Annotated in this window: 43 protein-coding genes and 1 pseudogene; 24 read left to right on the top strand and 20 right to left on the bottom strand. The window is 71.8% G+C overall.

Annotated features, from left to right (window positions below):
- Positions 1-51: 51 nt before the first annotated feature.
- A complete protein-coding gene (locus FL583_RS37625) occupies positions 52-1,608 on the bottom strand; it encodes an ATP-dependent DNA ligase (protein WP_142709690.1) in 1,557 nt (518 codons plus the stop codon).
- Between the two features lie 129 nt (positions 1,609-1,737).
- Between FL583_RS37625 and FL583_RS37620 the strand changes: the two genes are divergently transcribed.
- From FL583_RS37620 to FL583_RS37610, 3 genes are all read left to right on the top strand, one after another.
- Positions 1,738-3,237 carry an MFS transporter gene (locus FL583_RS37620; protein WP_142709689.1) on the top strand — a complete coding sequence of 500 codons (1,500 nt, stop codon included), beginning with the start codon at positions 1,738-1,740 and terminating at the stop codon, positions 3,235-3,237.
- A gap of 88 nt (positions 3,238-3,325) precedes the next feature.
- Entirely contained in the window at positions 3,326-4,114 is a 789-nt protein-coding gene (locus tag FL583_RS37615; protein WP_142709688.1) for a site-2 protease family protein, read from the top strand.
- A 142-nt stretch (positions 4,115-4,256) separates the two neighbouring features.
- Positions 4,257-4,676, top strand: a complete 420-nt coding sequence (locus FL583_RS37610) for an STAS domain-containing protein (protein ID WP_142709687.1) — start codon at positions 4,257-4,259, stop codon at positions 4,674-4,676.
- Positions 4,677-5,755: 1,079 nt separating this feature from the next.
- Here the strand turns inward: FL583_RS37610 and FL583_RS37605 are convergent.
- Positions 5,756-6,931 carry a SpoIIE family protein phosphatase gene (locus FL583_RS37605; protein WP_142709686.1) on the bottom strand — a complete coding sequence of 392 codons (1,176 nt, stop codon included), beginning with the start codon at positions 6,929-6,931 and terminating at the stop codon, positions 5,756-5,758.
- Between the two features lie 237 nt (positions 6,932-7,168).
- Entirely contained in the window at positions 7,169-8,113 is a 945-nt protein-coding gene (ligD, locus tag FL583_RS37600) for a non-homologous end-joining DNA ligase (protein WP_205752805.1), read from the bottom strand.
- Between the two features lie 81 nt (positions 8,114-8,194).
- Between ligD and ku the strand changes: the two genes are divergently transcribed.
- The 3 genes from ku (at position 8,195) to FL583_RS37585 (ending at position 10,140) form a co-directional block, all read left to right on the top strand.
- Positions 8,195-9,151, top strand: coding sequence for a non-homologous end joining protein Ku (ku, locus tag FL583_RS37595; RefSeq protein WP_142709685.1), 957 nt, complete (start codon positions 8,195-8,197; stop codon positions 9,149-9,151).
- 94 nt (positions 9,152-9,245) lie between these two features.
- Positions 9,246-9,668, top strand: coding sequence for an STAS domain-containing protein (locus FL583_RS37590; protein WP_142709684.1), 423 nt, complete (start codon positions 9,246-9,248; stop codon positions 9,666-9,668).
- Between the two features lie 67 nt (positions 9,669-9,735).
- A complete protein-coding gene (locus FL583_RS37585) occupies positions 9,736-10,140 on the top strand; it encodes a ChaB family protein (protein ID WP_142709683.1) in 405 nt (134 codons plus the stop codon).
- 38 nt (positions 10,141-10,178) lie between these two features.
- Here the strand turns inward: FL583_RS37585 and FL583_RS37580 are convergent, their stop codons facing one another.
- Positions 10,179-10,460 carry a DUF3618 domain-containing protein gene (locus FL583_RS37580; protein ID WP_142709682.1) on the bottom strand — a complete coding sequence of 94 codons (282 nt, stop codon included), beginning with the start codon at positions 10,458-10,460 and terminating at the stop codon, positions 10,179-10,181.
- A complete protein-coding gene (locus FL583_RS37575) occupies positions 10,436-10,858 on the bottom strand; it encodes a phage holin family protein (RefSeq protein WP_170324078.1) in 423 nt (140 codons plus the stop codon). The genes FL583_RS37580 and FL583_RS37575 overlap by 25 nt, the downstream gene beginning before the upstream one ends.
- Before the next feature lie 294 nt (positions 10,859-11,152).
- Between FL583_RS37575 and FL583_RS37570 the strand changes: the two genes are divergently transcribed.
- The 3 genes from FL583_RS37570 (at position 11,153) to FL583_RS37560 (ending at position 14,500) form a co-directional block, all read left to right on the top strand.
- On the top strand, positions 11,153-11,581 hold the full coding sequence (locus FL583_RS37570; protein ID WP_142709680.1) for an ATP-binding protein: 429 nt from the start codon (positions 11,153-11,155) through the stop codon (positions 11,579-11,581).
- Between the two features lie 43 nt (positions 11,582-11,624).
- Positions 11,625-12,461 (top strand): RNA polymerase sigma factor SigF, encoded by an 837-nt coding sequence (locus FL583_RS37565; RefSeq protein ID WP_142709679.1) that lies wholly within the window; start codon positions 11,625-11,627, stop codon positions 12,459-12,461.
- 110 nt (positions 12,462-12,571) lie between these two features.
- Positions 12,572-14,500: an acyl-CoA dehydrogenase family protein gene (locus FL583_RS37560; protein WP_142709678.1), complete on the top strand. Its 1,929-nt coding sequence runs from the start codon at positions 12,572-12,574 to the stop codon at positions 14,498-14,500.
- On the opposite strand, the gene FL583_RS37555 is transcribed toward FL583_RS37560, so the two are convergent.
- Both FL583_RS37555 and FL583_RS37550 read right to left on the bottom strand, forming a co-directional pair.
- Complete coding sequence (locus FL583_RS37555) at positions 14,482-15,267, bottom strand: TrmH family RNA methyltransferase (protein ID WP_142709677.1); 786 nt, start codon at positions 15,265-15,267, stop codon at positions 14,482-14,484. The genes FL583_RS37560 and FL583_RS37555 overlap by 19 nt on opposite strands.
- Before the next feature lie 2 nt (positions 15,268-15,269).
- Entirely contained in the window at positions 15,270-15,902 is a 633-nt protein-coding gene (locus FL583_RS37550) for a TetR/AcrR family transcriptional regulator (protein ID WP_205752804.1), read from the bottom strand.
- 51 nt (positions 15,903-15,953) lie between these two features.
- Between FL583_RS37550 and FL583_RS37545 the strand changes: the two genes are divergently transcribed.
- From FL583_RS37545 to FL583_RS37520, 6 genes are all read left to right on the top strand, one after another.
- Positions 15,954-16,874 carry an oxidoreductase gene (locus FL583_RS37545; RefSeq protein ID WP_142709676.1) on the top strand — a complete coding sequence of 307 codons (921 nt, stop codon included), beginning with the start codon at positions 15,954-15,956 and terminating at the stop codon, positions 16,872-16,874.
- Positions 16,871-17,521, top strand: coding sequence for a maleylpyruvate isomerase N-terminal domain-containing protein (locus FL583_RS37540; RefSeq protein ID WP_142709675.1), 651 nt, complete (start codon positions 16,871-16,873; stop codon positions 17,519-17,521). The genes FL583_RS37545 and FL583_RS37540 overlap by 4 nt, the downstream gene beginning before the upstream one ends.
- A gap of 14 nt (positions 17,522-17,535) precedes the next feature.
- Complete coding sequence (locus FL583_RS37535) at positions 17,536-18,717, top strand: sensor histidine kinase (protein WP_205752803.1); 1,182 nt, start codon at positions 17,536-17,538, stop codon at positions 18,715-18,717.
- Positions 18,714-19,370 (top strand): response regulator, encoded by a 657-nt coding sequence (locus FL583_RS37530; protein ID WP_170324077.1) that lies wholly within the window; start codon positions 18,714-18,716, stop codon positions 19,368-19,370. The genes FL583_RS37535 and FL583_RS37530 overlap by 4 nt, the downstream gene beginning before the upstream one ends.
- A 103-nt stretch (positions 19,371-19,473) precedes the next feature.
- Positions 19,474-20,022 carry an ArsR/SmtB family transcription factor gene (locus tag FL583_RS37525; RefSeq protein WP_142709673.1) on the top strand — a complete coding sequence of 183 codons (549 nt, stop codon included), beginning with the start codon at positions 19,474-19,476 and terminating at the stop codon, positions 20,020-20,022.
- Positions 20,019-21,230, top strand: a complete 1,212-nt coding sequence (locus FL583_RS37520) for an MFS transporter (RefSeq protein WP_142709672.1) — start codon at positions 20,019-20,021, stop codon at positions 21,228-21,230. The genes FL583_RS37525 and FL583_RS37520 overlap by 4 nt, the downstream gene beginning before the upstream one ends.
- A 55-nt stretch (positions 21,231-21,285) precedes the next feature.
- Here FL583_RS37520 and FL583_RS37515 read toward each other — a convergent pair whose 3' ends face one another.
- The 4 genes from FL583_RS37515 to FL583_RS40630 form a co-directional block, all read right to left on the bottom strand.
- Positions 21,286-22,356 (bottom strand): SPFH domain-containing protein, encoded by a 1,071-nt coding sequence (locus FL583_RS37515; RefSeq protein ID WP_142709671.1) that lies wholly within the window; start codon positions 22,354-22,356, stop codon positions 21,286-21,288.
- Positions 22,356-22,736, bottom strand: a complete 381-nt coding sequence (locus FL583_RS37510) for an NfeD family protein (protein WP_170324079.1) — start codon at positions 22,734-22,736, stop codon at positions 22,356-22,358. The genes FL583_RS37515 and FL583_RS37510 overlap by 1 nt, the downstream gene beginning before the upstream one ends.
- 111 nt (positions 22,737-22,847) lie before the next feature.
- Positions 22,848-23,669 carry a DUF3097 domain-containing protein gene (locus FL583_RS37505; RefSeq protein WP_205752801.1) on the bottom strand — a complete coding sequence of 274 codons (822 nt, stop codon included), beginning with the start codon at positions 23,667-23,669 and terminating at the stop codon, positions 22,848-22,850.
- A 126-nt stretch (positions 23,670-23,795) separates the two neighbouring features.
- Positions 23,796-23,942, bottom strand: coding sequence for a GPGG-motif small membrane protein (locus FL583_RS40630; RefSeq protein ID WP_170324076.1), 147 nt, complete (start codon positions 23,940-23,942; stop codon positions 23,796-23,798).
- 106 nt (positions 23,943-24,048) lie between these two features.
- Between FL583_RS40630 and FL583_RS37500 the strand changes: the two genes are divergently transcribed.
- Complete coding sequence (locus tag FL583_RS37500; protein ID WP_205752800.1) at positions 24,049-24,855, top strand: hypothetical protein; 807 nt, start codon at positions 24,049-24,051, stop codon at positions 24,853-24,855.
- Positions 24,856-24,929: 74 nt separating this feature from the next.
- Here the strand turns inward: FL583_RS37500 and FL583_RS37495 are convergent, their stop codons facing one another.
- Genes FL583_RS37495 through FL583_RS37470 form a run of 6 tightly spaced genes read right to left on the bottom strand, consistent with a single transcriptional unit; the run spans position 24,930 to position 30,618 of the window.
- Positions 24,930-25,958 (bottom strand): ferrochelatase, encoded by a 1,029-nt coding sequence (locus tag FL583_RS37495; RefSeq protein ID WP_142709669.1) that lies wholly within the window; start codon positions 25,956-25,958, stop codon positions 24,930-24,932.
- Complete coding sequence (gene fabI, locus FL583_RS37490) at positions 25,958-26,728, bottom strand: enoyl-ACP reductase FabI (protein ID WP_142709668.1); 771 nt, start codon at positions 26,726-26,728, stop codon at positions 25,958-25,960. Before fabI ends, FL583_RS37495 begins: the two co-directional genes overlap by 1 nt.
- Positions 26,729-26,747: 19 nt before the next feature.
- Entirely contained in the window at positions 26,748-27,452 is a 705-nt protein-coding gene (gene fabG / locus FL583_RS37485) for a 3-oxoacyl-[acyl-carrier-protein] reductase (protein WP_142709667.1), read from the bottom strand.
- A 51-nt stretch (positions 27,453-27,503) separates the two neighbouring features.
- The gene (locus FL583_RS37480; RefSeq protein ID WP_142709666.1) at positions 27,504-28,454 is read right to left on the bottom strand and encodes a VWA domain-containing protein; all 951 of its coding nucleotides are present in this window, start codon (positions 28,452-28,454) and stop codon (positions 27,504-27,506) included.
- Entirely contained in the window at positions 28,451-29,455 is a 1,005-nt protein-coding gene (locus FL583_RS37475) for a DUF58 domain-containing protein (RefSeq protein WP_240746950.1), read from the bottom strand. Before FL583_RS37475 ends, FL583_RS37480 begins: the two co-directional genes overlap by 4 nt.
- On the bottom strand, positions 29,452-30,618 hold the full coding sequence (locus FL583_RS37470) for an AAA family ATPase (RefSeq protein WP_240746949.1): 1,167 nt from the start codon (positions 30,616-30,618) through the stop codon (positions 29,452-29,454). The genes FL583_RS37475 and FL583_RS37470 overlap by 4 nt, the downstream gene beginning before the upstream one ends.
- Positions 30,619-30,839: 221 nt before the next feature.
- Here FL583_RS37470 and FL583_RS37465 point away from each other — a divergent pair, with 221 nt between their 5' ends.
- The 3 genes and pseudogenes from FL583_RS37465 to FL583_RS37455 form a co-directional block, all read left to right on the top strand.
- Entirely contained in the window at positions 30,840-31,031 is a 192-nt protein-coding gene (locus tag FL583_RS37465; RefSeq protein WP_142709664.1) for a hypothetical protein, read from the top strand.
- A 23-nt stretch (positions 31,032-31,054) separates the two neighbouring features.
- Complete coding sequence (locus FL583_RS37460) at positions 31,055-31,549, top strand: PH domain-containing protein (protein WP_142709663.1); 495 nt, start codon at positions 31,055-31,057, stop codon at positions 31,547-31,549.
- A 269-nt stretch (positions 31,550-31,818) separates the two neighbouring features.
- Positions 31,819-32,913: pseudogene (locus tag FL583_RS37455) on the top strand (PH domain-containing protein); the annotation flags it as partial.
- Positions 32,914-32,984: 71 nt separating this feature from the next.
- Here FL583_RS37455 and FL583_RS43290 read toward each other — a convergent pair.
- Together FL583_RS43290 and FL583_RS37445 are read right to left on the bottom strand one after the other, a co-directional pair.
- Entirely contained in the window at positions 32,985-34,097 is a 1,113-nt protein-coding gene (locus tag FL583_RS43290; RefSeq protein WP_420843237.1) for a phosphatase PAP2 family protein, read from the bottom strand.
- 24 nt (positions 34,098-34,121) lie between these two features.
- Positions 34,122-34,892, bottom strand: coding sequence for an SIR2 family NAD-dependent protein deacylase (locus tag FL583_RS37445; protein WP_142709661.1), 771 nt, complete (start codon positions 34,890-34,892; stop codon positions 34,122-34,124).
- A 186-nt stretch (positions 34,893-35,078) separates the two neighbouring features.
- Between FL583_RS37445 and FL583_RS37440 the strand changes: the two genes are divergently transcribed.
- Both FL583_RS37440 and FL583_RS37435 read left to right on the top strand, forming a co-directional pair.
- Positions 35,079-35,465: a thioesterase family protein gene (locus tag FL583_RS37440; protein WP_142709660.1), complete on the top strand. Its 387-nt coding sequence runs from the start codon at positions 35,079-35,081 to the stop codon at positions 35,463-35,465.
- Positions 35,462-36,235 carry an MBL fold metallo-hydrolase gene (locus tag FL583_RS37435; RefSeq protein WP_142709659.1) on the top strand — a complete coding sequence of 258 codons (774 nt, stop codon included), beginning with the start codon at positions 35,462-35,464 and terminating at the stop codon, positions 36,233-36,235. The genes FL583_RS37440 and FL583_RS37435 overlap by 4 nt, the downstream gene beginning before the upstream one ends.
- Here the strand turns inward: FL583_RS37435 and asnB are convergent.
- Positions 36,232-38,163, bottom strand: coding sequence for an asparagine synthase (glutamine-hydrolyzing) (gene asnB / locus FL583_RS37430; protein WP_142709658.1), 1,932 nt, complete (start codon positions 38,161-38,163; stop codon positions 36,232-36,234). The genes FL583_RS37435 and asnB overlap by 4 nt on opposite strands.
- Positions 38,164-38,305: 142 nt before the next feature.
- Here asnB and FL583_RS37425 point away from each other — a divergent pair, with 142 nt between their 5' ends.
- From FL583_RS37425 to FL583_RS37415, 3 genes are all read left to right on the top strand, one after another.
- Positions 38,306-39,763: an aminopeptidase P family protein gene (locus tag FL583_RS37425; RefSeq protein ID WP_142709691.1), complete on the top strand. Its 1,458-nt coding sequence runs from the start codon at positions 38,306-38,308 to the stop codon at positions 39,761-39,763.
- Between the two features lie 63 nt (positions 39,764-39,826).
- Positions 39,827-40,243: a hypothetical protein gene (locus tag FL583_RS37420; RefSeq protein WP_142709657.1), complete on the top strand. Its 417-nt coding sequence runs from the start codon at positions 39,827-39,829 to the stop codon at positions 40,241-40,243.
- Between the two features lie 125 nt (positions 40,244-40,368).
- Complete coding sequence (locus FL583_RS37415; protein WP_142709656.1) at positions 40,369-40,770, top strand: hypothetical protein; 402 nt, start codon at positions 40,369-40,371, stop codon at positions 40,768-40,770.
- Positions 40,771-40,899: the final 129 nt, after the last annotated feature.

Genomic DNA, 40,899 nt, shown 5'->3' with positions numbered 1-40,899 from the left:
GCGCTCGGGCCCGCCCGGGCCCGGGCCGGCGCCCCGGCCGCCCGGCCCCACCTACACCCCCACCTCATACAGCGCCTGGACCGCCTCCAACGTATCCGCCTCCTCCGCCCGCTTGTCCTCCCGATACCCCTTCACCCGAGCGAACCGCAACGTCACCCCACCCGGATACCGCGTACTCCTCTGCACCCCGTCAAAAGCAATCTCCACCACCAACTCCGGCCGCACGTACACCGTGTACGAGTCCTTACTCACGGCCAGCCCCAGCAAATGCTCCGTCTGCCACGTCAACATCGCGTCGGTCATGCCCTTGAACGTCTTGCCGAGCATCACGAACCCGCCGGCCTCCCCCACCACGCCCGACGCATCCCGCGCGCCCAGGTGCAGATTGGAGAGCCAACCGCGCCGGCGCCCGTGGCCCCACTCGGCCGCCAGCACGACGAGATCGAGCGTGTGCCGCGGCTTCACCTTCCACCAGCCGCCGCCTCGGCGCCCGGCCGCATACGGGCTGGCCAGCGACTTCACCACTACGCCCTCGTGCCCGCGGCGCAACGTCCGGGCCAGGAATTCGCCCGCGGGTGACGCGTCCGCCTGGGAAGAGACCTCGACGCGACGGACGACGCTCTCGGCGGGCGCCACCGCGGACAGCGCGGCGAAGCGCTCGGACGCGGGACGGTCGAGCAGGTCGGCACCGTCGAGGTGCAACGCGTCGAACAGCACCGCGGACAGCGGGATCTCGCCCCGGGCCTTCGGCACGTCGGTGCGGCTGCCGACCCGGGACGCGGTGACCTGGAACGGCTGCGGCCGCCCGTCCGGGCGCAACGCGATCGCCTCGCCGTCGAGCACCGCGGAGCGCACCGGCAGGGCCAGCGCCGCCTCCACCACCTCGGGTACCCGGGCCGTGATGTCGTCCAGGCTGCGCGTAACGACCAGCACGTCCGACCCGCTGCGGTGGACCTGCACCCGAGCACCGTCGAGCTTCTCCTCCACCGCGGCCGGGCCGGACCGGCCCAGCGCATCGGCCAGATCCTCGGCCGGCTGGGCCAGCATCGGCGCCAGCGGACGCCCGACCTCCAGCCGGAACTCGGCCAGCCCGGCCGCCCCGTCGCGCAGCGCGGTCTCGGCCACCACCCGCAGATCGCCCCGGAGCAACAGCGCGCGGCGCAGGTCGGCCAGTGGCAGGCCGGTCGCCGACGCCACCGCGTCGATCATCACGCCGGCCAGCGCCCCCTGACGCAGCTCCCCGACCAGCAGCGCGCGCAGGAACGGCTGCTCCTCCGACGTGGCCCGGGCGAACAGCGCGGCCAGCGCGTTACGCCGGGCCGCCACCGAGCCCGGCCCGGCCAGCGCCCCGATCGACGCGAAGGCCGCGTCGACCTCCAGCACCGTCAGCGTCGGTGCGGACGCCGCCTCGGACGGCAGATCGCGCAACGACGCCCAGCCAACGCCGATCTGGCGTTGCCGCAGCTCACCGCAGAGCCAGGCGACGGCGGGCACCACCTCGTCGAGCGACAGCTGCCGCAGGCAGGTGGCCAGCCGCTCGACCTTGGCCTTGCGGCCGCTGACGGCAGCCACGTCACGCCCGGTCGCGGCGATGTCGGCGAGAAGCATGGCCCCATCCTGCGCCCACCCACCGACAATTCGAGCCTGCCAACGAACCGCACGACGAATGAGTTCCGCCAGGGTTCACTCCAATTCTCGTTGGGTAGGGCAACCCCCAGCTACCTGGGGAGGTGGACAATGGCGTCAACTGAAGCGGAGCCCGCGCAGAGGTCCTTCAGAAGCCTCGTGCCGGCCCGGATGGACCGCCTGCCGTGGTCCCGGTTCCACTGGCTCGTCGTCATCGCGCTCGGCGTCACCTGGATCCTCGACGGGCTCGAGATCCAGATCGCGTCCACGGTGGCCGATCGGCTCACCGAAGACGGAACGCTCGGGCTCTCGGCCCAGCAGGTGACGCTGTCGGCGTCGATCTACCTGCTCGGCGAGGTCGTCGGAGCGCTCTGGTTCGGCCGGCTGGCCGACCGCCTGGGCCGGCGGAAGCTGTTCCTGATCACGCTGACGCTCTACCTGGTCGCCAGCGGCCTCACCGGGTTCTCGTTCACGTTCTACGAGTTCCTGCTGCTGCGCTTCCTGGCCGGTATGGGCATCGGTGGCGAGTACGCGGCGATCCACTCGGCGATCGACGAGCTGATCCCGGCGCACTACCGCGGCCGCGTCGACCTGGCGATCAGCGGCACCTACTGGGGCGGCGCAGCCCTCGCGAGCGCGGCCCAGATCGTGTTCCTGAACCCCGACATCTTCTCCGAGAACATCGGCTGGCGGCTCGGCTTCTTCCTCGGCCCGCTGATCGGTCTGGCGATCTGGCCGCTCCGGCGGCACATCCCCGAGAGCCCGCGCTGGCAGATGACCCACGGTCAGGCCGAAGAGGCCGAACGCACGGTCGACGAGATCGAGGAACGCGTCCGGGCCAGCGGCAAGACCATCGAACCCGTTCCGGACGACGAGGCCAGCGAGGTCAAACCGCATCCGCCGGTCACCTACCGGCAGATCGCCCAGGTGATGATCAAGCAGTACCCGAGCCGCACGATCCTCGGGTTCACGCTGATGACCACGCAGTCGTTCCTCTACAACGCGATCTTCTTCACGTACGCGCTGGTGCTGGGCACGTTCTACGACGTCGACAGCGGCACGATCCCGTACTTCTTCTTCCCGTTCGCGATCGGCAACCTGATCGGTCCGCTGGTGCTGGGCCATCTGTTCGACACGGTCGGGCGGCGGAAGATGATCGGCGGCACGTACGTCTCGTCCGGCATCCTGCTCGCGATCAGCGGTTACCTGTTCTACACGGGCGCACTGAACGCGGTCACCCAGACGATCTTCTGGTGCGTGATCTTCTTCATCGCGTCGGCGGCGGCCTCGTCCGGCTACCTGACCGTCAGCGAGATCTTCCCGCTCGAGCTCCGGAGCCAGGCGATCGCGTTCTTCTTCGCGATCTCCCAGTTCTTCGGTGGCGTCATCGCTCCGTGGCTGTTCGGTCAGCTGATCGGCGACGGCGAGAGCCGGGGCCCGCTGTTCGGCGGGTACCTGCTCGGGGCGGGGTTGATGATCGCCGGTGGTCTGGTGGCGTACTTCCTCGGGGTGGACGCCGAGCGGAAGTCGCTCGAGTCGATCGCGAAGCCGCTGGGCATCGTGAAGACCCGGGTGGCCGACGCCGGTCCGCGCCCAGCCCAAGGCACCTGATATCACCCACTCACCGGGGCGGCTGCGGGCACTCCGCGGCCGCCCCCGTCCGTTGCAAGGCAGTATGGAGGCCGGAGAGAGGAGACTCGTGACAGGTACGACCGGGGAACCGGTACGCCAGCGCCGGGCCAGTCGCGCCCCGAGCCCGCTCTTCATCGGCCTGGTCGCCGGTGCGGCGGTCTCCGGCTGGGGGCTCTGGACCCACCACGGCAACACGGGCCTGCTCGCGTTCGTGTTCGTCGCGTGCGCCTGGGTGGTCTCGCTGTGCCTGCACGAGTTCGCGCACGCGCTGGTGGCGTTCCAGGGCGGTGACCGCTCGGTCGTCGAAAAGGGCTACCTCACGCTCGACCCGCTGAAGTACACCCACTTCGTCTACAGCATCGTGCTGCCGCTGCTCTTCGTGCTGCTCGGTGGCATCGGCCTGCCCGGCGGAGCGGTGTTCATCGACCGGCGGTACCTGCGCAGCCGACTCTCGAACAGCCTGGTCTCGCTGGCCGGCCCGCTCACCAACGTGATCTTCGCGGCCGCGCTGGCCGTCGCGCTGGCCACGTTCGGCGTGAACGACGCCGAGCACGTCGAGTTCTGGGCCGCGCTCGCGTTCCTGACGTTCCTCCAGGTCACCGCGGCCGTGCTGAACTCGATGCCGGTACCGGGGCTCGATGGATTCGGCGTGATCCAGCCGTACCTGTCGAACAAGATCCTGCGTCAGGTGGCCCCGATCGCGCCGTACGCGGTGCTGCTGCTGTTCGTCCTGCTGTGGATCCCGCCGGTGAACCAGGCGTTCTTCTCGATCGTGCTGTGGTTCCTCGACCTGCTGGGCGTTCCCGAGGGCCTCACCGGGTATGGCCAGCAGTTGTTCCGGTTCTGGCTGGGGTGACCTCCACCCTGGGATCGAGATTTGCGTGTCGTGAGAGTTAGATAAGGGAGGCGTTATGACCGTCCGTTACGCGACTAGACTGCCCGCGTGACCGTTCGGGTTCGACAGGTCCCCAGGAACCGTACGAGGAAGGTCGGGTTCCATGCGTGAGCGTCAGGGTCGGGCCGTCGGAGCGCGGAGCGCTGCGCGGTCCAAGCCGGAGAGTTTCGGCCGGCTGCGGGTCACCGTCGACGACCGCGAGGGCTATGCGCTGGTCACGGTGGCCGGTGAGGTGGATGTCACCACCGGTTCGCAGTTGCGCGAACCGCTCCACGAGCTGGTCGAGCAGCGCAAGCATCGGCACGTCGTCGATCTGCGCGAGGTGACCTTTCTCGACTCCACCGGGCTGGGCATCCTGGTCAGCGACCACAAACGACTACGCGACCGCGACGGTTCGCTGCACGTCGTCGTGACGACCCCCGGCATCGTGGCCCGCGTGTTCCGCCTCACCGGCGTCGACCGCGTCGTGCCTCTGGTGAACACTGTCGAAGAGGCCGAGACCGCGCTGACCGCGGCGCCGTAGGGCTTCCGTTCTTTTTCTTACGCCTGCCGGGCGCGCGCCGGTCCCTTCCGCGACCGACGCGCCTCCGGTACCGCCCGGGTCGCCCCGCTCGCCCGTGCGTGGTTGCTCTCCCCGCCTCCGCCTGGCGGGGGTATGCATGGCTGGCCGTTTCCTCCCGGGCGCGCCGGCCCGCCTCCGCCCGCGCATGCAACGGAGCGCCGTTGGTCTGCGCCCGCCTCGCCGCTCTCCTGACCGTTTGCCCCGCTACGACAGACGCTTGCGCGCCGCCGGCGTCACCGTCCACGGCGAACGCGACATCCTCGGCCTCTGTCCGCGACCGGGACGCCATCGGCAAGCACGGCGGTCCGTCTACGCCGTCCCAGCCGAACAGGCCGCCGCGGCGCAATTGCCGCATCACCGCCGACAGCACGAACCAGCCGATCTACCCCGAAAAACGGACACTCCCCCGGGATCCGCTGAACCGTGCTTCGCAGTCCCGCTGCTCGGGGGTGTCCCTCTGGGATCGTCGGGTGACCGGGGCGAGACCGGCCGAGGTGGCCGGAGGCGGGGAAGGCGCTGGCGTTGCCGACCTGGACCGACCGTTCGGCGCGTTGGGTCAGGACGGTGCGCAACGAGTCGGCCATTTCGGGCAGCACCATCTCGGCCGCGGCGGCGCCTGGGAGTAGCAGATCGCGCCCATTCGAGGCCCGTGTTCGACCGCGGTCGGGGTCAGGCGCCGGCGTCCGGCTTAGCGCAGGCTGTTCGGGCCGCCGAATCGGCACCCGCGGATGCGGTTGCTGATGCGAGTGGCCTCGCCAGGTCGTCGTCGACCCGGCCAGGCAAGGTGGTGAGGGCGCGAACGGCGCTCGGCTCGCCCGCGTGACCGTCCCGGTCGTGGTCGTCGGGCTCGGCGGTGCATCCTCCCGGCGGCGATCTCTGGCCGACGCCGGACGCGCCCGCGGCGATTTCTGGTCGACGCCAGACGCGCCCGCGGCGCGCTCAGGTCTCGTCGCGCTACCAGTCCCGGCACAGCGGAGGCGGTCTCCGGCCGCGCGGCTCCGTGCGCAGCGGCAACACGTCGACCGCGACGGGCGACGGACTCAGGCGGTCGCCTCGGCGGGCTCGTCGGCGTCGGCGTTGCGGGGGGCGGTGAGGTCGAACTCGCACCAGACGGCCTTGCCGCCCGGCACCGCGCGGGCACCCCAGCGCCGAGCCACCCGCCGCACCAGGAACAGCCCCCGGCCGCTCTCGGCGTCGGCGTCGGCGATGCGGGGCCGAGGCATCGCGGGCTCCCGATCGAACACCTCGACCACGATCCGGCTGGCCGACCGCCGCAGCCGCAGCTGCTCGGCCGCACCCCCGTAGAGCAGCGCGTTCGCGACCAGCTCGGACACCGCAAGCACGATGTCGTCCCGGACTAGGGCCGGGAGCTGCCAGGTGCTCAGCACGCCGTAGCAGAACGCCCGGGCCCGGCGCGTCGGGTCTTCGCCCTCGCCGAGCTCCAGCTCGATCACCCGGACCGGCCCGACCGACAGGCCGGTCGGCCACGCCGCCGCGAGCACGGTGGAGCCCGCGCCCGCGCCGGTCACCGCGTCCGCCACCGCGACCGGGTCGGTGAGCCCGTCGGCGAGCCCGGCCGCGACCGCGGCCGCCACCGCCTCGACCGGAGGCGCGGCCGAGACCGCACCGACCGGCGTGTCCACCGAGAACGGCGCGGTCAGGAACCGGGCGTCGTCGGCCAGCTCGCCCGGCATCGACACGACGACCGTGCCGCCGGGCGGGATCGCCACGGTCTGCTCGCCGTACGAGACGCTGACGCTGACGAAGCCGCCGAGCGGGCCGCCGTCGGGGGCCGGAGGCGCCACCGCGGCGTTCTTCACCGAGCAGATCACCGGCCCCGGGTGCCCGGCCTGCGCGAAGCAGAACGTGCCGTCGACCGGATCGAAGACGCCGTAGAGCAGTCGGGCCCGGAACGGCTCCTCCCACTCGGCCACCAGCGCGTCGAGCTGCCCGAGCGCTTCGGCCGGAGCCAATTCGACCCGGGCCGTGGCCCGCACCGCCATCCGGAGGCTCTGGGCCAGCCGGGACGCGACCGCGGGGTCGTCGGCCAGCACGCGGCCGGACACCAGGATCGTGCGGCCCGCGGCGGCCGGCAGCGCCTCGCACCAGGCCTGGGGGTCGGAGGCCCGCCGCTCGACGACGAGATCGCCGTCACCGGGAGCGTCGGACGGCTCGGCGGCGAAACCCACCGGCGCAGTGCCGGCCGGCGTCACCACGCGGCTCCACGTGGACGCAGACGCAGTTCGCCAACGGCCATGGTCAGGGTCTCCTCCTGTACCGAGCGTGTTCTCACGCCGACCTCCGGTTCCCACCAAGCCTAATCGTCCCGCGCAGGCGTGCCGCCGGAACTCCCCGTAAGGAGGGTGGGAGCCTCGTGTGCCTGCCGTGACCGCTTCGTGACGGGGTGGCAACGGCTCGGATTATCCTCGCCAGGGCGCCGGGTGCAAGGGCCTCTACCCCCGAGGCAGCACCGGACGCTTCTCGACGAGCAAATCGGCGAACAGGTCACCATCCTCAGCCGCACGCGCCAGCACGTCGTCGAACCTGAACACGAGATCTTCCGGACGGCGGCACGCGGCCACTTCGTCCCAGTGCAGCGGAGTCGAGACCGTCGGGGCCGGCCGGGCCCGGAGCGAATACGGGGCCACGGTGGTCTTCGCGGTGTTGTTCTGGCTCCAGTCGATGAAGATCCTGCCCGGGCGGACCGCCCTGGCCATGACCGAGGTCACTTTCTCCGGGTCGTCCTTCTCCAGCTTCTGGGCGACCGATTTCGCGTAATCCGACGTGCGGCCCGGGTCCACCGGCTTGATCGCCGCGTAGACCTGCATGCCCTTCGACCCCGACGTCTTGGCGACGGCGGTCAGCCCGTCGGCGTCCAGGACCTTACGGAGCCGCAGGGCGACGGCGGCACACTCGACGACGGTGGCCGGGGCACCCGGATCGAGGTCGAACACCAACAGGTCGGTACCGCGGACGCCGCCCCGCGGGCCGACGGTCCACTGCGGGACGTGGAGCTCGAGCGCCGCGAGGTTCGCGAGCCAGACGATCGTGGCCAGCGCGTCGCCGTCGTTCTCCGGCAGCACCAGATAGTCGATTTCGTCCCGGTTCATCGTGCTGCCCGGCGCCGGGAGGCGTTCGGTGCGCACCCACGGAGGCGCGCCGTTCGGGACGTTCTTGGCGAAGAAGCCCTGCCCGTCGACCCCGTTCGGGTACCGCTTCAGCGAGAGCGGACGACCTGCCAGATGAGGTATCAGAACGGGCGCGATTCGCGAGTAATAGTCGATCACCTCGCCTTTCGTCGTACCGGTCTCCGGGTAGAGAATCTTGGAGAGGTTCGACAATGCGAGCTGACGATCGGCCACGGCAACCGTCGTGGTCGTTCCGGACGTCTTCGCCACGCCGACACCTCCACGCTGGACTTCCCCCCGGCGGTAACCGCAGAGTAAACCCCACACCGTTACCCACAGGGGGCACCGCCAATGCGTGCGATCTGGAAGGGCGTCGTGTCGTTCGGGCTCGTCACGATCCCGATCAAGCTGTTTTCCGCGACCGAGCAGCACGACGTTCAGCTCCGGCAGGTCCACGCGGCCGACGGTGGGCGCATCCGGTACCGCCGGGTGTGCGAGGCCGAGGGTGTCGAAGTGCCCTACAGCGAGATCGCCAAGGGCTACGAACTGCCGGACGGCCAGGTCGTCGTGCTCAACGACGAAGACTTCGAGAACCTGCCGATCGCGTCCGGGCGCAACATCGACGTGCAGAAGTTCGTTCCGGCCGAGCAGGTCGACGGGCTCTACCTCTCGAAGGGGTACTTCCTGCAGGCCGACGGCCCCGGCGCGAAGCCCTACGTGCTGCTGCGCGAGGCGCTGCTGAAGGCCGGGACGATCGCGGTGGTCAAGGTCGCGCTGCGCCAGCGCGAGGCGCTCGCGCTGCTCCGCCCGTACGGCGACGTGCTGCTGCTCCAGACGATGCTCTGGCCGGACGAGATCCGCGACCCGGCCGAGCTCGCGCCCGACTCGGACATCGCCGTGCGTCCGCAGGAGATGCAGATGGCCGAGTCGTACATCCAGACGCTCACCGGCGACCTCGACATGGAGGAGTTCACCGACGACTACGCGGTGGCGCTCCGGGAGGTCGTCGACGCGAAGATCCAGGGCCACGAGATCGAGCAGCCCGAGTCGCCGTCGGAGGGCGGTGGCGCGGTGCTCGACCTGATGGCGGCGCTGGAGGCGTCGGTCGCCGAGGCGAAGCGGGCCCGCGGCGAGACCGTCGAAGAGAGCCGGCCGGCCGCGAAGAAGGCCCCGGCCAAGAAGGCCGCACCGCAGAAGGCGTCGCCGCGCAAGGCGCCGGCGAAGAAGGCCGCGGCCAAGAAGACGACGGCGAAGTCGACCGCCAAGAAAACGGCGTCAAAGAGCACAAGCCAGCGCAAGACCGCCTGAGCCTCACCTGTTTACTCCCGAGTGGCTTCCGGGCTCCTCCGCAGCGACGCGGCGACCGGGCTAGGGTTCAGGGGCAGCGATGGAGGGAGTACTAATGGTCGACCCCGCTGGTTCGGCGGCCCCAGAACGGAACGGTGCCGCGACCGGTGCGCTCGGTGATGCGACCGACGCGGTCCTCTCGGTGGAGCAGGTTCCGCCGTCGGACGACGGGCGGCAGGTGGTGAGGGTCGGCGGCGAGATCGACATGCTCACCGCGCCCCGGCTACGCGACGCGCTGACGCCGGTCGTCGCGGTGCCCGGCTCGGACGTCGTGCTCGATCTCGACGCGGTCACGTTCCTGGGCTCCAACGGCCTGGGCGTGCTCGTCGAGCTCTCGCAGCAGGCCGAGGCCGTCGGCACCAAGTTCCGGCTGGTCTGTGCGAACCGCACGGTGAGCAGGCCGCTGACGCTGACCGGCCTCGACCAGGTCCTCGACTTCTACGAGTCGGTCTCCGACCTGCCGCCCGCCGGCCACTGAGGCACGGTTTCGCCGGCGGCCCGGGGGGGAACCCCGGTACCGGCGAAACCGTCCCGAGGAGGTCTCGATGCCCGGTCGTCAGGAGTTGCCGTCCACGCTGAAGCGGTCTTCGAAGAAGGCGCAGGAGACGTGGGTGAAGACCCACGACTCGGCGGTCGAGACGTACGGCGAGGGCGAGCGTGCGCACCGGACCGCGTTCGGCGCGGTGAAGCACTCGTTCGAGAAGGTCGGCGACCACTGGGAGCCGAAGGCGCAGCGCGGCCCGTCCGACGAGCAGTCGGAGAAGACGGGCGCGGCCGCCCGGCGCCCCGGTAAGACCGAGGAGGGCGTCGACGCCAACGCGTCCAAGACGCACCTCCAGGAGGTCGCCCGCCGGTTGGACGTCAAGGGCCGCTCGAAGATGACGAAGAGCGAGCTCGTCGACGCGATCAAGAAGGCGAACCGCAAGAAGACCGCCGAAGCACGCTCGTGAGGAAGGGCCCCGGAATCCCGGGGCCCTTCTCACTGAGCTCAGTGGCGGGAGCGCACTCGCCAGAGCACGGCCAGGGTCAGGACCGTCAGGCCGGCGCCCACCCCGAGCAGGGCCGGGCGGCTGAGCAGCTGGTCGCGACCGTTCCGGAGGAGCGGACCGACCTTGGCCGAGGCCTCGTGCACCCTCTGCGTCGCCTTCTGGGCCGAACGCGCGGCGACCGCGCGAGGCGTGACCCTCGCGACGAGCTCGTCGACGTCCCGCCGCAGTTGCTCCCGGGCGAACGCGATGTTGCGCTCTAATTCCTCAGGTTGCGGGCCCACCGCACATCCTCCTTAACCGCTTCGATCGCTTGTGTCGGAACCGGCTTGACCCGACGCAGTCTCAACGCGCCGAACAGGCCGGCGATCCCCGCGATCAGCGCCCAGACCCCGGCGACGATCAGCGCAGCCCAATAGCCGGCCATGACCTCGGACAGGGCGTACACGGCGGCCAGCGACAACAGCGGGATGATCATCAGCCCGGCGGCGGCCGCGACGGCCAGCCCGGCTGCGCCGGCCGCGGCCTTGCCGACCTCCTGCTTGAGCTCGGCCTTGGCCAGATCGATCTCGGCCTTCACCAGGCTGGACACGCCGGCCGCGACGTCGCTCACCAGCTGGCCGATCGAGGGTTCCCGCGCCCGCTCGACCGCCGGTCGGTCGTTGGTCGTTCCTGCTCCCACGGTTGCCACCGCTTCCTCCCGCCGCCCGGTCCTGCACCCCATGTCAGCGCCCGCGCTCGCGCCGGGGCGCGGACGCTGTACCCGCTGGCCAACCCCGTCAACCTTGACGTACCCACGACTAGGGTGCCAGAGAACAGGGGTCGGCGGCCCGAGCGTCCACGGGTGGGTTCGGCGGGGTAGGTTCGGGCCAGCGCCGGCGGGGTAACCCCGCGTGAGCCGCAGCGGCCCGTCCCCTCGGGCCGCCGCTACCCGGTTCCCCGCCGGGTCGGACGACGGTAACGAGGAGCGAGCTTGATGGCGGTGCCCGAACAGACCAGCTCGGAGCCTACCGAGGCCCCAGACGAGGGCAGTGACATCGAGCTGAGCCTCCCGGCCGACCCGGTGCACGTCCCGGTGGCCCGCGCGCTGGCCGCCGACCTCGCGGTGCGTCTCGACTACGACCTGGACGAGGTCTCCGACCTCCGGATGGCCGTCGACGAGGCGTGCGCGGAGCTGGTGGCGAAGGCGGCCGGCCCGGGCCGGCTGCGGTGCGTGTTCCGCGCCGACGACGACGCGCTGCGGGTCACGGTGTCGGCCACCACGAAGGACGGCACGACGCCGGGCCAGGGCACGTTCGGCTGGCGCGTCCTCACCGCGCTCGTCGACGAGGTGACGACCTGGGCCGACGCCGGCAACGTCGTCCACATCCAGCTGATCAAGCGGCGGCTCGAGGCTCTCGCGTGAACGACCGCGCCCCGGCGCGTCGCCCGGCCGGGAAGGCCGGGCGATGACCGCACCCCACAGTGAGAAGCCGGCCGAAGCGCCGGCCCCCGACATCGACGTCGACGAGGTCGCCGACGCCCGGTCGGAGTCCCGCCGGGAGGCGGCCGCGCTGTTCGAGGAGATGGCCGCGCTGCCGGAGGGCTCCCCCCGGCGGCAGGTCATCCGCGACCAGCTCGTCACGATGCACCTGCCGCTCGTCCGGCACCTGGCCCGCCGGTTCAACAACCGCGGCGAGCCGCTGGAAGACCTCGTGCAGGTGGCGACCGTCGGCCTGATCAACTCGGTCGACCGGTTCGACGCCGAGCGCGGCGCCGACTTCCTCTCCTACGCGGTGCCCACCGTCGTCGGCGAGATCAAGCGGCACTTCCGGGACCACGGCTGGGCGGTACGGGTACCGCGCAGGCTCAAGGAGCTGCACCTTTCGCTCACTGCGGCAACGGCGGAGTTGTCGCAGCGCAACGGTAGGGCTCCGAACGCGTCCGAGCTGGCCGAGCACCTCAAGCTCTCCCGCGAGGAGGTCCTGGAGGGGCTGGAGGCGGCCAACGCCTACCGCAGCTCGTCGCTCGACGACCCGGTGCGTGGTGACGGCGAGATGCCGACGCTGGCCGAGACGCTCGGCGACGAGGACGCGGCGCTGGAGCACGTCGAGTTCCGCGAGTCGCTGCAGCCGCTGCTGGCCCAGGTGCCACCGCGGGAGCGGAAGATCCTGATCCTGCGGTTCTTCGGCAACATGACCCAGTCGCAGATCGCCGACCGGATGGGCATCAGCCAGATGCACGTGTCGCGGCTGCTCAGCCAGACGCTGGCCAAACTGCGCGAGCGCCTGCTGGTCGACGAGTAACCCCGGTGCCCGCCGCGGGGCGGCGGCGGGCATTCCCCGGAAGGTGTGGCGCGCGTCACTCGATCGGAGCAGAGTGGGTTACCGATAGGTAACTCCACCGGTCGAAGGAGATGCCCGTGACGACCGCACCGACCGAACGCGAATCACGACAGGTCGCCGAGGCCGCCCGTCAGACCGAATGGAACAAGCCCAGCTTCGCCAAGGAGCTGTTCCTGGGCCGATTCCCGCTCGACCTGATCCATCCCGAGCCCCAGCCGTCCGACGACGCCCGCAAAGCCGGCGAGGAGTTCCTGGCGAAGCTGCGTCCGTTCCTCGAGGGCATCGACGCGGCCGCGATCGAGCGCGACGCCCGCATCCCCGACCACGTCCTGACCGGGCTGATGGAGCTGGGCGCGTTCGGCATGAAGATCCCGGCCGAGTACGGCGGGCTCGGCCTGACCCAGGTGTACTACAACAAGGCGCTGATGATGGCCGGGTCGGTGAACCCGGCGCTGGGCGCGATGCTCTCGGCCCACCAGTCGATCGGCGTGCCCCAGCCGGTCGCCCAGTTCGGCACCGAGGAGCAGAAGCGCAAGTTCCTCCCCCGCTGCGCGACCACCGACATCAGCGCGTTCCTGCTCACCGAGCCCGACGTCGGCAGCGACCCGGCCCGGCTGGCCTGCTCGGCCGTCCCTGACGCCGACGAGTACGTGCTCGACGGCGTCAAGCTCTGGACGACGAACGGCGTGGTGGCGAACCTGCTCGTCGTCATGGCCCGGGTGCCGAAGCACGAGGGTGGGCGCGGAGGGATCACCGCCTTCGTGGTCGAGGCCGACTCCCCCGGCATCACGGTCGAGAACCGCAACGCGTTCCTCGGGCTGCGCGGCCTAGAGAACGGGGTCACGCGGTTCCACCAGGTGCGGGTGCCGGCCGAGAACCGGATCGGGCGCGAGGGCGAAGGCCTGAAGATCGCGCTGACCACGTTGAACACCGGCCGGCTGTCGCTGCCGGCGATCTGCGCCGGCACCGCGAAGTGGTCGCTCAAGATCGCCCGCGAGTGGAGCAACGCCCGCGAGCAGTGGGGTCGTCCGGTCGGTAAGCACGACGCGGTCGCCGGGAAGATCGCGTTCATCGCCGCGACCGCGTTCGCGCTGGAGGCCGTCCTCGACCTGACCAGCCAGCTCGCCGACGAGAAGCGCAACGACATCCGGATCGAGGCCGCGCTGGCCAAGCTCTACGCGTCCGAAATGGGGTGGCTGGTCGCCGACGAACTGGTGCAGATCCGCGGTGGGCGCGCCTACGAGACGGCCGAGTCGCTCGCCGCGCGCGGCGAACGCGCCGTTCCGGTCGAGCAGGCCCTCCGCGACCAGCGGATCAACCGCATCTTCGAGGGCTCGACCGAGATCATGCACCTGTTGATCGCCCGCGAGGCGGTCGACGCCCACCTGTCGGTGGCCGGCGACATCATCGATCCGGACGTCTCGCTGGGCGACAAGGGCCGCGCCGCCGCTCAGGCCGGCAAGTTCTACGCGGGCTGGCTCCCGACGCTGGCCGTCGGGGCCGGGCAGGTACCGACGTCGTTCTCCGAGTTCGGGCCGCTGGCCCGGCACCTGCGCTACGTCGAGCGGGCCAGCCGGAAGCTGGCCAGGCAGACGTTCTACGGGATGTCGCGCTGGCAAGGGCGGCTCGAGCACCGGCAGCGGTTCCTGGCCCGGATCGTCGACATCGGAGCCGAGCTGTTCGCGATGAGCGCGGCCTGCGTGCGGGCGGCGTCGCTGAAGGCGTCCGGGCCGCCGCAGCGGGGCGCGACCGCGTTCGAGCTCGCGGACGCGTTCTGCCGCCAGGCCACCGTGCGGGCCGACGCGTTGTTCGAGGCGCTCTGGACGAACAGCGACGACACCGACCGGATGCTGGCCGACCGGGTGCTGGACGGGCGGTATGAGTGGCTGGAGGAGGGCGTCCTCGACCCGTCCGACGACGGCCCGTGGATCATGCCGGCCGAGCCGGGCCCGTCGACCAAGGAGAACCAGCGCCGGGTGGTTCAGCCGCCGAGCTCGTAACACGCGATGGCGGCCGCGGTCGCGACGTTGAGGCTGTCGACGCCTCGGTGCATGGGGATGCGCACCCGGGCGTCGGCCGCCGTGAGGGCCTTGCCGGAGAGGCCGGGACCCTCGGCGCCGAGCAGCAGCGCGGGGCGTTCGACCCGGAGGTCGCGGAGGCTGACCGCCTCCGGGTCGGGGGTGAGCGCCAGCAGCTCGAACCCGGCCCGGCGCACGGTGTCGAGCGCGTCCGGCCAGGGCTCCAGCTTGGCGTACGGAACCGCGAACACCTCGCCCATGCTGACCCGGACGCTGCGCCGGTAGAGCGGGTCGGCGCACGACGGGCTGAGCAGGATCGCGTCCATGCCGAGCCCGGCCGCCGACCGGAAGATCGCCCCGATGTTCGTGTGCGTGTTGATGTCCTCGAGGATCAGGATCTTGCCCGCCGTGCGCAGCAGCTCGGCCGCGGTCGTCGGCGCGGGCCGGTGCACCGAGCCGAGCACCCCGCGGTGGACGTGGAATCCGGTGATCGCCTCCAGGACCGTCGGGGTGGCCGCATAGAGCGGGGCGTCCGGGGCGATCGTGTCGACCTGGTCGACCCGCTTGGCGTCGACCAGGATCGAGCGCATCGCGTAACCGGCCCGGACCGCGCGGCGCAGGACGAGCTCGCCCTCGGCGATGAACAGCCCGTGCGGCGGCTCGAACGCGGTCCGCAGCGCGACGTCGGTCAGCGCGCGGTAATCCGCGATGCGGGGGTCGTCGGGGTCGGTGATCTCGATCGGCGGCACGTCTAGCGATTCTCCGCGCCGGTGGTCGTCGTCGCCGAACCGCCCTCGCCAGGACCGCCGGGCGGGTGCAGGCCGGCGCGGACGACGGCGACCAGTCGCTCGCGGGCGGCGGGGTCGGCGGCGTCCCGTTCCCGGGCCAGACAGCCGGCCAGCAGCGCCTTCACGTCCGCGAAGTCGACGTCGGGCCGGACCGCCCCGGCCTCCTGGGCGGCGCGCAACAGCCGGTCGAAGTGGCCGTTCAGGTCGTAGCCGGTGGCGTCGGCGGCGGCGTCGATGTCGAAGCCGGCGCCGACCAGGGCGTCGGCCAGGCCGCGGTCGAGGGCACCCTCGGCCGCCATGACGGCGAAGAACGCGAAGAACGCGTCGGCCGGTGCGCGGTCCGTTGCCAGCGCCCGGGCCTCGGACACCAGACGCTCGACCCGGGCCGACACGATCGCCTGGAACAGGCTCTCCTTGGTCGGGAAGTGCCGGCTGACCGTGCCGGTGCCGACGCCGGCCCGGCGGGCGATCTCGTGCACGGGTACGGCAAGGCCTTCGGCCGCGAACGCCTCGATCGCCGTCTCGAGCACCTTGGCGCGGTTGCGTTGCGCGTCGGCGCGCACCATGACGTCCCCCTTGACAAACGGGATGGCCATCCCGGATCGTCGTAAGCGGGACGGACATCCCGATTCTAGCCGGAGGACGTCATGCGTTGGACCGCCACCCAGATCCCCGACCTGACCGGCCGCATCGCGGTCGTGACCGGCGCGAACGCCGGCCTGGGCCACGAGACCGCCCGCCTGCTGGCCGACCACGGCGCCGAGGTGGTCCTGGCCTGCCGAGACGAGGCCAAGGCCGAAGCAGCCGCCGCCCGCCTCGCCGCCCATGGGGCGCTGACCTCCACCGTGGCCCTCGATCTCGCGTCGCTCGCCTCGGTGCGGGCCGCGGCCGAGATCCTCCGCGGGCGCTACCCGCGGATCGATCTGCTGATCAACAACGCGGGGGTCGGCATGTCCCCGGCCGGCCCGACCGCGGACGGCTTCGAGATCCACCTCGGCACCAACCATCTCGGCCACTACGCGCTCACCGGCCTGCTTCTCGAGCCCCTGCTCGCCGCCCCGGGCTCCCGGATCGTCACGGTCAGCAGCCTCGGCCACAAACGCGGCCACCTGCACTGGGACGACCTCCAGCTGGAACGGAAGCACTCGCTCCCCGAGGCGTACTTCCAGTCCAAGCTGGCCAACCTGCTCTTCACCTACGAACTGAACCGACGGTTGGCCGGCACCGCCACGATCGCGGTCGCCGCTCACCCCGGCAACGCCCACACCGAGTTCATGCGTCACATGCGCCCGTGGCAGCGGGCCATCGCGTCGCCCCGGCTCCGGGCGCTCAACGGCTGGCTGCTCCAGCCGGCCGAGGTCGGCGCGCTCGCGGCCGTCCGCGCCGGTACCGACCCGGATCTGCGCGGCGGCGAGTACGTCGGCCCTCCGGGCCGGTTGGGCTTCACCGGTCACCCCGAGGTCGTCCGGTCCAGCGACCGGTCGTACGACGAGGACGACCAGCGTCGCCTCTGGACGGTGTCGGAGCGGCTTACCGGCGTGCGGTACCGGGTACCGACGGCGGCATGACCGTCGCACTCCGGGACGCCCAGGACGCCTTCGACGCGGCGGCCGCCCGCTTCGACACGCTGCTGGCCGAGATCACCGACGTCCAGCAGCTCGCGCGCAGCCGGTGCTCCGGCTGGCAGGTGTGCGACGTGATCGCGCACCTGCACCTGGGCCTGGCCGAGATGATCACCGGCTTCGCGTACCCCACCGACGCCCCGGCCGACACCGACTTCGTCTCGTACTGGCGTCACCGCCCGGCGGCCGACCCCGCCCGGGACGTCGCCCAAGCGCGGTTCGTCCGGCTGGTCTCGTCGGCCTACGCGAAGCCGTCCGGGCTGATCGGGCACGTCCGGCCGACCGTCGACGCGGCCCGGCGGTTCGTCGCCCTGGCCGGTGACGGGCGGATCGAGTTCCAGGACCAGATCCTGCCGGTCGGCGACTTCATCGCGACCTGGGTCGTCGAGATCGCGCTGCACCACCTGGACGTCCTCGTCGACCTGCCCGGCCTGCCCCGGCCGCCGGCGAACGCGCTCGCGCTGATCGCGACCACACTGGACGACCTGCGCGGTGACCCCACCCGCCCGCACGACTGGGACGACGAGACGTACGCGCTCGCGGGGTCCGGTCGGATCCCGACCGACCTGCCGGGGTTCCCTTTGCTCGGATGACTATGCTGCCGGGCATGATCGAGCCGGGCCTGCGTCCGCTCCTCGACCGGTGGCGCAGCGTCGACGTCGTGGTCCGTGACGCCGTGCTCGTCGCGGTGCTGCTGGTCATCGCGTTCGCGCCGACCTCGGCCGGCCTGGGCATGGACCTGGCCGAGTTCCCCGACCGCCGGGCGCTCGACGCGTTCGGCGTCGTGCTGATCGTCGCCCAGTGCCTGCCGCTGGTGCTGCGCCGGGTCGCGCCGATTCCGTGCGCGGTGCTGATCGTCGCCGCGATCGCCGTGCACCAGGCGCTGGCCTACCCGCGGTCGTCGGCCAGCCTGGCCGTGATCATCGCGCTGTACAGCCTGGGCGCCTACCAGGTGCGGCACCGGCGGGCGCTGGCGATCGGCGGCGCCGTGGTCTACGCCGGGATCGCGCTGCTGCTGCACGCGGCCGGCTCCCCCGAGAGCCCGTTCGCGTACGTGACGTTCTTCGTCGTGCTGGTCGTGTTCTGGGCCGCCGGCGACTGGATGCGCCGCCAGCGCGACACCGCCGAGGCGCTGCGCCGGGCCAGCGTCGAGTCCGCGCTGGCGACCGAGCGCTCGGTGATCGCGCGTGAGCTGCACGACGTCGTCACCCATCACGTCACCGCGATGGTGGTGCAGGCCGACGCGGCCGGGTTCCTGATCGACGCGGCCCCGGCCAAGGCCAAAGAGGGCCTGAGTACGGTCAGCGGCACCGGACGCGCGGCGCTGACCGAGCTGCGCCACCTGCTCCAGGTGCTCGACCCGGCCGACGGAGCGGAGCGGCAGCCGGCCGTCGGAAAGCTCGAGGACCTGGTCGAACGCACGCGCGCGATGGGGCAACCGGTGGAGTGGGCCGAGCACGGCGTCCCCCGGCCGACCGGCGGAGGCGTCGACCTGGCCGTCTACCGGGTGGTGCAGGAGGCGCTGACGAACGCGGTCAAGTACGCGAACGGACGCCCGACGGCGGTGCGCGTCGACCACGGCGACGACCGCATCGCGGTCGAGGTGGCCACCGAGGGATCCACGACGATGAAGGGCGGAGCCGTGCGCAACGGTCGCGGACTGACCGGGCTGAAGGAGCGGGTGAGCGTGTTCGGCGGCGAGTTCGACGCCGGGCCGACGGCGGACGGCGGGTTCCGGGTTCGAGCCTCGATCCCCACCGGCCCGATTCCGGCTGGGACAGACGCGTGACGCGGGTGCTCGTGGCCGACGACCAGGCGCTGATCCGCACCGGGTACGTGACGATCTTCGACGCGATGCCCGACCTGGAGGTGGTCGGCGAGGCCGGGGACGGTTCCGAGGCGGTGAGGCTCGCCGGTGAGCTGCGGCCGGACGTCGTCGTGATGGACATCCGGATGCCGGTGCTCGACGGGATCGAGGCCACCCGCCGGCTCGCCGGCCCGGACGTCGACGAGCCGACGAAGGTGCTGGTCGTGACCACGTTCAACCTCGACGAGTACGTGTACGAGGCGATCCGGGCCGGTGCCGCGGGCTTCCTGCTCAAGGACGCGCCGCCGGCCGAGCTGGTCGGCGCGGTGCGGACGATCGCGGCCGGTGAGGCGCTGGTCTCCCCCGCGGTCACCCGCCGGTTGATCGGCCACTTCGGCGAACGGCTGCGCCCGGCCGACCAGCCGGCCGCCCGGGTCGAGGCGCTCGCTCCGCGCGAGACCGAGGTGCTGACGCTGATCGCACAGGGCATGTCCAATGCCGAGATCGCGGCCGAGTTGGTGATCAGCCCGGAGACCGTGAAGACGTACGTGTCGCGGATCCTCACCAAGCTCGATCTCCGCGACCGGGTCCAGGCCGTCGTCTACGCCTACCGAACCGGCCTGGTGACCGTGTAGCTCGTCCGAGCGACAGCCCGGTCGTCGCTCGGGCCGCCGGCCGGGATGCGCGCCCGTCGAGAGTTTCCAATAAGTGTTTGACGCGACTGGCAGAGTATCCACCATGTCGTCGGAAACCCCGGATCGGGTTGCTGCGCTCCGCGCGGCAGCTCATCCGTTGCGTCTGCGGATCCTGTCGCTGCTCACCGGCGCTCCGATGACCGCCACCGAGGTCGCGCAGGAGCTCGGCATCACCCACGCCAACGCGAGCTACCACCTCCGCAAGCTGCTGATCCTCCCGGCGGTCGTCGTCGAGCACGAGGGCGGCCCGGGCCGGGGCGGCAGCAAGCGGTACCGCTACGACGCCGAGCGCGAGCCCCGCACCGGCGGCCGCAACCGGCCGGTCGAGGCCTCGCGCGGCGTCTTCCTGGTGTTGGCCGAGGAGCTGAGCCGGCGGGCCGGCCTGCTCGCGCCGGAGGGCCGGGGCGCCCAGACCGACGCTGAACTGTGGGTGACGCCAGAGGACTGGGACGCGGTCGTGGACACGGTCCGAGAGGCTTCGCTGCTCCTGCACCGAGCCGCGAAACCACCGCGCTCTCCCGGCACGGTGCACGTCAATGCCACCATCGCGCTCTTCCCGATGGTCGACCGGCAACCGGCGCAGGACCGGTGACCGCCCCGCTCCGGCACCCGGCCTTCCGGCTGCTCCTCGCCGCCCGCACGATCAACACGCTCGGCAACGCGGTCGCGCCGCTGGCTCTGGCGTTCGCGGTGCTCGACCTCACCGGGTCGGCGTCCGCCCTGGGGCTGATCGTCGGCGCGCGCTCGCTGGCCAACGTCGCGTTCGTGCTGGTCGGGGGCGTCGTGGCCGATCGGCTCCCGCGCCCGCTGGTGCTCGTCGGGTCGAACGTGCTCAGCGCGCTGACCCAGGCGACGGTCGCCGCGCTCGTCCTCACCGGCACCGCGCACGTCCCGGCGCTGATCGCGCTCTCGGTGCTCAACGGCTCGCTGGCCGCGCTCAGCCAGCCGGCGTCGGCCGCCCTCACCCCGCAGACCGTCCCGCCGGACGTCCGGCAGCAGGCCAACGCGCTGCTGCGGCTCGGCGCGAACGGGACGAACGTCGTCGGGGCCGCGGCCGGCGGGGCCGTCGTCGCGGTCATCGGGCCGGGCTGGGGCCTGGCCGTGGACGCGCTGTCGTTCCTGATCGCCGGCGCGGTGTTCGCGGCCCTCACAGTGCAGCCGGTGGCCGCCGCACAAAGCGAAAGCATCCTCGGCGACCTGCGCGAAGGCTGGAGCGAGTTCTGGTCCCGGACCTGGCTGTGGGTCGTCGTCGCCGCGTTCTCGGTCATCAACACCGCGTTCGGCGCGATGCTGGTGCTCGGGCCGGTGGTCGCCGACCACACGATCGGGCGCGGCGGCTGGGGGCTGGTGCTGGCCTCGGAGACCGCCGGGATGGTGCTCGGCAGCGTGCTCGCGATCCGCTCGCGGGCCCGGCGTCCGCTGCTCGTCGGGATGCTGTGCATGGCGCTGTTCGCAGGGCTCCCGGCCGGGCTCGCGCTCGCCCCGCATCTGGGCGTCCTGATCGTGCTCGGGCTGCTCTCGGGCGTCGGCGTCGAGCAGTTCGGGGTGGCCTGGGAGACGACGATGCAGGCCAACGTTCCGGCCGAGAAGCTGGCCCGGGTCTACTCGTACGACATGCTCGGGTCTTTCCTGGCGATTCCGGTCGGCGAAATCGCGGCCGGCCCGATCGCCGAGAGCGCCGGCACCACCCCGACGCTGCTCGGCGCGGCGGTTCTGGCGTTGGCGGCGGCCCTGATCGCCGCGGCCGTGCCGGGCGTCCACAACCTCCGCCGCCGCGAGCCCGAGCCCGCGGCGGCGTGAGGCCCGGTCGGCGGCGAGGCCGCCGACCGGGTGCCCGCCGCCGCGGGCATCCCTCTCAGAGCGGGCGTTCGCCGCCGGGCGTGCTGCTGGCCGCGTCGTTCACGGCCTGCTGGGCCTCACGGGCAGCGGCCTCGGCCGCCGCCTCGGCCGCGGCCGTCTGCTCCGGCGTCGCGACCGCGGGCGGAGCCGGCGGTGCCGGGGGCACGGGGGCCGTCGGCGCCTTGGGCGGCAGTCCGTTCTGCGACGGCGCGCCCGCCGGCGGCACGAACGCACGCCCGAACCCCTCGAGCGCCTTGTTCAGCTCGGCCGGCACGATCCACACCTTGTTCGCGCTGCCCTGCGCGATCTGCGGCAGCATCTGCAGGTACTGGTACGACAGCAGCTTCTCGTCCGGGTTCCCGGCGTGGATCGCCGCGAACACGGTCTCGATCGCCCGCGCCTGGCCCTCGGCCTGCAGGACCCGCGCCTCCCGGTCACCCTGGGCCCGGAGGATCGCCGACTGCTTCTCGCCCTCGGCGGTGAGGATCTGCGACTGCTTGACGCCCTCGGCGTTCAGGATCGCGGCCCGCCGGTCACGCTCGGCGCGCATCTGCTTCTCCATCGAGTCCTGGATCGAGTGCGGCGGGTCGATCGCCTTCAGCTCGACCCGGTTGACCCGGATGCCCCACTTGCCGGTCGCCTCGTCGAGCACCCCGCGCAGCTGACCGTTGATCTGATCGCGGCTGGTCAGCGTCTCCTCGAGGTTCAGGCCACCGATGACGTTCCGGAGCGTGGTGACCGTGAGCTGCTCGATCGCCTGGATGTAGTTCGCGATCTCGTAGGTCGCGGCCCGCGGGTCGGTGACCTGGAAGTAGATCACCGTGTCGATGTTCACGACGAGGTTGTCTTCGGTGATCACCGGCTGGGGCGGGAACGAGACGACCTGCTCGCGCAGGTCGATCAGCGGGCGCACCTTGTCGATGACCGGGACGACGACGGTCAACCCGGGCGAGAGCGTCCGGCTGTAGCGGCCCAGCCGTTCGACGACCGCGGCCCGGGCCTGCGGAATGATTCGGACTGCCCGGCCCAGCACGAACAGGACCAGCAGAATGATGACGGCGACGACTATCAGGACTGCGGCGTCCATCAGGGCACCCTCCAGACGAGCGCGGTTGCGCCCTTGACTTCCACGACCTGGACGGTCTGGCCAGGTTCGATGACTTGGGTGCTGTCGTAGGCGCGGGCGGTCCACTGCTCGCCGCCGATCTTGACCAGGCCGTGGTGCTCGTCGACCTGCTGCAGGACCAGCGCGTCCGAGCCGCGCACCGCGTCGATCCCGTGCTTGACCGGATCTTTGGCGATCTCGAGCCGGCGTTTCGCGATCGGCCGGACCGCCGCCAGCGACCCCACCGAGATCAGCGCGAACACCAGCGCCTGGATCAGCAGGGGCGCCCCGGCGCCCGCGGCGATGGCGCCCGCCAGCGCGCCGCTGGCGAACATGATCAGCACGAGGTCGAGAGAGAACATCTCGGCGACGAGCAGACCGACAGCGACGATCAGCCAGATCACCCACGCACTCACGTATTAAGGATCCCACGCGGGTGCACGTACTGCGCGACAGCGTGTAACGAATTGAATTCAGACCCCGTACACGTCCGCGGTCACGTGGTCGATGAGCCGTTCCACGGCTCCCAGGAGCTCGGGCTCGACGTCCGCGTAGCTGCTCACGCTGCGGATCACCCGCCTCCACATCTCCTGCGGGTCACCGACGCCGAGCGCGTCGCACACGCCCTGCTTCCAGTCCGTGCCCTTGGGGACGGTCGGCCACGCGGCGATCCCCACCGCGGACGGCTTAACCGCCTCCCAGATATCGACGAAGGGGTGGCCGGTGACGAGCACGTGCGGGGAGCTGACCTCGGCGACGATCCGGCTCTCCTTGCTACCGGGCACCAGGTGGTCGACGAGCACGCCGAGTTTCCGGCCCGGGCCGGGGCCGAAGTCGCGGATCAGCGCGGGCAGGTCGTCGACGCCGTGCAGAGGCTCGACCACGACGCCCTCGATCCGCAGATCCTCACCCCAGACCCGCTCGACGAGTGCGGCGTCGTGCACGCCCTCGACGTAGATGCGGCTGGCCTTGGCCACCTTCGCTTTGACCCCCGGCACGGCGACCGACCCGGAGGCCGTCCGCTGGGGGGTGATCGCGGCCGCCGACGTCGGGCGGGTGAGCGTCACGACCTCGCCGTCGATCAGGAAGCCGGCCGCGGCGAGCGGGAACATCCGCCGGTTGCCGAAGCGGTCCTCGAGCGTGACCGCGTCCTTGGCGCACGCGACCACCGCACCGCAGAAGCCGGACGCGGCTTCCTCGACCACCAGGTCGGGCTCGGCCTCGACGGTCGGGATCGTGCGGCGCTTGCGCCAGTCGCCGGCGAGAACGTCCTCGCGATAGTCCTTGCTGCGCACGGCCCGCACCTTATACATAAGGGATCCCCCGAGCGAGGAGCCGCGCGGGGGATCGTTGACGGGGGGTTGGTAGAGCGGGGTGGTTCGTCCTGGCAACCGGATTACGCCGAGCCGCCAGGACTCACCTCATCCGAAGATGCTGTAACCACCGGGGCCCACGAGCAGGCCGACGATGATCAGGACGATGCCCCAGAGGAGGTCGCCCCGGACAATGCGGAAGATCCCTAAAATCACCAGAATCGCCGCGACGATGGTGAGCAGAATACCGATCATGCCGGTCTTGTATCCGGCACCTCAGATCTCTAAACCGGACTGAGTTCACGCTTGCCAGACGCTCATCGGGGGCAATCACAGCCACCCGGGCGGATAGTCTCGGAGCGTGCTTCCCCACCCCTCCGGCCAGCGAATTCCGGCTCCTCCCGGGCAGCGCAGCGCGACGCTCGCGGCGTGGGCCCGGGCCTGGCGCGCCGGTCTGGTCTCGTTCGACGAGGTGCTCGACGAGACGACCGGCGGCGAAGAGCATCTGGTTCTCCACCCCGACGGCACCGAGGAGTCGCTGGCGTCGGCGTTGGTCGTCGCGTCGCGGGTCGCGCCGGACGGCATCCGGGTCGTGCTGCCGACGGCCGGCGACCCGCGCGGACTGCCCGGGCCGGGGCCGTTCAGTGCGGCGGCGCTGGTCGTCGGCGAGGGCGTGGTGCTCGGCGACGGGCTCGGGCTGGTGCCCGAACCCGAGGCCGCACCCGGGCCCGGCGTGCCACTGGACGCCGACGACCGCTGGGCCGGGACGCGCTGGCTGGCGCATCCGCTGCCCGCATCACCGGTGCCGCCCGAGCCGCTGACCGTCGCCGAGGCCGATCACGACCTCACGCTGGCCATGACCGAGACGATCGGGGCGCTGCGCCGGCTCGACGTCGCCCGGCTGCCCCCGGAGCTGGCCAAGGGGCTGGCCTCGCTGCGCGGCGACGACGGGGGCGGCCCGGAGCTGCCGGTCGGCTACGGCCCGCGGGCCAGGCGGCTGTCCGCCCGCGCGACGACGATCGCCGCCGTCCTGGCCCTGGCCTCGATCGACGCGTCGGGAGCAGCGGTGAACGCCTACGAGACGGGCGCCCGGGACGCCGCCCTGCGCCCTCTCGCCACCGCGGCGAGGCGAGCCCGCGCCGCCGCGATCAACTCGCCCCTCGAATAGACGGGAAACCGGGGTTCTGCGGGCCGCCGAACGCGCGGTTTCCCGTCAATTCGCGGGGCGCCTGACCGGCCCCGTCAGTTCGCGGGGCGCCTGACCGGAGCTGGGCAGCAGCCCGGCCGGCAGGACGGGCCACTCCCGTCCCAGGGGGCCAGGCGGCGGCCGCTCGAGCTCGCGTACAGGCGCTCCTCCACCAGCTCGCGCATCATGCTCACGAACCGCGGGTCGGTGCCGGGCGTCGCCGCCCGGGCGAACCCGAGACCCAGCTCGGCCGCGGTCTCGCGGGCCTCGTTGTCGAGGTCCCACACCACCTCGAGGTGGTCGCTCACGAACCCGATCGGGCTGATCACCACGTCGGTGACGCCCTCCTTGGCCAGCGCCCGCAGGTGGTCGTTGACGTCGGGCTCGAGCCAAGGCACCTGCGGCGGCCCGCTGCGCGACTGCCAGACCAGGTCCCAGGGCACGTCGGGCGCGGCCGCGGCCGACACCAGGCCGGCCACGACCCGCAACTGGGCCCGGTAGAGCCCGCCGTCCGGGCCGCTCGCGTCGTTCATCGACGTCGGGATGCTGTGCGCGGTGAACACGATCCGGGTGGTGGCCCGCCGGTCCGTCCCCAGCGCCGCCTTCACGGCGTCGACGTGCGGCTCGACGAACCCCGGGTGGTCGTAGAAGTGGCGCAGCTTCTCGATCTCGGGCGCATCCGGTCCGACGTCGAGACGCGCGACCTCGATGTCGTCCCGGTACTGCCGGCAGGACGAGTACGACGAGTACGCCGACGTGGCGAAGCCCAGCGCCCGGCGGACGCCGTCGGCCCGCATCTGCCGGAGCGTGTCGGCCAGCATCGGGTGCCAGTTCCGGTTGCCCCAGTAGAGCGGCAGGTCGATGCCGGCCTCGTCCAGCGCGATCCGGAGCGCGGCCAGCAGGTCGCGGTTCTGCTGGTTGATCGGCGAGACCCCGCCGAAGTGGTGGTAGTGCTCCGCCACCTCGGCCAGCCGGGCGGCCGGCACACCCCGGCCCCGGACGACGTTCTCCAGGAACGGCATCACGTCGTCGGGGCCCTCGGGACCGCCGAAGGACAGCAGCAGTACCGCGTCGTACTCAGACATCAGGCCCCGATCGCGTGGAACCCACCGTCCACATGGACCATTTCGCCCGTGGTGGCGGGGAACCAGTCGGACATCAGCGCGGCGCAGCCGCGAGCGGCGGCGTCCTGGTCGTTGAGGTCCCAGCCCAGCGGCGCCCGGGGACCCCAGGCCTCCTCGAACTGGCTGAAGCCCGGGATGCTCTTCGCGGCCATCGTCCGCAGCGGGCCGGCCGCCACCAGGTTGACCCGGATCTTGCGCGGGCCGAGGTCGCGGGCCAGGTACCGGTTCGCCGACTCCAGCCCGGCCTTGGCGACGCCCATCCAGTTGTAGGCGGGCCAGGCCTGGGTCGCGTCGAACGTCAGCCCGACGATCGAACCGCCGGTCTCCGGGAACAGCGGCAGCGTCGCCTCGGCCAGCGACTTGTACGAGAACGTCGACGCGTGCAGCGCGGTCGCGACGTCCTCCCAGGGCGCGTCCATGAACGGGGCGCCGAGGCAGGAGGCCGGTGCGAACCCGATCGAGTGCAGCACGCCGTCGAGCCCGTCGACGTGCTCGCGGACCCGGCCCTCCAGCGCGGCCAGATCTTCGGTGCTGGTGACGTCGAGCGGGATCACCGGCGCGGGCTTCGGCAGGCGCTTGGAGATCCGCTCGACCAGGGAGATCCGGCCGAATCCGGTGAGTACGACGGTCGCGCCCTGCTCCTGCGCGATCCGGGCCACCGAGAACGCGATCGACGCGTCGGTGATCACCCCGGTCACGAGGATGCGCTTACCTTCCAACAGACCGGACACCCGGCCCCCTTTTCTCTGGTTAGTGGCCCATACCGAGGCCGCCGTCGACCGGGATCACCGCTCCGGTCACGTACGAACCGGCGTCCGACGCCAGCCAGGTCACCACGCCCGCGACCTCGGACGGCTGCGCGTACCGCTGCAGCGGGACCTGGGCGAGGATCTCCTTCTGCCGGGACTCGGGCAGCTCCGCGGTCATGTCGGTCTCCACGAAACCGGGCGCGACGACGTTCGCGGTGATGTTGCGCGACCCGAGCTCGCGGGCGATGGACCGGGCCATGCCGACCAGCCCGGCCTTGGAGGCCGCGTAGTTGACCTGGCCGGCCGAGCCGGTCAGCCCGACCACCGACGAGATGAAGACGATCCGCCCGAACCGCTTGCGCAGCATCTTCGAGGACGCCCGCTTCGCGACCCGGTAGGCCCCGGTGAGGTTCGTGTCGACGACCCGGGTGAACTGGTCTTCGGACATCCGCAGCAGCAGCGTGTCGTCGGTGATGCCGGCGTTGGCGATCAGCACCTCGACCGGGCCCTGCGCCTCCTCGACGGCCGCGAACGCGGCCTCGACCTGCTCGCTGTCGGTGATGTCACACTGGACACCGAACAGGCCCTCGGGAGCGCCCGAGCCACGGTGCGTGATCGCGACCTGGTCGCCCTGCGCCGCGAACGCTCTGGCGATGGCTAGCCCGATCCCCCGGTTACCACCCGTGACCAGAACGCTGCGAGACACCGCACGGACCTCCAGAACGAAACGATTCGGTTTCGCCGAGGCTACGGCATGTCAGGGCAGGCGCGATGTCCAGGCCAGGCTCATCGCGGCGCCGGCGAATCCGAAGATCAGCGCGAAGCCCACGAACCACTGCGTGATCTCCCGCGGGGTCGTCCGGTAGCCGATCGAGCTGCCCAGATCGCGGTAGACGTCCTTCAGCTGCTGCGCGGTCACGGCCGAGTAGAAGCGTCCGTCGGTCTGCTGGGCGATCGCCTGCAGCGCGTCCCGGTCGACCGGCACCGGCGTCCGCGTTCCGTTGAGGTCGACGATGCCCTCCTGGGTGCCGAACGCGATCGTCGACACCGGAACCTTGGCCGTCGACGCCGCTTTCGCGGCCTCCTCGTTCGGACGCCCGTAGGTCGTGTAGCCGTCCGAGAGCAGGACGATCCGGGCCGGCGGGGCGCCGCTGGCGCCGTCGGCCGGCACCGACTGGATGGCCTGCAGCGACGCGTAGATCGCCTCGCCGATCGCGGTCGACTCCTGCAGCTCCAGACCGTCGATCGCCGACGTGACCTGCGCGTGGTCCTTGGTCGGCGAGACCACGACCGTCGCGCTCTTCGCGAACGAGACCAGCGACAGGTTGTAGCTCTCCGGGAGCTCCTCGACGAACTGCTTGGCCGCGGCTTTCGCCGCGGTGATCCGGTCGGGGTCGACGTCGGTCGCCTGCATCGAGAGCGAGACGTCCAGCGCGAGGACGATCGTGGCCCGTTCCAGCGGCTGCTTGACGTCGGTCGACGGCTTCGCCATGCCGAGCGTCAGGATAGTCAGGCAGAGCAGGAACGCGGTGGCGGCGACGTGCCGCCGCCAGCCCGGGGCCTTCGGCGCGACCGACTTGAGCAGCGCGACGTTCGTGAACCGGACCGCGTACGTGCGGCGGTGCAGTTGGACCCAGACGTACGCCCCGGCCAGCAGCGCGACCGCGAGCAGCAGGAGCAGCCACCAGGGGTTGAGGAAACGGATCATCGGGTGGTCCCCCTGCTTCGCCCGCGCCGTTGCGCGGCCACGAACCGAACGATGTCGAGTAGCCAGTCGGAGTCGGTGGACAGCCGCAGGTGCGCGGCGCCGGCCCGCCGCAGCGCGCCGGCGATCGCCTCGCGCTGGCTCGCGGCGGCCTCGGCGTACGCGGTGCGCACCTTGGCGTCGGTGGAGACCTCGTGCACGGCCCCCGTCTCCGGGTCGACGACGGTCAGGACGCCGACCGCGGGCAGCGAGAGCTCGCGCGGGTCGACGATCTCGATCGCCAGCACGTCGTGCCGGACGGCCAGCTTCTTCAGCGGCCGCTCCCACGACGGGTCGGACGCCTCGGTCTGCACGATGTCGTCGGTCAGGAAGTCGGAGATCACGACGGCCTGGCCCCGGCGGCGCGGCGGCCGGTTGAGCGCGTCGATCGCGTCGGCCAGGTAGCCGGCGTTGGCGGCGGTGCCGCCGGCCGGGGCCCGGGGGGTGAGCGCGACCCGGCGCAGCATCCCGTGCGCGTTGTTGCGGCCGGGGCGGGCGGCCAGCCGGGTCAGCGTCTCGCCGTTGGTCACGACCGCGCCGACCCGGTTGCCGCCGCGGACGGTCAGGTGACCGATCGCCGACGCGGCCGCGATCGCCAGGTCGCGTTTCTCGCACTTCGCGGTGCCGAAGTCGAGGCTCGCCGACAGGTCGACGCAGAGCCAGGTCTCCAGCTCGCGGTCGGCGATCGTCTGCCGGACGTGCGGGACCGTGGTGCGGGCGGTGACCGGCCAGTCCATCCGGCGGACGTCGTCGCCGGGCCGGTACTCGCGGCTCTCGCCCGCCTCGCTGCCCGGGCCGGGGAGCAGGCCCAGGTAGTCGCCCTGGAGCAGGCCGTCGAGCTTGCGGGTGATCGTCAGCTGGAGCCGCTTCAGCACCGCCTCCGCCGCGGCGGACTCGGCCGCGATGTCGGCGGCCGTGGGAGCGGCGGCCTCCACCGGAGCCGACCGCCGGGCGAGCCGGATCACGCCAGCCGCTCCCCGCCGCCGGGGTTACCGGGAACGGGCCAGCCGCCGGCCTGCCCCGGGCCGGGCTGCCCCGGCTGCCCGGGCTGGGCCTGGGGGGCGGCGAACGCGGTCTGGGCGGCCGGGTAGGCCGGGCCGCCGGAGCCGGGCACCGACGAGACCGGGCGGGCGTCGGCCTGCTGCCGGGGCGAGACCGTCGGCAGCGGGATCGTCTCCAGCACGCGCTGGACGATGTGCTCCGGCGGGACGCCGTCGGCGATCGCGTCGTACGACAGCACCAGCCGGTGACGCAGGATGTCCGGCGCCAGGTCGACGACGTCCTGCGGCAGCGCGTAGTCGCGGCCACGCATCAGCGCCAGCGCCCGGGTCGCGGCGACCAGGCCGAGCGACGCCCGCGGCGAGGCGCCGTAGGAGATCCAGTTCGCGACGTCGGGCAGGCCGTGCTCGGCCGGCGCCCGGGTCGCCAGCACCAGCCGGACCGCGTAGTCGACCAGCGCGTTGTGCACGAACACGTTGTCGGCGGTGGTCTGCAGCCGGATCAGCTCGTCCGGGCTGAGCACGGTTTCGGCCTCCGGCGGGTTGACGCCCATCCGGTAGACGATCTCGCGCTCCTCCATGTCGGTCGGGTAGCCCACGACGACCTTCATCAGGAACCGGTCGCGCTGGGCCTCGGGCAGCGGGTAGACACCCTCCTGCTCGATCGGGTTCTGGGTGGCCAGCGTGAGGAACGGGTTCGGCAGCTTGTACGTCTGCCCGCCGATCGACACCTGACGCTCGGCCATCACCTCGAGCAGCGCCGACTGGGCCTTGGCCGGGGCCCGGTTGATCTCGTCGGCGAGCAGGAAGTTCGCGAACACCGGCCCGAGCTCGATGTCGAAACCCTCGGTGCTCGGCTTGTAGATCCGGGTGCCCAGGAGGTCGGACGGGACCAGGTCGGGCGTGAACTGGATACGGGTGAACGTGCCGCCCACGACCCGGGCGAGCGTCTCCACCGCGAGCGTCTTGGCCACCCCGGGGACGCCTTCCAGCAGGCAGTGACCCCGCGCGAGCAGGCAGACGAGCATGCGCTCGACCATCCTGTCCTGCCCGACGATCACTCGCTTGACCTCGAAGAGCGTGCGCTCGAGCTGGGTCGCGTCCTCCGCCGGCGTGTGCTGCTGAGCCACCGATCTCCTCCGCGAGATGTCTTCGTCCGGGCCCGTGTCGGCTACCACTCTGCCAGGCGAAAGCGACTCCCGTTCCTGTGCGTATGTCCAGCGCTACCCCCAGATCGTGAATGAATTTCGGATCTGGACAGTGACTGCACATCCCGGTGTAAGATTCGGCTGACGTCAGGCGGCTTCCCCCGTGGTCGCCTGGCGTCGTTTTTTGTGCCCGGGAGACCTCGATGGAACTCGCGATTTGCTCAGCCAAGAACTGCCGTCAGCCGGCCGAGTACCTGGTTCAGTGGCGCAATCCCAAGCTGCACACGGCCGACCGGCACAAGACCTGGGCCGCGTGCCCGGAGCACCGGGAGTTCCTGGCCGACTTCCTGGACCGCCGGGGCTTCCTCCTCTCGGTGGAGCCGCATTCCGTCTAGTCAGCTCCCATTAGGGTGGAGTTATGGCTGATAACGCGGCGCTCTGGCCGGAAGAAGCGCCGTGGCAGCGCGTGTCGCCGCGGTTGGCGTGGGTGCGCCGTACCGGTCTCTCGCTGCTGTTGATCCCGGCCGCGATCGCGGTCGCGGTCACCGCGATCTTCACCGACGTCGCCTGGCTCCCGTGGACGATCGCGCTGGTCGCGCTGGTGCTCGTCGGGTGGGGGCTGGCCGTGGTGAGCCGGAGCGTGCGGTCCTGGGGGTACGCCGAGCGGGCCGACGACCTGCTCGTGCGGCACGGGATCCTGGTGCGGAAGCTGTCGGTCGTGCCGTACGGGCGGATGCAGTACGTCGACGTGAAGGCCGGTCCGCTGGAGCGGGCGCTGGGGATCGCGACCGTGCAGCTGCACACCGCGGCGGCCGCGTCCGACGCGGCGATCCCCGGGCTGCCGACGGTCGAGGCGGCCCGCCTGCGCGACCGCCTGGCGACGCTCGGCGAGGCCCGGGCGGCGGGCCTGTGACCACGCCCCCGGGCGAGGGCGGCCCGGGCCAGGGCGGCCCGGCCGACACCGGCCCAGCACCCGCCGGCCCAGCACCCGCCGGCCCGGTGCCCGCCGGCTCGCTGGCCGGCGGGGAGCCGTTCCGGCGGTTGCATCCGTTGAGCCCTCTGATCCGGGGCGCCCGGGGCATCGGCGTCGTCATCTCGCTGGTCTCGTACCAGGCCTGGGGCTCGGCCGGATGGCGCGCGGTGGCGGTCGTGGCCACGATCATCGTCCTCGGCTGGTTCGTCATGGCCTGGATCTCCTGGCGCTTCACCGGCTTCCGCGTCGCCGACCGCGAGCTGCACATCCGGGACGGCGTCCTGGCCCGGCGCCAGCGCACGATCCCGCTCGAGCGGGTCCAGGCCGTCGACGTCGTCCGGCCCGCGCTGGCCCGGCCGTTCGGGCTGGCCGAGGTGCGGATGGAGGTCGTCGGCGGCGGCAAGGAGGCCGAGGCGCCGCTGGCCTACCTCACGGTCGCCGAGGCCGAACGCCTCCGCGTCCACCTGCTGAGCCTGGCCGCCGGCGCCCCGGCACCCGCGGCCGCTGCGGCGCCCGCGGCCACCCTCGGAGACCCGGAGACACCGCCCGTCGGCGGCCTGTTCCGGGTCGACCCGAAGCTGCTGATCTTCTCCCAGCTGCTCACGGTCAACACGCTGCTGGCCCCGTTCCTGCTGGTCTTCCCGATCATGGAGTTCACCAGCGAAGACCCGTCGGCGACGACCGTGTTCACGTTCGTGTCCGGCATCGTCGGGCTGATCCAGGTGCCGGTGCGCCGGCTGCTCGGCGAGTGGGGCTTCACGGTCGGCCGCGACGCCGACGGGCTACGCGTCCACCGGGGCATGCTCGACGTCCGCAACCAGACGATCCCGATCTCTCGGATCCAGGCCGTCCGCATCCGGCAGCCGCTGCTCTGGCGGCCGTTCGGGTGGGTACGGATCGAGATCGACGTCGCCGGGTACGGCGCCGGTGGCCGCGAGGAGAGCGGCCGGAGCGCGCTCGTCCCGGTCGCGCCCAAGGCGGAGGCGTTCCGGGTGCTGCACGCGGTGCTGGCCGCGGTCCCCGAGGCCGGTCCGGACGCGATCGGCCTGCACCCGGCCCCGCCCGCGGCCCGGCAGCGCGCGCCGTTCCAGTACCGCCGGCTCGCCTACGCGGTCACCGAGGACGCGCTGGTGACGCGCGGGGGCTGGCTCACCGCCCGGCACGACGTGGCCCTGTACGCCCGCGCGCAGAGCGTCCGGATCTCGCAGGGGCCGTGGCAGCGCGCGCTCGGGCTGGCGTCCGTCCACCTCGACCCGGCCGGCGGGCACACGACCCCCACGATCCAGCACCAGGCCACCGCCCAGGCCGCGGTCATCGCCGCCGACCTGGTCGACCGGGCCAGGGCGCACCGCACCCCGGTCGCCGCGCCGGACGATCAGCTTCCGGCGGCGGTTCGCCGCGTAGCGTCAGAATCGGACGCGTCGGAAGGCGTGCGCGCGGACTGGACGACGGCGGGTTCCGCCGCCTCGGCCGGACCGGCCTCGGCCGACGCGGGCGTGGAGCCGGACGCTTCGCCGGGCGCGGCCGACCGGAGGTAGGACTCGGCGGCCTCGCCGACCTGACGGCCGGTCCGGTGCGCCCACCACCGCTCGGCCAGCCACACGACCAGGTAGACGATCCCGACGTAGGCGTAGCCGACGATCGCGTCGACGACGTAGTGCTCGCCGGTGTAGACGAGCGTCGCCGACATCAGCAGCGGATAGGCGAGCAGCAGCGGGATCCACCGCTTGCGGACCTTGAACAGGAAGAACGCGACCGCGCTCATCGCGAACGCGGAGTGCAGCGACGGCATCGCGGCGACCGGGTTCGACATCGACTGGCCGACCGCCAGCAGCTTCGACCCGCCGTGCAGCCCGATCGCCTCCCAGCCCCGACCCGACATCCGCTCGACGTGCTCGGCGATGTACCCGTGCTCGGACGCCCACCACGGCGGCGCGGCCGGGTAGAGGAAGTACGTCGCCAGGCCGAGCGCGGTCAGCGTGAACCAGCGGCGCAGGAACGCGGCCCACAGCGTGCGGTTGCGGAACCAGAGCACGGCCAGGACGGTCAGGCTCACCACGAAGTGCGAGAAGTACACGAACGACGCGAGTACGTCGTACCAGTGGACGTGGTTGGCGTCGTAGAGGTGCGACTGCACCCACACGGTCGGCAGCGTGCCGCCGAACAGCCACTCGTCGGCGTGGATCATCTCGGTGACGTGCGGCGCGACGTCGTTGTCGGCCAGGCCCCGGCTGAAGTCGTAGGCGACGAGCAGGATGACGATCGGCACCCAGTCCCGGGCGAACCCGAGGTGGTAGTGCCAGGGCTGGTCGGGCCGGAACGCGATCGTGCCCAGCCAGAGCCAGACCGCCGCCAGCATCGGGTCGGTCGGCAGACCGACGAAGTACCACCAGACCGCGAACGCGACCGCGAACAGCGGAACCGTCACCCGGCGCTGAGCCCATCGGTGGCGGGATTCCGGCTGGGTTTCGATGTCCTCCACGATCACCCGGTCGAGGTTACAGCGAGCGTCCTACCCGGCCGACGCCGCGCGCGACCCACCCACCAGCCGGGGCAGCAGGCTCCCGATCGGTTCGGAGAGCTTCGCGTCGGCGACCTGGTCGTACGGCGTGGGCTCGGCGTTCAGGATCACGACTTTCGCGCCCTGCTGCTTGGCGACGTCGATCAGGCCGGCCACCGGCTGCACCGAGAGCGACGTCCCGGCGGCGAGAAACAGATCACAGTCGGCGGCCGCCGCCCGGGCCTTTGCGAAGACCTCGGGCACCAGCGGCTGCCCGAACGAGATCGTCCCGGCCTTGAGGATGCCCCCGCAGCGCAGGCAGGCCGGGTCCTCGTCGCCGGCCGCGACCCGCTCGAGCGTGTCGGACATCGCGAACCGGGACCCGCAGGAGAGGCACTCGACCTCGTACAGCGAGCCGTGCACCTCGATCACCAGGTCTTCGCTGGTGCCGGCGAGCTGGTGCAGCCCGTCGATGTTCTGGGTGATCACCGCCCGGAGCCGTCCGGTGGCCTCCAGATCGACCAGCGCGTAGTGCGCGGCGTTCGGTCTCGCCGTCCAGGCGGCGTGGGCGCGGCGAATCTGCCAGGCCTCGCGCCGGATGTCGGGGTCGGACACGTAGTCCCGCAACGTGAAGAGGCGCTGGGCGCCCGGATTGCGAGTCCAAACCCCATTAGGGCCACGGAAGTCGGGGATGCCGCTATCGGTACTGATTCCAGCGCCCGTCAAAGCGGTTATCCGTTTTGCGTCCGCGATCCATCGCGCGACCGCCTGTCCGTCCCTCATGCGCACAAACGCTATGCGTACCAGCCGTCGAGTACCAGCCGTACGTGCGTGTCCGCTGGACGTCAGTCCCGGAATTTTCCCCGGGGTCGCTGGGCGCACCCTACTCCCGCCCGGTGAACGGGCCCGCGCTGCGGGTCTCGGGCCCGCGCTGCGGGTCTCGGGCCCGCGCCGAATAGGCTCTGCGCCATGTACCTGCCGCTCGGCCTGACCGGTTCCGCCGTCCTGACGGTGACCGACGCCGACACCGCGACGGCCGTCGGCTCGGGTGACGTCCCGGTGCTCGCGACCCCGCGGGTGCTGGCGCTGGCCGAGGCCGCGACCGTGGACGCGATCCGGTCGTCGCTGCCGTCCGAGCTGACGACGGTCGGGGTCCGCGTCGAACTGGCCCACCGCCTGCCGACGCCGGTCGGCGCGGTCGCGACCGCCACCGCGGTGCTGGAGAAGGTGGACGGTCGGGCGCTGCGCTTCTCGGTGACCGTGCGGGAGGGCGAGCAGTTGATCGCCGACGGCATCGTCGAGCGCGCCGCGGTGGATCGGTCCCGCTTCCTCGCGCGATTGGAAGGCACCAGATGATCGAGTGGGTCGAGGTCGCCGACCGGGTGCTGCTGTGGCGCCAGCCGGTCCTGGACGTCAACGCGACGCTGATCGTCGGCGATACCGGCGCCCTGGTCGTCGACACGCTCTCGACGCCGGCCCAGGCGTCCGAGCTGGCCGACGCGATCCGCCGGGTCACGCCGCTGCCCTGGCAGATCGCGAACACGCATCACCACTTCGACCACGTCTTCGGGAACGCGACGCTCGGCGCGGGCACGGAGATCTGGGCCCACAGCGAGTGCGTCGCCCGGTTCGAGCGGTGGGGCGCGGAGCGGGTCACCGAGATCGCGGCCGAGTACCCGATCGACGGCATCACCGACGTGACCCTGCTGGCCCCGACCCGCTCGGTCTCGGGCCAGGCCACGCTCGACCTCGGCGGCCGGACCGTCGAGCTGCGTCACCTGGGCCGGGGGCACACCGACAACGACCTCGTCGTCGTGGTCCCGGAAGCCCGCACGGTGCTGGCCGGCGACCTGCTCGAGAACGGCGCCCCGCCGTCGCTCGAGGACTCCTGGCCGCTGGAATGGGCCGGCACGGTGGCGGCCCTGCTCGAGCTCGAGCCGCAGACGGTCGTCCCCGGGCACGGCGCCCCGATGACGCCGGCCCAGGCGCGCGCCCAGCACCAGGAGCTGGCGGCGATGGAGTGGGCGATCCGGCAGGGCTGGCACGGGAAGGCCCCGGCGGAGGAGGTCGACGCGCCGGAGATTGCCGTCCGCCGGGCCTACGAGTTCCTGGACGGCCAGCTCTAGCGCTGGCGCACCGCCCGCTTGGTGAGGAGCGCCGACTCGGCCGGGGCGGGCCGCGGGTCGATGCGTCCCTCGACGAAGATCGCGTGCCAGACGCAGAACACCAGCACGGTCCACACCTTGCGGGAGTTGTCGGCCTCACCGGCCCGGTGCGCCTGCAGCAGCCGGTCGACGTACGCCAGGTCGAGCAGGTCGCCGGCCCGCGAGTCGGCCAGGATCCCCCGCGCCCAGTCGAACATCAGCCCCTTGAGCCAGACCCGCGTCGGCACCGGGAACCCGAGCTTCGGCCGGTTGACGATCTGCGGCGGCACGACCTGCTCGAGCGCCTGGCGCAGCGCGTACTTCCGGACGCCCTTGGCGGTGACCTTCAGCTCCTGCGGGATCCTGCGGGCCACGTCGAAGACGCCGATGTCGAGGAACGGCACCCGGCCTTCGAGCGAGTGGGCCATCGTCATCCGGTCGGCCTTCACCAGGATGTCGCCGCGCAGCCAGGTGAACAGGTCGATGTACTGCATCTGGGTGACATCGTCGAGGTAGGCGGCGTCCTTGTAGTGCTGCTCGGTGACGTCGGTGTACTGGACCGCCGGGTCGTACTGACGCATGAGCACGGACTTCTCGGCCTCGGTGAAGATCCGCGCGTTGCCGTAGTAGCGCTCGTTCAGCGGGGTCGTGCCCCGCTCGAGGAAGCTCTTGCCCTTCACGCCCTCCGGGATCACCTTGCTGACCGCCCGCAGACCCTTCTGCAGCGGGTCGGGCAGCGACGTGATCGGCTTGAGCGACAGCGGCTCCCGGTAGATGCCGTACCCGCCGAAGAACTCGTCCGCGCCTTCGCCGGAGAGCACCGCGGTCACCTGCTCGGACGCCTTCTTGGCGACGAAGTACAGCGGCACCAGGGCCGGGTCGGCGACCGGGTCGTCGAGGTGCCAGACGATCCGGGGCAGCGCGTCCATCATGTCGTTCGCGGTGATCAGCGCCGGGTAGTTCTGCACGCCGAGCCACTTGGCCGACTGCTCGGCGACCGTGATCTCGGAGTACCCGTCGACCTCGTAGCCGGCCGTGAACGTCTTGATGTCGGGCTTGAACTCGCGGGCCAGCGCGACGATCGCGGTCGAGTCGATGCCGCTGGAGAGGAACGCGCCGAGCGGCACCTCCGACTGCAGGTGCAGGTTGACCGACTCGCGCAGCACGTCCCGGATCTCGCCGAACAGCCGCTCGGGCGAGTCGGTCGGCGTCGGGCGGAAGTCGGGGCGGAAGTACCGGTGGCGCTGTACCTCCTGGCCGGGCTTCCAGGTCAGCGACTCGCCGCTCTCCAGCCGGTCGATGTCGACGTGCAGCGTCCCCGGCTCGGGCACGTACTGCAGCGTCAGGTAGTGCGAGAGCGCGGCCGGGTCGAGGCCGGCGTCGCCGGAGCGGGCGGCGGCCGAGAACGGCAGCAGCGCCTTCTTCTCACTGGCGACGAAGATGCCCCGGCCGGTGACCGTGTAGTGCAGCGGCTTGATGCCGAACTGGTCGCGGGCGGCGAACGCGGTGCGCTCGAACCGGTCCCAGATGATGAACGCGAACATCCCGCGCAGCCGGCTGACGAACTCCGGGCCCCAGTAGTGGTAGGCCGCGACGATCGCCTCGGTGTCGCCCTCGGTCGCGAAGCTCGCGCCCACCTCGGCGAGCTGCTTGCGCAGGTCGAGGTAGTTGTAGATCTCGCCGTTGAACGTGATCACGTACCGGCCGTCGGCGTACTCCAGCGGCTGGTGCGAGTTCTCGACGTCGATGAACGCGAGCCGTTTGAAGCCCAGCACCACGTCGTCGCCGGAGACGCGGACGCCGGTCTCGTCCGGACCGCGGTGGTGGATGCTCTCCAGCGCGCGGGCCAGGCCCTCCCGCTGCTGAGAGGCATCGCCGCAGGCGCTGACGTAGGTGAGCAGACCGCACATGGCGCCCATCATTCCATCGCCCGGCCACGCTCAGACGCGGCGGTGGAGAGTGGCTGAGTCCGCGCTGGTCGACCGGGTAGCGTCGGGCCGGAGACATCGAAGGGGCGCGCGAATGACCGACAGCACCGAAACGGACAGCGAGATGGCTGAGCTGGCCGAGGCCGATCCGTCGATCACGACGGCGAGCCACGACCTCCCGGTGCCGGAGCGGCTGGCCGAGTTCATGCGCACGGGCTGGGGTGCGCCGCCGGCGTCCGCCGTGTCCCGCGAGCCCTCGGCTCCGTTCACCGCGGCCCGGCGGACCCGCCTGGCCGAGCGGTTCCCGGGCGAGACGCTGGTGATCCCCAGCGGCACCGCGAAGGTCCGGAGCAACGACTCGTCGTACGAGTTCCGGCCCGGCTCCGACCTGGCCTGGCTCACCACCTGCTACGAGCAGGACGCGGTCCTCGTCGCCGGCCCCGGCGGCGCCACGCTCTACGTCCGCGTCCGCGCGTCCCGCGACTCCGACGAGTTCTTCCGCAGCCGCGGCGGTGAGCTGTGGGTCGGTCCGCGGCGGTCGGCCGCCGACTGGTCGGCCGCGCTCGGGTTGACCTGCGCTTCCCTCGACGCGCTCCCGAAGGCGCTGGCCGAGCTCGATCCCGCGGCCACCCGCGTCCTTCGTTCCTACGACGCTCAGGTGGACGCTTCGCTGGACGCGATCGACGACGGCCTGCGGGACGGTCAACTGGCCGCCGCTCTCGGCGAGTTGCGCCTGGTCAAGGACGCGTGGGAGATCACGCAGCTGCGCGACGCGGTGGACGCGACGATCCAGGGCTTCGGCGACGTCGTCCGGGCGCTGCCGGCCGACCGGGAGTCGTCCGAGCGGCTGGTCGACGGCGTGTTCGGGCTGCGGGCCCGGCACGACGGCAACACGGTCGGCTACGGCACGATCGCCGCCGCCGGTGCGCACGCCTGCACGCTGCACTGGTGGCGCAACGACGGCGTCTGCCGACCGGGTGAACTGCTCCTGCTGGACGCCGGGGTCGAGAACAGCCACCTGTACACCGCCGACATCACCCGCACCGTGCCGGTGAGCGGGCGGTTCTCGCCGGTCCAGCGCCGGGTCTACGAGGTCGTGCTGGCGGCTCAGCAGGCCGGCATCGCGGTGATCCGGCCCGGCGTCGCCTGGCGGGACATCCACCGGGCCTGCATGAAGGTGATCGCCGGCGCGCTGGCCGAGTGGGGCCTGCTGCCGGTGCCGGCCGAGGAGTCGCTGGACGACGAGGTGGGCCTGCACCGGCGCTGGACGCTGCACGCGTCCGGGCACATGCTCGGGCTGGACGTGCACGACTGCGCGAAGGCCCGGTCCGAGACCTATCTGGATGGCGTGCTCGCGGCCGGTAACGTGCTCACGGTCGAGCCGGGGCTGTACTTCCAGCCCGACGACGAGACCGTGCCGGAGGAATACCGCGGGATCGGCGTCCGGATCGAGGACGACGTGCTGGTGACCGCGGACGGCGCGGAAGTACTGTCCGCGGCCCTGCCGCGGGAGCCGGACGCGGTGGAGGCGTGGATGGCGGCCGAGCGGGCCGCGGGTCTGAGGTTGCCGGGCGGAAGTTAGGGAACGACTAATCGAGCAGCAACATTCACCTGCGCGACGCAATTTCCGGGGAGTATGGGGGCCGTGAGTACGAAGTCCTGGCCGTTGATCGTGTTGTCCGTGGTGTCCCTGCTGGTCATCGGGGGTTCTGTCGCGTGGGCCGAGGTGACCGACGCGAAACCGCACGCCACCACGGCGTCCGCTGACGACGGCGGCGACGACGCGGCCGGCGGTGACGACGCGGCGACCGCGTTCCAGGTCTGCGCGACCGGGAACTTCGCCGCCTACGTCGTGCTGACCGAGACGAAGGCCAAGTCGCCCACCGCCCAGCCGGGCAAGTGCGTCAGCGAGCCGGTCGCCAGCGCCGACGAGACCTACGAGATCAAGATCTACGGTCTCGACGGCACCAAGCCGTTCGAGATCGGCGACGACGAGATCGAGGCGGCGGGAAAGGTGTCGGCCACGGGAACTGTGGACAACCCGGACGAGACGTCAGAGTGACGTAGCGCTCAGTGAGCGCTCAGAGTGCCTGGGAATTTGCTCAGGAAGTGGCCAAATCGGGGCATTGAGCTGGCACGATCGGTGGGGTGAACACCGTTCGTAGGCTCGCGTTGCCGGCACTGTGCGTGGCTGTAGCTGTGGCTCTGGCCGGCTGCTCGGCGGTTTCCTCTCAGGCGCCGGAGACCAGGGAAGCGATCACCACGGACGTGTCGCCGTCCTCCTCGGTCGCCCCGTCTCCGGCGGCGTTGCGGGAGCAGACGACGTTCACGCTGTGCGCGGAGGGTTCGTACGCGTCCTACGCGGTGTTCCGGGACCGGTCGAAGACGAAGACCGTGAAGCCGGGGTCGTGCGAGACGACCACGTTCCCGCCGGAGCACGACACCACGCACCGGGCCGACCTGTACGGGATAGACCCGACGTCGGGCCGGGCGTTCCTGATCGGCACCGACTGGTGGGGCATCGACTACGACGCGAAAGTCCGCACCACGGGCACCGCCATGAAGCCCGACTGGTTCGGCCACGACTGAGCCAAGCTCGCCCGGCGCCGCGGCGCAGCGCAGCACGGCGCAGCACGGCGCGGCGCAGCACGGCGCAGCGCAGCGCAGCACGGCGCAGCACGGCGCGGCGCAGCGCGGCGCAGCGCAGCGCAGCGCAGC

Origin of the sequence: Cryptosporangium phraense, from assembly GCF_006912135.1 — a bacterium.
In the GTDB taxonomy this organism is placed as follows: Bacteria; Actinomycetota; Actinomycetes; order Mycobacteriales; family Cryptosporangiaceae; genus Cryptosporangium; species Cryptosporangium phraense.
The sequence above is the reverse complement of the archived record's forward strand: the minus strand, read 5'-3'. Positions and strand labels throughout refer to the sequence as shown.

Coding starts and splice junctions, on each gene's coding strand:
- FL583_RS37625 (WP_142709690.1), bottom strand. CDS start 1,608: ATGCTTCTCGCCGACATCGCCGCGACCGGGCGTGACGTGGCTGCCGTC.
- FL583_RS37620 (WP_142709689.1), top strand. CDS start 1,738: ATGGCGTCAACTGAAGCGGAGCCCGCGCAGAGGTCCTTCAGAAGCCTC.
- FL583_RS37610 (WP_142709687.1), top strand. CDS start 4,257: ATGCGTGAGCGTCAGGGTCGGGCCGTCGGAGCGCGGAGCGCTGCGCGG.
- ku (WP_142709685.1), top strand. CDS start 8,195: ATGCGTGCGATCTGGAAGGGCGTCGTGTCGTTCGGGCTCGTCACGATC.
- FL583_RS37590 (WP_142709684.1), top strand. CDS start 9,246: ATGGTCGACCCCGCTGGTTCGGCGGCCCCAGAACGGAACGGTGCCGCG.
- FL583_RS37585 (WP_142709683.1), top strand. CDS start 9,736: ATGCCCGGTCGTCAGGAGTTGCCGTCCACGCTGAAGCGGTCTTCGAAG.
- FL583_RS37570 (WP_142709680.1), top strand. CDS start 11,153: ATGGCGGTGCCCGAACAGACCAGCTCGGAGCCTACCGAGGCCCCAGAC.
- FL583_RS37565 (WP_142709679.1), top strand. CDS start 11,625: ATGACCGCACCCCACAGTGAGAAGCCGGCCGAAGCGCCGGCCCCCGAC.
- FL583_RS37560 (WP_142709678.1), top strand. CDS start 12,572: ATGCCCGTGACGACCGCACCGACCGAACGCGAATCACGACAGGTCGCC.
- FL583_RS37550 (WP_205752804.1), bottom strand. CDS start 15,902: ATGGCCATCCCGTTTGTCAAGGGGGACGTCATGGTGCGCGCCGACGCG.
- FL583_RS37545 (WP_142709676.1), top strand. CDS start 15,954: ATGCGTTGGACCGCCACCCAGATCCCCGACCTGACCGGCCGCATCGCG.
- FL583_RS37540 (WP_142709675.1), top strand. CDS start 16,871: ATGACCGTCGCACTCCGGGACGCCCAGGACGCCTTCGACGCGGCGGCC.
- FL583_RS37535 (WP_205752803.1), top strand. CDS start 17,536: ATGATCGAGCCGGGCCTGCGTCCGCTCCTCGACCGGTGGCGCAGCGTC.
- FL583_RS37525 (WP_142709673.1), top strand. CDS start 19,474: ATGTCGTCGGAAACCCCGGATCGGGTTGCTGCGCTCCGCGCGGCAGCT.
- FL583_RS37515 (WP_142709671.1), bottom strand. CDS start 22,356: ATGGACGCCGCAGTCCTGATAGTCGTCGCCGTCATCATTCTGCTGGTC.
- FL583_RS37510 (WP_170324079.1), bottom strand. CDS start 22,736: ATGTTCTCTCTCGACCTCGTGCTGATCATGTTCGCCAGCGGCGCGCTG.
- FL583_RS40630 (WP_170324076.1), bottom strand. CDS start 23,942: ATGATCGGTATTCTGCTCACCATCGTCGCGGCGATTCTGGTGATTTTA.
- FL583_RS37495 (WP_142709669.1), bottom strand. CDS start 25,958: ATGTCTGAGTACGACGCGGTACTGCTGCTGTCCTTCGGCGGTCCCGAG.
- FL583_RS37480 (WP_142709666.1), bottom strand. CDS start 28,454: ATGATCCGTTTCCTCAACCCCTGGTGGCTGCTCCTGCTGCTCGCGGTC.
- FL583_RS37465 (WP_142709664.1), top strand. CDS start 30,840: ATGGAACTCGCGATTTGCTCAGCCAAGAACTGCCGTCAGCCGGCCGAG.
- FL583_RS37460 (WP_142709663.1), top strand. CDS start 31,055: ATGGCTGATAACGCGGCGCTCTGGCCGGAAGAAGCGCCGTGGCAGCGC.
- FL583_RS37445 (WP_142709661.1), bottom strand. CDS start 34,892: ATGAGGGACGGACAGGCGGTCGCGCGATGGATCGCGGACGCAAAACGG.
- FL583_RS37440 (WP_142709660.1), top strand. CDS start 35,079: ATGTACCTGCCGCTCGGCCTGACCGGTTCCGCCGTCCTGACGGTGACC.
- FL583_RS37435 (WP_142709659.1), top strand. CDS start 35,462: ATGATCGAGTGGGTCGAGGTCGCCGACCGGGTGCTGCTGTGGCGCCAG.
- asnB (WP_142709658.1), bottom strand. CDS start 38,163: ATGTGCGGTCTGCTCACCTACGTCAGCGCCTGCGGCGATGCCTCTCAG.
- FL583_RS37425 (WP_142709691.1), top strand. CDS start 38,306: ATGGCTGAGCTGGCCGAGGCCGATCCGTCGATCACGACGGCGAGCCAC.